The organism is Xylanibacter rarus (assembly GCF_001275135.1).
Classification (GTDB): domain Bacteria; phylum Bacteroidota; class Bacteroidia; order Bacteroidales; family Bacteroidaceae; genus Prevotella; species Prevotella rara.
Map to the genome: position 1 here is coordinate 57672 of NZ_LFQU01000012.1, position 43858 is coordinate 101529.

The 43858-nt window shown below is 36.6% G+C and carries 35 protein-coding genes, 2 tRNA genes and 1 pseudogene (1 of these 38 running past the window's edge); 18 read left to right on the plus strand and 20 right to left on the minus strand.

Features of this window, described 5'->3' with window-relative positions:
- The 7 genes from pyrF to ACU52_RS07600 form a co-directional block, all read right to left on the minus strand.
- Positions 1 to 67: the 5' end (the start) of an orotidine-5'-phosphate decarboxylase gene (pyrF, locus tag ACU52_RS07570; RefSeq protein WP_053398349.1), read on the minus strand. 758 nt of this gene lie to the left of the window's left edge; only the first 67 of its 825 coding nucleotides appear in the window; it begins with the start codon at positions 65 to 67; the stop codon falls past the left edge of the window.
- A 133-nt stretch (positions 68 to 200) separates the two neighbouring features.
- Positions 201 to 1313, minus strand: a complete 1113-nt coding sequence (gene prfA, locus ACU52_RS07575) for a peptide chain release factor 1 (protein WP_021854306.1) — start codon at positions 1311 to 1313, stop codon at positions 201 to 203.
- A gap of 4 nt (positions 1314 to 1317) precedes the next feature.
- Positions 1318 to 2487: an AIR synthase-related protein gene (locus tag ACU52_RS07580; RefSeq protein WP_053398377.1), complete on the minus strand. Its 1170-nt coding sequence runs from the start codon at positions 2485 to 2487 to the stop codon at positions 1318 to 1320.
- A gap of 40 nt (positions 2488 to 2527) precedes the next feature.
- Positions 2528 to 3274, minus strand: a complete 747-nt coding sequence (locus ACU52_RS07585) for a shikimate dehydrogenase family protein (protein WP_053398350.1) — start codon at positions 3272 to 3274, stop codon at positions 2528 to 2530.
- 10 nt (positions 3275 to 3284) lie between these two features.
- Positions 3285 to 4022 (minus strand): bifunctional demethylmenaquinone methyltransferase/2-methoxy-6-polyprenyl-1,4-benzoquinol methylase UbiE, encoded by a 738-nt coding sequence (gene ubiE, locus ACU52_RS07590; protein ID WP_021854309.1) that lies wholly within the window; start codon positions 4020 to 4022, stop codon positions 3285 to 3287.
- Between the two features lie 58 nt (positions 4023 to 4080).
- A complete protein-coding gene (locus ACU52_RS07595; RefSeq protein WP_021854310.1) occupies positions 4081 to 5028 on the minus strand; it encodes a phosphoribosylaminoimidazolesuccinocarboxamide synthase in 948 nt (315 codons plus the stop codon).
- A gap of 27 nt (positions 5029 to 5055) precedes the next feature.
- Entirely contained in the window at positions 5056 to 6003 is a 948-nt protein-coding gene (locus ACU52_RS07600; RefSeq protein ID WP_021854311.1) for a PhoH family protein, read from the minus strand.
- A gap of 477 nt (positions 6004 to 6480) precedes the next feature.
- Here ACU52_RS07600 and ACU52_RS07605 point away from each other — a divergent pair, with 477 nt between their 5' ends.
- The 5 genes from ACU52_RS07605 (at position 6481) to ACU52_RS07625 (ending at position 8675) form a co-directional block, all read left to right on the plus strand.
- Positions 6481 to 6855: a hypothetical protein gene (locus ACU52_RS07605; RefSeq protein ID WP_053398351.1), complete on the plus strand. Its 375-nt coding sequence runs from the start codon at positions 6481 to 6483 to the stop codon at positions 6853 to 6855.
- The gene (locus tag ACU52_RS07610) at positions 6852 to 7463 is read left to right on the plus strand and encodes an eCIS core domain-containing protein (RefSeq protein WP_053398352.1); all 612 of its coding nucleotides are present in this window, start codon (positions 6852 to 6854) and stop codon (positions 7461 to 7463) included. Before ACU52_RS07605 ends, ACU52_RS07610 begins: the two co-directional genes overlap by 4 nt.
- Positions 7464 to 7516: 53 nt before the next feature.
- On the plus strand, positions 7517 to 8335 hold the full coding sequence (locus ACU52_RS07615) for a DUF5715 family protein (RefSeq protein ID WP_053398353.1): 819 nt from the start codon (positions 7517 to 7519) through the stop codon (positions 8333 to 8335).
- A 169-nt stretch (positions 8336 to 8504) separates the two neighbouring features.
- Positions 8505 to 8592, plus strand: a tRNA-Ser gene (locus tag ACU52_RS07620).
- 11 nt (positions 8593 to 8603) lie between these two features.
- A tRNA-Glu gene (locus ACU52_RS07625) sits at positions 8604 to 8675 on the plus strand.
- Positions 8676 to 8949: 274 nt separating this feature from the next.
- On the opposite strand, the pseudogene ACU52_RS14730 reads toward ACU52_RS07625, so the two are convergent.
- Both ACU52_RS14730 and kdsB read right to left on the minus strand, forming a co-directional pair.
- Positions 8950 to 9102: pseudogene (locus ACU52_RS14730) on the minus strand (transposase); the annotation flags it as partial.
- Positions 9103 to 9494: 392 nt separating this feature from the next.
- Entirely contained in the window at positions 9495 to 10253 is a 759-nt protein-coding gene (gene kdsB, locus ACU52_RS07630; RefSeq protein WP_053398354.1) for a 3-deoxy-manno-octulosonate cytidylyltransferase, read from the minus strand.
- Positions 10254 to 10390: 137 nt separating this feature from the next.
- Between kdsB and ACU52_RS07635 the strand changes: the two genes are divergently transcribed.
- The 4 genes from ACU52_RS07635 to ACU52_RS07650 are packed head-to-tail and all read left to right on the plus strand — an operon-like array spanning position 10391 to position 15247.
- Entirely contained in the window at positions 10391 to 11500 is a 1110-nt protein-coding gene (locus ACU52_RS07635; protein ID WP_053398378.1) for an MORN repeat-containing protein, read from the plus strand.
- Positions 11501 to 11518: 18 nt separating this feature from the next.
- The gene (locus ACU52_RS07640; RefSeq protein ID WP_053398355.1) at positions 11519 to 11962 is read left to right on the plus strand and encodes a NanQ anomerase/TabA/YiaL family protein; all 444 of its coding nucleotides are present in this window, start codon (positions 11519 to 11521) and stop codon (positions 11960 to 11962) included.
- Positions 11963 to 12018: 56 nt separating this feature from the next.
- On the plus strand, positions 12019 to 14094 hold the full coding sequence (locus tag ACU52_RS07645) for an alpha amylase C-terminal domain-containing protein (protein WP_053398356.1): 2076 nt from the start codon (positions 12019 to 12021) through the stop codon (positions 14092 to 14094).
- Position 14095: 1 nt separating this feature from the next.
- Complete coding sequence (locus ACU52_RS07650; protein WP_053398357.1) at positions 14096 to 15247, plus strand: DUF6057 family protein; 1152 nt, start codon at positions 14096 to 14098, stop codon at positions 15245 to 15247.
- A gap of 87 nt (positions 15248 to 15334) precedes the next feature.
- Here ACU52_RS07650 and ACU52_RS07655 read toward each other — a convergent pair whose 3' ends face one another.
- The gene (locus ACU52_RS07655; protein WP_053398358.1) at positions 15335 to 16648 is read right to left on the minus strand and encodes a TIGR00341 family protein; all 1314 of its coding nucleotides are present in this window, start codon (positions 16646 to 16648) and stop codon (positions 15335 to 15337) included.
- Positions 16649 to 17388: 740 nt separating this feature from the next.
- Complete coding sequence (locus ACU52_RS07660) at positions 17389 to 18345, minus strand: tRNA modification radical SAM protein MnmL/YtqA (protein ID WP_053398359.1); 957 nt, start codon at positions 18343 to 18345, stop codon at positions 17389 to 17391.
- Positions 18346 to 18459: 114 nt separating this feature from the next.
- Here ACU52_RS07660 and ACU52_RS07665 point away from each other — a divergent pair, with 114 nt between their 5' ends.
- Genes ACU52_RS07665 through ACU52_RS07685 form a run of 6 tightly spaced genes read left to right on the plus strand, consistent with a single transcriptional unit; the run spans position 18460 to position 25496 of the window.
- Positions 18460 to 20664, plus strand: coding sequence for a S9 family peptidase (locus ACU52_RS07665; protein WP_053398360.1), 2205 nt, complete (start codon positions 18460 to 18462; stop codon positions 20662 to 20664).
- A gap of 44 nt (positions 20665 to 20708) precedes the next feature.
- Positions 20709 to 21737 (plus strand): DUF4861 domain-containing protein, encoded by a 1029-nt coding sequence (locus tag ACU52_RS07670; RefSeq protein ID WP_262503058.1) that lies wholly within the window; start codon positions 20709 to 20711, stop codon positions 21735 to 21737.
- Complete coding sequence (locus tag ACU52_RS15730) at positions 21737 to 21931, plus strand: DUF4861 family protein (protein ID WP_262503059.1); 195 nt, start codon at positions 21737 to 21739, stop codon at positions 21929 to 21931. The genes ACU52_RS07670 and ACU52_RS15730 overlap by 1 nt, the downstream gene beginning before the upstream one ends.
- A gap of 45 nt (positions 21932 to 21976) precedes the next feature.
- Positions 21977 to 23590, plus strand: a complete 1614-nt coding sequence (locus tag ACU52_RS07675) for a thiamine pyrophosphate-dependent enzyme (protein ID WP_053398361.1) — start codon at positions 21977 to 21979, stop codon at positions 23588 to 23590.
- On the plus strand, positions 23587 to 24162 hold the full coding sequence (locus ACU52_RS07680) for an indolepyruvate oxidoreductase subunit beta (protein ID WP_021854324.1): 576 nt from the start codon (positions 23587 to 23589) through the stop codon (positions 24160 to 24162). Before ACU52_RS07675 ends, ACU52_RS07680 begins: the two co-directional genes overlap by 4 nt.
- Positions 24163 to 24182: 20 nt before the next feature.
- Entirely contained in the window at positions 24183 to 25496 is a 1314-nt protein-coding gene (locus tag ACU52_RS07685; RefSeq protein ID WP_053398362.1) for an aminotransferase class I/II-fold pyridoxal phosphate-dependent enzyme, read from the plus strand.
- Positions 25497 to 26004: 508 nt separating this feature from the next.
- Here the strand turns inward: ACU52_RS07685 and tnpC are convergent.
- The 9 genes from tnpC to ACU52_RS07735 all read right to left on the minus strand — a co-directional run bounded on the left by tnpC (position 26005) and on the right by ACU52_RS07735 (position 41555).
- Entirely contained in the window at positions 26005 to 27573 is a 1569-nt protein-coding gene (gene tnpC, locus ACU52_RS07690) for an IS66 family transposase (protein ID WP_162207757.1), read from the minus strand.
- 96 nt (positions 27574 to 27669) lie between these two features.
- Positions 27670 to 28017, minus strand: coding sequence for an IS66 family insertion sequence element accessory protein TnpB (gene tnpB, locus ACU52_RS07695; protein WP_239684897.1), 348 nt, complete (start codon positions 28015 to 28017; stop codon positions 27670 to 27672).
- Between the two features lie 976 nt (positions 28018 to 28993).
- Positions 28994 to 32581, minus strand: coding sequence for a hypothetical protein (locus ACU52_RS07700; RefSeq protein ID WP_053398365.1), 3588 nt, complete (start codon positions 32579 to 32581; stop codon positions 28994 to 28996).
- A 266-nt stretch (positions 32582 to 32847) separates the two neighbouring features.
- Entirely contained in the window at positions 32848 to 33660 is an 813-nt protein-coding gene (locus ACU52_RS07705) for a coiled-coil domain-containing protein (protein WP_053398366.1), read from the minus strand.
- Positions 33661 to 33666: 6 nt separating this feature from the next.
- Complete coding sequence (locus ACU52_RS07710) at positions 33667 to 37695, minus strand: DEAD/DEAH box helicase (protein ID WP_053398367.1); 4029 nt, start codon at positions 37693 to 37695, stop codon at positions 33667 to 33669.
- On the minus strand, positions 37688 to 38788 hold the full coding sequence (locus ACU52_RS07715; RefSeq protein WP_053398368.1) for a hypothetical protein: 1101 nt from the start codon (positions 38786 to 38788) through the stop codon (positions 37688 to 37690). Before ACU52_RS07715 ends, ACU52_RS07710 begins: the two co-directional genes overlap by 8 nt.
- Positions 38788 to 39852, minus strand: a complete 1065-nt coding sequence (locus ACU52_RS07720) for a DUF1848 domain-containing protein (protein ID WP_053398369.1) — start codon at positions 39850 to 39852, stop codon at positions 38788 to 38790. The genes ACU52_RS07715 and ACU52_RS07720 overlap by 1 nt, the downstream gene beginning before the upstream one ends.
- Before the next feature lie 405 nt (positions 39853 to 40257).
- Positions 40258 to 41328, minus strand: coding sequence for a hypothetical protein (locus ACU52_RS07730; RefSeq protein WP_053398371.1), 1071 nt, complete (start codon positions 41326 to 41328; stop codon positions 40258 to 40260).
- A 2-nt stretch (positions 41329 to 41330) separates the two neighbouring features.
- A complete protein-coding gene (locus tag ACU52_RS07735) occupies positions 41331 to 41555 on the minus strand; it encodes a helix-turn-helix transcriptional regulator (protein WP_027200119.1) in 225 nt (74 codons plus the stop codon).
- A gap of 388 nt (positions 41556 to 41943) precedes the next feature.
- On the opposite strand from ACU52_RS07735, the gene ACU52_RS07740 reads away from it, so the two are divergent.
- The 3 genes from ACU52_RS07740 (at position 41944) to ACU52_RS07750 (ending at position 43580) form a co-directional block, all read left to right on the plus strand.
- Positions 41944 to 42588: a hypothetical protein gene (locus ACU52_RS07740; RefSeq protein ID WP_053398372.1), complete on the plus strand. Its 645-nt coding sequence runs from the start codon at positions 41944 to 41946 to the stop codon at positions 42586 to 42588.
- 392 nt (positions 42589 to 42980) lie between these two features.
- The gene (locus tag ACU52_RS07745; RefSeq protein ID WP_053398373.1) at positions 42981 to 43274 is read left to right on the plus strand and encodes a hypothetical protein; all 294 of its coding nucleotides are present in this window, start codon (positions 42981 to 42983) and stop codon (positions 43272 to 43274) included.
- An 18-nt stretch (positions 43275 to 43292) separates the two neighbouring features.
- A complete protein-coding gene (locus ACU52_RS07750; RefSeq protein WP_053398374.1) occupies positions 43293 to 43580 on the plus strand; it encodes an LPD28 domain-containing protein in 288 nt (95 codons plus the stop codon).
- Positions 43581 to 43858 lie beyond the last annotated feature (278 nt).

A 43858-nucleotide genomic window follows, 5' to 3' on the forward strand; every position in this document is an offset into this window, starting at 1 on the left:
TGTCGAGTCCGACACACAGAAAAGATTGTTTGCTGAATATTTGGTCAACTAATTGTTTTCTGTTCATTTTTTCTGAATTTATGTTTTTATTTATTAAGTGAATTCTTTTATATGAAATGGCTGATGCTCAGATTTTTGCAATTGCCAAGTTTTATATAAAACTTTTATTTCATATAAATAATCCACCCAAACATTAGGATTTATAGTTCTGCCTCTTTCATGCGTTCTGCATTTTCTTCTACAGTTAAGGCGTCTATCATATCTTGTATGTTTCCTGCCAGGAATCCGGACAGATCATGTGTTGTATAGCCGATTCTGTGGTCAGTTACACGTCCTTGCTGGAAGTTATATGTTCTGATCTTTGCACTTCTGTCACCAGTTGACACCAATGTCTTTCTGCGGCTAGCTATATCATCGATGTATTTCTGATGCTCTCTGTCGTAGATGAAGGTACGCAATCTTGAAAGTGCCCTTTCCTTATTCTTAGGCTGGTCTCGTGTTTCAGTACATTCAATAAGAATTTCTTCAACTTCACCGGTATTCGGATTCTTCCATGGATATCTAAGACGAACTCCAGACTCCACTTTGTTTACATTCTGTCCTCCGGCACCGGAACTTCTGAATGTGTCCCACTTAATGTCGCCTTCGTTGATGTTAACTTCAAATTTATCAGCTTCGGGCAATACAGCTACTGTTGCTGCGCTTGTGTGCATACGGCCCTGTGTTTCTGTGGCTGGTACACGTTGTACACGATGTACGCCAGATTCATATTTTAGTATTCCATATACATTGTCGCCGCTTACAGCAAAGTCTATTTCCTTATATCCGCCAACAGCTCCTTCACTTACGCTTGTTACAGACAGGGACCAGCCTTTTGAATCACAGTATTTTTTATACATTTGAAATAAATCGCCTGCAAACAGTGCTGCTTCGTCACCGCCCGTTCCGGCTCTAATTTCCATTTGGACGTTCTTGGCGTCTTCCGGATCCTTCGGTACTAAGGCAATTTTTATCTCCTCCTCAATTTTAGGCTGTAACTCTTCATTGGCTTGAAGTTCTTCACGGGCCATCTCTCTCAGGTCCGGATCACTTTCGTTGGCAAGAATATCTTTAGCCTCGTTTATTGAGTTTATGCAGGCAATATATCGTTTTCTGGCCTTCATTATCTCATCGAGGTCTTTATATTCTCGTGTAAGTCTTACGTATCTTTCCTGATCTGAAATGACAGAAGGGTCTGTTATCAATGTGGCAACCTCTTCATATCTGCTTTCAAGTCCTTCGAGCTTTTCTAAAATACTATTGTTTTCGGGCATATAATTAATAGTTAAATTCTCCAAATTCAGATTTAATGGTCAGACTCTTTTCTCCTTCTTCGATATGTCCGATAATCTGAGCGTCTATATTGAAACTCTTACTTATATTAATTACTTTTTCTGCAAATTCGGGTTTTATATATATCTCCATTCTGTGTCCCATATTGAACACTTTATACATTTCCTTCCAGTCAGTCTGACTTTCCTCTCTAATCATTTTGAAAAGAGGTGGAACCGGGAACATGTTGTCTTTGATAACCTTGCAATTGTCATTTACGAAGTGTAGCACTTTTGTTTGTGCTCCGCCTGTACAATGTACCATACCATGTATTTCCGGACGTAATTCGTCAAGAATGCGTTTAATAACTGGTGCGTATGTACGGGTAGGAGAGAGGACTAGCTGACCTGCATTTACAGGTACATCTGCTAATTTGTCGTCCAGGTGATAATGACCACTATAAACAAGTTCGTCAGGAACTGCATGATCGTAACTTTCTGGATATTTTTCTGCAAGATATTTAGCAAACACGTCATGGCGTGCACTAGTCAGACCATTGCTGCCCATACCTCCGTTGTAGCTTGTTTCGTATGTTGCCTGGCCAAATGAGGCTAGTCCGACAATGACATCGCCTGGTTGAATGTTGGCGTTGTTGATTACGTCGCTACGTTTCATTCTACATGTAACAGTAGAGTCGACGATAATTGTTCTTACTAAATCGCCAACATCAGCTGTTTCACCTCCCGTTGCGTAAATGCCAATGCCCATTTCTCGCATGCTGGCTAAAAGTTCGTCAGTGCCATTAATAATAGCAGATATGACTTCTCCTGGTACCAGCATTTTATTTCGTCCGATTGTGCTTGAAACAAGTATGTTATCTACAGCTCCAACACAAAGCAGGTCGTCCGTATTCATAATTAGTGCATCTTGTGCAATGCCTTTCCATACACTTAAGTCACCGGTCTCTTTCCAATACATATAAGCCAATGACGACTTAGTACCTGCGCCATCTGCATGCATAATATTACAATATTCAGGATCGCCTCCTAGAATGTCTGGTATTATTTTACAAAATGCCTGTGGAAAGATACCCTTATCTATGTTCTTTATTGCGTTGTGTACATCTTCTTTTGCTGCAGAAACACCACGCATCATGTAGCGGTTGTGTAAATCCATTTTAAATATATTTTTATGTATATGGAACAAAAATTACGTCTTATTCTTTATTATGCCAAAATTCCCAACTTGCAAATGCCTGTAATAAAAGCATTTCTAATCCATTTTTTACAGTGGCACCATGTTGGGCTCCTTTTTTCATGAAAAGAGTTTCATCGGGATTATAGAGCAAGTCATAAAGGATGTTCTTGCTTGTCATTGCCTCATATGGCAATTGAGGACACTCGTCTATATGCGGATACATTCCGCATGGAGTGCAATTAACAATAACATTGTACTCCTGAATTATGTCAGGGGTGATTTGTGAATATTGTATCGTTCCAGGACGTTCAAATCTGCTTACGAATACTGTTTCAAGACCTAGTGATTTTAAACCGAAGTTTATAGCTTTAGATGCCCCTCCTGTTCCTAATATTAATGCTTTTTTATGAAATCTTTCAAGCAAGGGCTCAATGCTTTTTGTAAAACCAATGACATCGCTGTTAAAGCCTTTCAGATAAGTATCATTACCTTTGTGGTCAACGCGTATAACATTTACTGCTCCTATAGCTCTTGCTTCGGGGCTTATGGAGTCAAGATAACTGATAACTTTTTCTTTATATGGTATTGTGACATTAAGGCCTTTCAGTTCCGGGTTAGAAGCTAAAATTTCCGGAAGGGAGTCGAGTGTCGGAATCTCAAAGTTGATATATTCAGCATTAATTCCTTCATTTTCAAATTTTTCGTTGAAATAACTTTTTGAAAATGAATGACCTAATGGGTAACCTATTAATCCATATTTATCCATAGACTTATATTTATTTAGTTGCAAAATAACAAGTGCAAATGCCGAAGGTTAAACGTTTGAATGTAGCTTCAGTAAACCCGGCTTTTTTTATGATATCTGTCATCACTTCACCTTGTGGAAATGCTTCTATTGTTGTTGTTAAATAACGATACGCATTTTTGTCTTTAGAAACAAGTTTTCCATATAGCGGTAGTACGGAATGAGAGTATATCCAAAATAATTGTTTCATTGGGAAACTTACTGGCTGGCTAAGCTCCAGAATACTTACGTGTCCTCCCTTTTTCAATACTCTGCACATCTCCTTTAAACTAGCATCAAGATTTTGAAAATTTCTGATTCCAAATGCGGTTATTATTGCGTCGAATGTATTGTCTGCGTAAGAGAGATGTTCGCAGTCTTCCTTTTCAAAGCTTATGATTTCGCTCAGTCTCTCATTCTTAACTTTCTCTTGACCAATACGCATCATGCCTTCTGATATATCAATGCCAATGACCTTTTCAGGGGATAACTCCTTGGCTGATTTTATCGCAAAATCACCTGTCCCTGTCGCAACATCTAGTATTTTAAGAGGTTTAAAGGGCTTAAGCTGTTTTATGGCCGTATTTCTCCAAAGATAGTCAATGCCAAGTGACAGCCTGTGATTAAGCAGATCATACGAATGAGCTATGGTATCAAACATTGTTTCAACCTGCTTACTCTTTTCTTCCCCGTTATTATATGGCGTTATACGTTCCTGTTTGTAGGTCATTTTTATCTGATTTATAAAAAGGCATGATGCTATAGAGGTATTTTGTCAATATGAATTATTATCTGTTTTTCAGATAATTCTTCACATTGTTTTCGATTCGTGCTGCAATATCACCATCTTCAGCAGCTTTGTCGAATTTATCACCGGTAATGTTCTCGAACAATTCAATGTAACGTTCGCTTACACTTTCGGCATATTCGTCTGTTATTTCTGGCATTGTCTGTCCAGGCTCATTCATGAAGTTGTGTTCAATAAGCCATTGACGTACAAATTCTTTAGATAATTGGCGTTGCGGCTCACCTTTCTCAAATTTCTCCTCATAACCGTCTGCATAGAAATAACGGCTGCTGTCTGGAGTATGTACTTCGTCAATAAGATAAACTTTACCGTCTCTTTTTCCAAATTCGTATTTAGTATCAACGAGGATAAGACCATGTTCAGCTGCAATTTCTTGTCCGCGTGCAAAAATCTTACGTGTATAGTCCTCCATTACCTCGTAATCTTCTTTACTTACAATGCCTTGAGCGATTATTTCTTCTTTGGAAATATTCATGTCATGACCTTCGTCAGCCTTTGTTGTAGGTGTTATTATTGGTTCGGGGAAACGCTGATTCTCTTTCATTCCATCGGGCAGTTTAACACCACAAATTTCACGACATCCCTTTTGATACTCACGCCATGCCGAACCTGTCAGAATTGAACGTATAATCATTTCAACGCGGAATCCTTCGCATTTCAGACCAACTGTAACCATTGGATCGGGAGTGGCAAGTTTCCAGTTTGGACAAATGTCCTTTGTCTGATCCAGAAATTTTGATGCGATCTGGTTAAGAACCTGACCCTTAAAAGGTATTCCTTTAGGCAGAATAACGTCGAAAGCTGAAATTCTGTCTGTGGCAATCATTACGATAATGTCGTCGTTAATGTTGTAAACATCGCGTACCTTACCATGATATACGCTTTTTTGTCCATCAAAATGGAAATCTGTTCTTGTAAGTGCTTTCATTCTTGTTGATTTATTGTAAAACCTTTTCTACTTGTTCTTTATTTCTTTATCTCTTTCATATGCATTGACTATTCGTGTGACAAGCTTATGTCTTACGATATCCTTTTCATTCATATTTATAAAAGAGATTCCTTCAATGCCATTTAATACACGTATAGCTTCTCGTAGCCCACTAGTCGTTCCATGCGGTAAGTCAACCTGAGTAAGGTCGCCTGTTATGATCATTTTTGCATTCCATCCAAGTCGGGTTAAAAACATACGTATTTGAGCAGATGTTGTATTTTGTGCCTCGTCGAGAATTATTACAGCATCACTGAGTGTTCGTCCACGCATAAATGCCAATGGTGCAATCTGGATGATATGTTTTTCAATCATGTCCTGTAATTTAACTGCAGGAATCATGTCTTCAAGTGCATCATAAAGGGGCTGCAGATATGGGTCGATTTTGTCTTTCATGTCACCTGGCAGAAAGCCTAACTTTTCTCCAGCCTCAACAGCCGGACGACTTAATATTATTTTTTTTGTCGCTTTCTCTTTGAGGGCTTTTACTGCAAGAGCTATACTTAAATATGTTTTGCCCGTGCCGGCAGGACCGACTGCGAACAGCATGTCATTGTTGTTGTACGCATCAATCAGTTTCTGCTGATTGGCACTTCTGCTTTTTATTGGTTTTCCAGAGATGTTATATACTACAACATCACTTGATGTGTCATCGTTAATCTTCCCGCCCTTAATTATGTTGATTAAATTATCTTCATTAATCGAGTTGTATTTTAAGACGTGCTTGCGTATTTTCTCAATGTTTTCTTCAAAGTTTGCCATTTGCTCTTCGTCTCCTAATACGCGTAGGACATTATCACGTGCAACTATCCTGAGCTTTGGGTATAGTGCCTTGATTATTTGCAAATGCGTATTGTTGACTCCGTATAATATTACAGGGTCAATATCCTCAAGTACAATGTGCTTCTCGATCAATTTTATTCGAATTTAATATTATTGTGCAAAATTACAGAAACTTTTTCAATATATCATCGTTTTTCTTATCTTTTTTCTATTCTTGGGCTGATAGCGTATAGGTGTGAGAATGTTATGATTGTATCGCTATGTTGTATTTATTGATAAAAGGCTTTTGTCATATAAGGGATAGATTTCATTTAAATTTGTTTTTTCTCTCCATATGTCTTAGTGATATAATCTTGAATGGATGCCATGGCCATGGCATTGATATGAGTTGAAGATATATTTAAAAGTCTATGTATTTTGTTTGTTGCAAGAAATATTTTGTTTTGATGATATTGTTTTTAATTGGATTTTCCAATAAAAAATGTTGCTATTTTGTCATGGATAAAATTATGTTAATTGTTGACGTCCTTTCTGTATGCAATAAACATATTTATTTTGTATTTACATATACTTACATTATCTTTGCATCGTTTTATTTAAATTTAAATTATGTATATTATTGGACAGTTTTATCAGCGTGCAGTTTCGTTTGGCTTATGCCTCGTCTCGTTTTGTTGTTTATCTTATGGTAATAATGATAGCTATTCTCTCAGATTTGCGGATAGGGAGGAAGCAAATAATGTGTTGGCTGTTTCTAAGGGGTATGTAGAACGTCTTGGGAAATTCGACTTGGAGGCTCGTGTGGGTAAAAAGAATGCTACTCATGACGATATGGTGGACATGATAAGACGAGAGACTAGAGATTTTACAGATATAGAAAAGGATTCTGTTGTTAAAGCTTTTGCAATATTGGATGATGCTATTGCTCGAAAGGGCTTGAAGCTTCCTATCCCCCAAGAAGTACTGCTTATAAAACAACGATGAAAGAGGAGGGAGGTGCAGCAGCGTATACTCGAGGCGAGGTAGTCTGTTTAGGTGAAGGCCTTTTGAAAAAAGTTAATACCAAAAGGCTTGCTAAGCTGTTGGCTCATGAGTTGTTTCATGTGATGACACGAAATAATATTGATTTTAGAAAGTCAATGTATAAAATAATAGGATTCAGTATATTGGATAAAGAAATAAAGTTTTCTGACGATGTGACCGAACGATTTATATCTAATCCGGATGTGAATCATTATGATAGCTATGCCATGTTAAGTGTCGATGGAAAACAACAGCCATGCACAATGGTTATTTGTTCTGATCGTGATTATGCCGGAGGATCTTTTTTTGATTATGTGCACATCGGATTGGTTCCGCTTGACGATAAATTTTCTCCGGTAATGAAGGATGGAAAGATGTTGATGTATAAATTGGATGATGCATCCGATTTTTATGATAAGGTAGGAAGAAATACAGGGTATGTTATAAATCCGGAAGAATGTTTGGCAGATAACTTCTCGATAGCCTTGTGTGGAGATGTTAAAGAATTGCCAAATCCAGAAATTATCAATGAAATTGTTTCAACAATTCGAAATTTTAATGTTGATTGATACAAAAAGATGTGAGTCTTTTTTTGTTTCTATGTTGAATAAATAAAGAACGTATGAAAATAACAAAAAATAGGTATTTGATGAGTTTTGTGGCCATAGTTTTGATTTTGGCTATGATACGTCTGATTTTTCCTGATGTCGCAAAAGATAAAAATGTAAATAGGCCTGTTGTCGTGAATGATGCTTTAAACGATTCTGGCATTAATACTTTGGGTAAAAAAGATAGTGTAGGTGATGGGGAGCACGTGGTTTCTTCAATATTTAAGTTGACGTCTTTCTATAATGCAGAAGGAACACAGGTACGTAATCGTATAAATAGTGTGCCTGGTTTTAGTCGTACATTCCCTGACAATAATGACGTGCAGCTAGTTTCTGCCAATAAGTATGGAGTAAAACCTGTTGAAAATAGAGAAGATGCAGAAAATAGAAAAAAAGAACTTGTTTTTGTTGGTGCAAATCCTTATTATTTTATAGATCCTTTGCGCAGTAGTATTCCGTATTTGGTTCCACGTGCAGCTGTCCTACTCAATGATATTGGTAGGGCGTATTATGATAGCCTAAGAATAAAAAATATACCATTGCATCAAATAATTGTAACGAGTGTTCTCCGGTCAAAAGAAGATGTGATGAAACTTCGGAATTACAATGGAAATGCAACGGAAAATTCATGTCATTTGTATGGTACAACTTTTGATGTATGTTATAATCGCTATAAAACTATTAATAAACTAGATGGAAGCAAAGGCCGAATGGTAAGAAATGATACGCTTAAGTGGGTGTTAAGTGAGGTCTTGCGTGATATGCGTGAGAATAATCGGTGTTATGTTAAGTATGAGGTTAAACAGGGCTGCTTCCATATTACAGTTAGATAATGCTTAAAACTTGACTCCATAAAGGAGCGTTTATAATATATAATAAGGTGTAAAAAAGTTTTTTTGAATTAAATGAAAAAAAACTCCAGAAAAATTTGCAGGGATAAAAATAAATGCATACCTTTGCATCGCATTTGAGCGAGAATGCTTCGGTACAATAAACCGGAAAGGAAGTTTGGGTGAGTGGCTGAAACCAGCAGTTTGCTAAACTGCCGTGCGAGTTTATCGTACCGGGGGTTCGAATCCCCCAGCTTCCGCTGTGATTTAAGGTGGATTCATCTAATGGTTAGGATACAAGATTCTCAATCTTGGCATAGGGGTTCGATTCCCCTATCCACTACGAAAGTTTAAATGCATTTGAAAGGAAGAAACATTATGATTGTTTTCTTCCTTTTATTTTTTTGTAACAATCCCTTTGGAAATTTATAAAATTGTGTTTAATCGTTAGTTTAAGTTGGTCGTAGAAATCTTGTTGGATATCTGTGTGCCTGTGCAATCCTAAAGAGAAAGACTTTTGTCCGTTGTTTCATGAATATTTGCTTTGAAAAGTTTGGCTTTAGCATCAAATTATTTTGATGGCGTATTGGGGCAGTAGGAATTTGATGGGGATATCCTTAGGGCTTTGCGATTCTAAAGAGGAAAAACTTTTTATCTGTCACTCCATGAAGATTAGCTCTGAAAAGTTTGATTTTTGCATTGAATAATTCAGCAGCTGCATTCGTGGAACGATTGTTATAAAATTTCAATATTTCATCATTATACTCATAAGAGAAAGGTTGCCTTTTCCTGATATGTTTTGGTTTGAATATATTGATTAAAATTAATGTGTGTATTTGTTGTCTGCAATAGTACTCGCTATTGGTCGGCTAAATGCAAATGTAAGTTTGTCGTTTGGAGAAAAATGAAAGAGGGTGTGTCAAAACTCATTTTTTGAAAACGTGAACTTATAATTTGAAATTTGAGTATTCTAAAAGGCTAAAGAAAGGGCCGTATCATTACTCAATACAGAGTTTAATACGACCCTTTTAAATATTACAGTTATAATCTGTAACTTTGAGGAGTAGTCCTTTTAATTTTGACACACCCTCTTTCATTTTTTTTCTTCTATCTGATTTCAGATGAAATTGCTTTGTTATATGTGATAGTCTTTGTTCTTTCTTTATTGCCTGTCGTGTTGGGTGATAAATTCTTCTGCGCGCTTTAAATCTTCGGGGGTATCAATTCCTATGGTTTCAACGTGGGTAATGCCTACTTTTATGCGGTATCCATTTTGAAGCCATCTGAGTTGTTCCAAACTTTCAGCAAGCTCTAGGCTTGATTGTGGTAATTTTGTTATTTCTGACAAGACATTAGCCCTGTATGCATAAAGTCCAATATGCTTTAAATATGTGAATTTGTTTATCCAATTTGATTTTTCTTCTCCGCGTATATAGGGTATTATATTCCTGCTAAAATACATGGCAAAGCCATTGTTGTCGCAAATGAGTTTCGGGGAATTAGGATTCTCTAAATCATTTATAGAGTCTTTTTCAGTAAATGGTCTGCCTAAAGTTGCAATCATAGTTTCTGGGTCATCGAAACATCTACATATTGTTTCTATTTGGGTCTTGTGAATAAATGGCTCATCACCTTGGATGTTGATTATGACGTCAAATTTTTTTTCTATAATATTTACTGCTTCTTCTATTCTGTCAGTCCCACTTTTGTGATTAGGGGATGTCATAATAGCATTTCCTCCAAAGCTTTCCACCGCGTCCTTAATCCTTTCGTCGTCAGTGGCGACGTATACGTCGTCAAGCACTTTTGAAACTTTTTCGTAAACATGTTGAATTACGGGTTTTCCGCCTAAAATGGCTAACGGTTTTCCGGGAAAGCGTGTTGACGAATATCTTGCTGGTATGATTCCTACAAAGTTCATAGTATTTCTGTTTTAATATTTTTGCAAAGATACTAATATTTATCAATAAATATATTCGTAAAACCGATTTTAAAAAAATAATTTTGCAGTATGGTTATTTTTTATTACTTTTGGTGATAAATTTAAAAAGAAAAATCGTGAAGAACTATATATTGCTTTTATTTTGTGCTGCTTTGCCTCTAATATGTAGTGCGCAAAAGATAACATTAGGCTCATGTGAGACTAAAGATGGTGGAACATACCAGGGTGAAATGGCTTCTGGAAAACCTCATGGGAAAGGTAAAACTGTTTATAAAAACGGGGATACTTATGAAGGTGAATATGTGAAAGGAAAGCGTCAAGGATATGGAGTTTATACTTTTTCTGATGGGGAGAAGTATGAAGGAGAATGGTTCCAAGATCAGCAACACGGTAGAGGGACATATCATTTTATGAATAATAACAAATATGTTGGACTATGGTTTCGTGATTATCAGCAGGGTCATGGCGTAATGTGGTATTACAACGGTGACAAATATGACGGCGATTGGTATCAAGATAAACGTACCGGAAAAGGAACATACACTTATAGCGGTGGTGCCTATTATACTGGTGAATGGAAAGATGACAAGAAAACGGGTAAAGGATTCTTTGATTGGGGCGATGGGACAACATATGATGGTATGTGGCTAGATAATTTGCGCTCAGGAAAAGGAACCAATCATTATGCTGATGGAGATGTATATATCGGTGATTGGCTAGATGATGTTCAAAATGGGAAAGGTATATATAAGTTCCAAAATGGCGATATGTACGAGGGTGATTATGTTAGAGGAAAACGTACGGGTGAAGGTATTTTTACTTTTGCTAATGGCGATAAATATACCGGACATTTTACAGAAGGAGATAAGGACGGCCATGGAGTCTTACGTTGGAAAAACGGTGATGTATATAATGGATATTGGAAGGCTGACAAACAAAACGGTCTAGGTAAGTTAACGAAAAAAAATGGAGATGTCTTTGAAGGTAATTTTAAAGACGGCGTTTTTGATGGTGAAATTATAATACATTTCTCAGACGGAAGTAAATTCAAGGGTATTTATCGTCGCGGTAAAAGAAATGGTCGAGCTTTAGAGGTCGATAAGGACGGACGGCGTTTTGAAGGTTCTTATAAAGATGATAAGCGTGATGGTAAATATGTTGAGAAAGACAAAAATGGTAACATCGTTTCTCAAGGTATGTATATTTTAGGAAATAAGGTTCAATAATTAATTAAAATAATATTTATGGTTATAGATACATTGGAAAATTTAGAGAAATATGTTTCTTTAAATCCATTATTTAATGATGTAGTTGATTTTTTGAAATCAAATGATTTAAATAAATTAAGTGAAGGAAAACATCTGATTAAAGGCACAGATTTATTCGTAAATATACAAGTGGCAAAAGGTAAATCATGTGAAAGTGCTTTGCTGGAAACTCATAAGAAAATGATTGATATCCAGATACCTTTAAGTACGTCAGAGACGTATGGATATACTCCATTAAAGGATTTGCCTGAAGCAGAATATAATGAAGAAAAAGATATAACAAAATACGAAGGAGCTGCTGCTACGTACGTTACCTGTAAGCCCGGCGAGTTTGCTATATTTTTCCCTCAAGACGGTCATGCTCCTTGTATTTCTGAACAGGCAGAAATAAAGAAGGCCATATTTAAAGTCTTAGCATAATTTTGCTGAGAGTATCAAACAATAATGTTATTATAAAAAGTTTTTAAGGAGGTATCATGGTTACCAGAAAAGCCCAATCATTAAATAATAAGGCTAAAACGGATAGTAAAGCGGCAAATGAGCCGAAACATATTGGCTTAGTTGTTAATGATGGTTATCTCGCGCCTTATGAAGATGCCATAAGAGGGCGGCATGATCATGCCTTGTGGAAATTAGGCCAGCTGACTCGTAATGGTAAAATATCATTAGAGGATTTTGCCAGTGGGTACGATTATTATGGCTTGCATAAATTATCAAGAGGCTGGGTCTTTAGAGAGTGGGCGCCTAATGCGACAGAAATTTATCTTGTCGGCGATTTCAATAATTGGCAAGAGACAGAAAAGTATAAAGCCAAGCGTATAGAAGGAACCGGAAACTGGGAATTGAAAATCTCAGAGAAAGGTATGAAGCATGGTGATTTATACAAAATGCATGTTTATTGGAATGGAGGGTCTGGAGAACGTATCCCGGCATGGTCTCAGCGAGTTGTGCAGGATGAAGAAACAAAAATATTCTCAGCCCAAGTCTGGAATCCTGAAAAGCCTTATGTGTGGAGGAAAAAGAAGTTTAAACCAAATAAGAGTCCGCTTCTGATATATGAGTGCCATATAGGAATGTCGCAAGATGCGGAAAAGGTTGGTACTTATACTGAATTTAAGGAGAATGTGTTGCCGAGAATAATTGAGGATGGTTATAATTGTATACAAATTATGGCAATACAAGAGCATCCTTATTATGGTTCTTTCGGTTATCATGTAAGTAGCTTCTTTGCTGCTTCAAGCAGATTTGGTACTCCTGAAGAACTAAAGTCTCTTATTGATGAAGCTCATCGCAACGGCATAGCAGTGATTATGGATATTGTTCATAGTCATGCTGTTAAGAATGAAGTTGAGGGATTGGGTAATTTAGCAGGTGATCCTAACCAATATTTTTATCCAGGTGACAGGCATGAGCATCCCGCATGGGATAGCTTGTGTTTTGACTATGGTAAGGATGAGGTTATGCATTTCTTGTTGAGCAATTGTAAATATTGGCTTAAGGAATTCCATTTTGACGGCTTCCGTTTTGATGGCGTTACTTCTATGCTTTACTATAGTCATGGTTTAGGAGAGGCTTTCTGTAATTATGGTGATTATTTCAACGGGCATGAAGATGATAATGCAATATGTTATCTTACTATTGCTAATAAACTAATTCATGAAATTAATCCTAATGCAATAACAATTGCAGAGGAAGTAAGCGGTATGCCGGGGCTTGCAGCTAAGTTTGAGGATGGCGGATACGGCTTTGACTATAGGATGGCAATGAATATTCCTGACTATTGGATAAAGACGATAAAGGAGCAAAGTGACGAAAACTGGAAGCCTAGCAGTATTTTCTGGGAAGTAAAGAACAGGCGTCCGGATGAAAAGACTATAAGTTATTGTGAAAGTCACGATCAGGCTTTGGTTGGTGATAAAACAATTGTTTTTCGTCTTATTGATGCGGATATGTATTGGCATTTCAAAAAAGGCGACGAAAATGAGGTCGTTCATCGTGGAATAGCTTTGCATAAAATGATACGTTTAGTAACTGCTGCTGCAATTAATGGCGGATACCTTAACTTTATGGGAAATGAGTTTGGGCATCCTGAATGGATAGACTTTCCTAGAGAGGGTAATGGTTGGAGCTACAAATACGCAAGAAGACAATGGAATTTGGTAGACAATAAAGATTTGTGCTATCATTATCTGGGTGATTTTGACCGTGAAATGCTTAGCGTTATCAAGAGTGTGCGTAATTTCCAACGGACGAACGTACAGGAGATTTGGCATAATGATGGTGACCAGATATTGGCTTTTATGCGTGGCGATTTGATATTTGTGTTTAATTTTAATCCTACACGATCCTTTACTGATTACGGATTCTTGGTTCCTACAGGATCTTATGATGTTGTATTGAATACTGACGCTAAAAAGTTTGGTGGAAATGGACTTGCTGATGACAGTATGACTCATATGACAAACTTTGATCCTCTTTATGTAAAAGATCATAAGGAATGGTTAAAACTTTATATCCCTGCTCGTTCAGCCGTGGTCTTAAAGAAAAATTAATATGACACAAGAAGTCAAGGCAAACAATAGCACATTAGTTAATTCTGTATGTGCTATTGTTTTCATATTATTTACTTTTGTATATTTATATTTCTTCCAGTCTGATATTATTGCTATGGAGCAACATGTCTTGTCTGGAGGCATTACTCATTACAACAAAACCATAGGTGCGGTATTGCTGACTGTGGTACTGTTTCTTGTCAAACTTGGCGTGAGTAAGTTAACGAGGTTTGATGGATGGATTAATATTCTGAATTATTTGCCATCATTAATGTTTCTCGCTGTTCTGACATCCGGGAATCAGGATTTCGATGTTAGTTTATTTCCAACCAATGTTATAGTAATCGTATGCATTGTTATAATATTGTATGCAATTTTTGCTGTTTTGTCTAGACAGAAGTCAATATTCTATATTGATACGTCTTATACAGGAAGTTTGACCGGAGGTTTGTGGAAGAGTCTTTTGGCTTTGTCTGCTATGTTGTTGATGGTATGTGCTTTGGGAAATACAAATGAGATTTTTCATTATCGTTTAAGGATAGAGCATTTATTAGAGTCAAATGATTATGATAATGCTTTGAGCGTAGGCGAGAAGTCTGATGATACGGATCCTGATTTAACTATGTTGAGAATTTACGCTTTGTCGCGTACAAAGCAATTGGGTGAACGTTTGTTTGAGTATCCTATACCTAAAGGCGGTTCTGATATATTATTGCCTGATGGGGTGAATGTCAAATGTATGATGTTTCCTGAAACAGAGATATTCAAGCAGCTTGGTATACGAAAGATGGGAAAGATGAAGCCTCTTGAGTATCTGTTGTATCTGGAAAATCATGGTCTGGCAATGAAGTCTGTAACAGACTATATATTATGTGGTTATTTGTTAGATAAAAATTTAGATGGATTTGTGAACATAATTAAAAACAAATATAATCTAAGCTCACCTGCTTTGCCAAAGCATTATAGAGAAGCGCTCACATTGTATACACACCTAAGGTCGAATCCTGTTTTGGTCTTTCATAGCGAGATAATGGATGCTGACTATGCGGATTTTCAAAAACTTGAAGAAAAGTACAATAACAAGTCAGAGCGTTTTTCTTATGTTAAAGACACTTATGGAGAAACATATTGGTTTTATTACTTTTACCAATAAATTTCACTTGGAGAAGATGACCATCGTAAATGAAAACAGAAGGATACAGCATGAAAAATGTATCCTTCTGTTTTTTTGTTTATATAATTATTTAGTTTTAATTTTTGTTATAACAACTTTTATGCTGTCTGCTTGAAGTCTTGCCTTTAGCCAATCTGTGATTTTGCTCCTTTCGAGTTCTTTCATATTGGCTTTTGCTTTAACGCCAATAACGGCCAATGTGTAATGTTTAACCTTTAATGAATCTGTGTTTACATAACTGGCATTAGACAGGCTTATGTCGTCAACGTTGTCGAATAATGACTTAATTTCCTTTGCTACTGCAGGTGCCATAATGTCATATTTTGTATATTGGTCAAGGCTTTTCTGAAGTTCAGATATTTTTGCTGTTTCTTCACGAACCATATCTGAGTAGTTATCGTTAGATGTTCGCATATTTGTCAGTCTGTTGTTGAGCATCATTAATGATGTTGACTCAGAGCCTTGTATTACCTCAAGTTTATACTGCCGGATATTATAATTCTGCATTTCTTTCTCAGCTTTTGCAATAGCACTGTCTGACAGTTCCTTTCCTACGGCGACAACACGTAATGTGAGACTGTCGTTGTTGGCTTCATATGAAATAATCCTTGTGCCAGTACTGTCTAATTGTTCTTTTACAAATTTGCTGAGATTGCTTTTAAATACACTTGTTTTTACAATACTGTATGTCATGAAGCCTGCCGGTATCATTGTGGCAACCACAATGATAATAATGTATTTCTTTACTGTAGTTTGTCTTTCATGGTCGACAAATTGTTTTTCCTTGAATTTAAGCATTCTTACGCCAATATATGTGGCGAGGGCAATGAATACCGTATTAATAAAAAACAGATAGAAAGCGCCAAGAAAATAGAAAATGTTACCTGTGGCTATTCCAAAGCCGGCTGTGCAGAGCGGCGGCATCAAGGCTGTAGCAATTGCGACTCCTGGCAGCACATTTCCTTTCCCCTTTGTGGCCAGGGCTACAATGCCGGCTGCACCACCGCATAATGCTATAAGTACATCGTATAGTGTGGGGGATGTGCGGGCTAAGAGCTCCGACTGGGCTTCGTCAAGTGGTGTCAGTAAGAAATAAAGTGTTGCAGTACATACACTTATTATTGTTGCCACGAGATAGTTCTTAAGTGACCGCTTTAGTAATTCAAAATCGTTTATACCAACTGCTAATCCCATTCCGATTATAGGTCCCATAAGTGGTGATATCAGCATGGCGCCGATTATTACTGCGGTAGAATTCACGTTGAGGCCCAATGATGCTATGAATATTGCAAAAACCAGAACCCACAGATTGGCCCCGTGAAATGATACTCCATTACTTATGGCCTTGATTGTATTTTCTTCATCCTCTTTGTCGGGCATGGCATTAAAATACTTTTTTAAAAAAAGCCATGATGCTTACAGACATCTTTTTTACGAATGATGTTTGTGAATCAGTCAGTTTTTCTTTTGTCATATTTTACGAGATTTAAGTTTTAACTATTATAGTGTTTTGGTTGTATAGGTAAACAAAGTTAAGTATTTTTATCCAATTATAGATGCTTTTTGTGAATAAATGTATAATTATGTCTAATATTTTTTATTATGTAATATCGTTTACGGTTTGCATGCCAAAGGCTGAAATGGAGAGATTGTTGTATTTTGGCATTATATTATAAATAATTTGCTGTCAGTGTGCAGTAAAATAATATTACAATATTAAATTGAAAAATAGATATTTTCTTGATGTCACACAGCATGAATCATGCTGAATGTTATAGCTTTTGCGGTGAAAGTAGTTGTTCTGTTTTATAAAACCAATGCTTTTAATCAATAAAAGCATTGGTTTTGGAGACAAATTCTTATGGTTTTGTCTCCAAAAACATGCGTATTTTAGCTGGATTTTATATGTAAGACATTATCTTGAATTGCATTATTGATATAATAATTCAGCTTAAAGTGTTGATTATGAGTAGATTACGTCTTTGGTGCGTTTTTGATGTTATTTTCTCATAATTCTTGATCTTTTATGGAAATACTTTACGCATAAAGCCTTAAATTTCTGAATTTTGTAAAGAAAGATGAAAGTGTGCAATTAATTTGTTCGCATTTTAGCGATAAGGTTATTGCTGATTATATTTGTTATTTTTACCCCAAAGTTGTCCTTGATATATATTATTCTTCTTTAGATAGTTGACAAACTTATTTGTAAATTCGTAATTTTTTAATCCCCAGTCTGGCGCTATCAGCAAATCTTTAGGAGATTGTGATGTGAATCTGTCTATTATTATATTACTTCGAAGATGTTGTATATATTTTGCAAGCAATTCTATGTATTCGTCTACGTCATAGGTGTGGATTCCTCCTTGGTAGTAATCGTTTTCAAGTTTTGTTCCCCGTATTATCTGCAACTGATGTATTTTGATTATGTTTAAGCTTGTTTGGGATATAAGTGATGCTTGTTTTATATTTTCATTTGTATCTTCTCCAGGAAGTCCTAATATTATATGCCCTCCGGTTATTATGCCTCTTGAAGTCGTTTCCTCAATTGCATTTCTTGAACATTCAAAAGTGTGTCCTCTGTTTATGCGTTTAAGTGTATCGTTGTTGGCTGATTCAATGCCGTATTCAACAATAACAAACGTTTGCCGTGAAAGGCTTTGAAGGTAATCAAGTATTTCGCTGTTAATACAGTCTGGTCGAGTGCCAATAACAATGCCTACGATATCCTCTGTATTTAGCGCTTCTTCATACAACCTTTTAAGCTGCTCTATATTCCCATACGTGTTTGTGTATGCCTGAAAGTATGCCAAATAGCGCATTTCGGGATATTTGTTGCGAAAAAACATCTTTCCTTTTTCAAGCTGCTCCTTAATAGTTTTGTTCTTGTCGCAATAAGCAGGATTGAATGTGCTGTTGTTGCAAAAGGCACATCCGCCGTAGCTGATTCTGCCGTCCCGGTTGGGGCATGAGAAACCTGCATCAACAGAAATCTTTTGTATTTTGAACGGGAAAATAGATCTTATCCAGCTGCCAAAATCATTATAAGGTAATGTCGTTTTTTTATTTAAATCTTGCATTGTATAATTACGCTTAAATTTTTGCCATACGGCATTAATATCTTTTAAATCAATTGAGATGCAAATGTAGTGAAAATTATGTATCTTTGTGCTCAAAATAATTTATAAAATACAATGAAAAGACTTTTTATTATGTGTGCGGCTTTATTGTTTGCTGCTAGTAATATGATTTCTGGAAATCTGCTTTCTTTAAAAGATGTTGCAGGCAAAACTTTTGCTGCTGAATATCTTAGTGCTGTCAGCCCCATGTCCGACGGAGACTGCTATGCTATGATAAGCAAGGACGGGAAGAGAATAATAAAATATTCTTATAAGACTGGAAAGCAAGTAAGTGTGTTGTTTGACGTAAACAATACTGTCGGTGAAAAAATTGACAAGCTTGAAAATTATATAATGAGCCCTGACGGGAAGAAGATGTTGGTTCAGACTAACTCTAAGAAGATTTATCGCAGGTCTTATACAGCTGATTATTATATTTATAATATTGCAGACCGTAAGTTGGAAAAACTTTCGGATAACGGCCAGCAGCAGTCGCCTGTATGGTCGCCGGATGGAATGAAAGTAGCTTTTGTACGTGACAATAATATTTATCTTGTTAAGCTGCTTTATGGCAATTCGGAGAGTCAGGTTACCAAAGACGGCAAGCGTAATGAGGTTATTAATGGAGTGCCGGATTGGGTTTATGAAGAAGAGTTCGGATTTAATTCTGCACTTACATTTAATGCCGACGGAAGTATGCTTTGCTGGATTCGTTTTGATGAAAAGGATGTGCCTACATATTCTTTACAAATGTTTAAAGGGCTTGAGCCGGAAATGACAGAGTATTCAGAGTATCCAGGGCTATATTCGTATAAATATCCAAAAGCAGGCCAGAAAAATTCAACTGTTTCTGTTCTGAGCTATGATATTCAGTCACGTCAGACACGCACCATGCAGCTGCAGATGGACAAAGACGGATATATACCCCGTATAAAGGCAACTTCAGATCCGCAAAAGATAATTGTTTACACAATGAACAGACATCAGGATCAGCTCTGTCTGTATGGGGCTAATCCGAGAAGTACAGTATGCAAGTTGCTGATAAAGGAATCTGTGCCAAAGTATGTGAAAGAAGAAGCAATGGCTAATATATTGATTTCTTCTAATCATATATTAATGCCAAGTGACCGAAATGGTTATATGCAATTATATCTTTACAATATGAACGGGCAGTTGCTGCGTAAGGTGACTGACGGCCAGTATGATGTAACGGATGTTTATGGATACGATGAGCAGACCGGTGCTACATACTATCAGGCTGCAGGCAAAAATCCTATGAATCGTGAGGTTTATGTTACTTATAAAAATGGCAAGACTGAATGTCTGACTTCACGCGATGGTTGGAATATAGCTGTGTTTAGTGCTGATTATAAATATTTTGTAAATCAGTGGAGCGACAGAAATACACCATATGAATATGGTATCTTTAATAATTCAGGCAAAGAAACCGTATCATTGATTACTAATAGCGAGTTGAAGAAAACTCTTGCTGAATATGATTTGCCTTCAAAAGAATTTTTTAGCTTTAAGACATCTGAAGGTGTTCAGCTGAATGGTGTTATGATTAAACCTGCTAATTTTGATGCAAGTAAGAAATATCCTGTAATTATGTGGCAATATAGTGGTCCCGGCAGTCAACAGGTTGTCAACTCATGGAATATAGGTTCAATGGGGCAGGGCGCTTTGCTTGACCAATATTTGGTGCAGCAAGGATTTATTCTTGTCTGTGTTGACGGCAGAGGTACAGGAGCGCGTGGTGCTGATTTCGAAAAATGTACTTATTTGAAAATCGGTGATCTTGAATCTAAAGACCAGGTTGAAACTGCCATATATTTAGGCTCATTGCCTTATGTTGATAAAAATAATATCGGTATATGGGGATGGAGCTTTGGTGGATTCAATACATTAATGAGCATGAGTGAAGGACGTAAAGTCTTCAAGGCAGGAGTTGCTGTTGCACCTCCTACAGACTGGAGATTTTATGATACGGTTTATACTGAGAGATATATGCGTACTCCAAAAGAGAATCCTTCTGGATATGATGTAAATCCGATTAAGCGTGCTGCAAACCTGCATGGCGAACTGCTTATTTGTCAAGGCTTGGCTGATGACAATGTTCATCCACAGAATGTGTTTGAATATACAGAGGCACTCGTACAGGCAGACAAAGACTTTAAGATGAATGTTTACACAAACCGTAATCATAGTATATACGGAGGTAATACGCGTAATCATATCTACAGGCAGATAGCTCAGTTCTTCATCAAAAATCTCAAATGAGAATAAATGTATGAATATAATAAACTAAAATAAAACTATATCGTATGAACTTTTTGAAAAACTTTAGGGTATTATCTTTATTTATGTTTGCAATGCCGTTGTCAGCGATGGCAGATAATGTTACTGTGACAGTTACAAATCCATATGACGTTCAGCGTCAAGAGCTTATAGAGGTTGAGCTCAAAGATGTTTATTCGAAATTAGGAATAAAGAATGGGGAAAGTTTTATTGTAAAGAATGCATTGGGACAGCAGGTAGCGTACCAGATTTCATATGACGGAAAGTTGTTGATTGATGCCAGTGTGCGACCTGCAGGGTCAGCAGATTTTACTATTACTCCAGGAACTCCTAAAGAAATGAAGACCATTGTTTGTGGTAAGCAATATCCCGAGCGTGTAGATGACATTGCATGGGAAAATGACCGTACTGCTTATCGTGCTTATGGTCCTGCCTTACAGCGTACAGGCGAAAAGGCTTTTGGAATAGATGTCTGGGTTAAAAATACGCCGGATTTGGAGGTTGATAAGAGGTATGTAACAGAACTTTCAAACCATGCTAAGATTGAAGAGTTAAAAAAAGCAGGAAAGACAGAAGAAGCTCATGAAATGGAAGAGGCAACAACATATCACTTTGACCATGGATACGGACTTGACTGCTATAAGGTTGGTCCGACGTTGGGTTGTGGCGCTCCTGCGCTTTTGTCTGGAGGGGAGATGGTCTTACCTTATTGTTATAAGACATATAAAATATTGGATAATGGACCTTTGCGCTTTACAGTCCAGCTTGATTACAACCCATTTTCTATAGGAGGTGACAAGAATGTTGTTGAACATCGTATTATAAGCCTTGATAAAGGTAGCAACTATAATAAAATGACCGTATGGTACGAAGGACTTACTAAGCCTTGTGATATGGTGGCTGGAGTTGTACTTCATAGTGAAGACACTAAGAGTGTAGCTTGTGGAGATAATTATGTGCTTTATGCAGATCCTACAGATAATCCGGCAAAACAAAATTTCCAGATTTATGTTGGCGTGTTGTTCCCTAATGGTGTTAAGGCAACAAAAAAATGATGTATGATAATCCTGTTAATGGAAATGCCGGACATGGAGTAGGGCTTATTACATATCAGCCAAATGAGAAATATACATATTATTTCGGCTCTGCATGGAGTAAGAATGATGTTCGCACATTTAATGAATGGAACTTACGTTCTAAAGAGTACCTGAAAGCACTTCATTCACCATTAAAGGTGACTGTTAAATAAAATTATCATTTTAATAACCAATCTTGTTAAATTAAATCTGATATTATGAAAAAACTCTTATTAGGAGATGAGGCTATTGCGCAAGGCGCGATAGACGCAGGTCTTAGTGGGGTGTATGCCTATCCTGGTACACCTTCTACAGAAATAACAGAGTATATTCAGAATTCTAAAACGGCAAAGGAGCGCAACATCCATCGCAGATGGTCGTCAAACGAGAAGACTGCTATGGAGGAGGCACTCGGTATGTCGTTTATGGGAAAGCGTGCTCTTGTTTGTATGAAGCATGTGGGTCTTAATGTTTGTGCCGACCCATTTGTCAATTCTGCTATGACTGGAGTTAATGGAGGAGTAGTCGTATTGGTTGCTGATGATCCTTCAATGCACTCTTCTCAAAATGAACAAGATAGCAGGTTCTATGCTAAGTTTGCCATGATTCCATGTTTTGAACCGAGCAGCCAGCAAGAGGCATATGACATGGTAAGGTATGCCTTTGATTATAGTGAGAAAATACATCTTCCTATTCTTATGCGAGTTACAACCAGAATGGCTCATAGTCGTGCGGTTGTTGAGATCTGTGATAATTCAAGAGAGCAGAATAATATCAATTATGATTCCAAGGCTGCTGATTGGATTTTATTGCCAGCTATGGCACGCAGGAAGAATGATATAGTTACTTCGATGCAGCCAGAACTGGAAAATGACGCTAAGAATAGTAAGTATAATCAATATATTGATGGCAGTGATAAGTCTTTAGGAATAATTGCAAGCGGAATTGCTATAAATTATTTGAATGAATGTTATCCTCAGGGATGTCCTAATCCTGTAATAAAAATAAGTCAATATCCATTGCCAAAGGATTTGATAAGACAGATGACTTCTGCGTGCGATTCTGTATTGGTTATTGAAGAGGGGCAGCCTTTCATTGAAGACATGCTTCGCGGCATAATGCCTGGCGATGCAACAATAAAGGGTCGTCTTACCGGTGAACTTCCGCGTACAGGAGAATTAAATCCTGATCTTGTAAAGAAGGCTTTAGGTCTTCCTGTTGATGAATGTTATGCTCCAAGTGAAAATGTAACACCTCGTCCACCTGCATTGTGTCAGGGATGTGGCCATAGAGATGTCTATTCTGCTCTTAATGAAGTTTTGAAAGATTATGAAAATGCAAGAGTCTTCGGTGATATCGGATGTTATACGTTAGGAGCTCTGCCGCCATTTAGAGCTTTGCATTCAACAGTAGACATGGGTGCAAGTATAACAATGGCTAAAGGTGCAGCAGATGCCGGCTTATGGCCAGCAGTAGCCGTTATAGGCGATTCAACATTTACGCACTCTGGCATGACAGGCTTGCTTGATGCGATTAACGAAAATGCAGATATTACGGTCATTATTAGTGACAATCTTACAACAGCCATGACTGGTGGGCAAGATTCTGCCGGAACGAATAAGCTGGAAGCTATATGCAAAGGCTTAGGACTGAATAATGAACATTTAAGAACAGTTGTTCCTCTTCCAAAGAATATGCCTGAAATAACAAACATGCTGAGAGAGGAAATTAATTATCATGGCTTGAGTGTAATTATACCATGTCGTGAATGTATGCAGACATTGCAGAGACATTTAAGAGAAAAAAAGTTAAACGCAAATCAATCAAAATGAAAACAGATATAATACTTTGCGGTGTAGGAGGACAGGGTATTCTTTCAATCGCAACAATTATTGGTGAAGCTGCAATAAAGGACGGACTTTATATTAAGCAGGCAGAGGTTCACGGAATGTCACAACGCGGTGGCGACGTGCAGAGTAACTTGCGTATATCTTCTGAACCAATTAATAGTGATTTGATTGCAGAAGGTCAGGCTGACGTTATTATATCAATGGAACCAATGGAGGCATTACGATATCTTCCATATCTTAATAAGAAAACGGGATGGATTATAACGTCAAGTGTTCCTTTTGTCAATATTCCTAATTATCCTGATATGGATAAAATAAAGGAGGAATATTCAAAACTGAATAATGTTGTTTTCATTGATATCGAGCAGTTGGCAAAGGATAATAATGTGCCGCGTTCTGCTAATATGATATTATTAGGAGCTGCTCAGAAGTCATTGGGTATAGGATACGAAGAGATAAAGGCTGCTTTGGGCAGAGTGTTTGCACGTAAAGGCGAAGAGGTCGTTAATGCGAATATTAAAGCTCTTAATATCGGAATAAGTGAAAGTAAATAGAATTTCAAATTATCTGAAATATGAAAAATACACCAATAGACAAGGTTCTTGTTGATAATACAATAAGAAGTTTGGGCATACAGGACTTCGAAAAGGCTACGATACGTGAGGTAAAGTCTGTTGCTGCTTCTGTAGAAAAGGAGTCTGGTGTGGAATTCATTAAGCTTGAAATGGGTATACCTGGCTTGCCTGCATCTGAAGTAGGTGTTAAGGCACAAATCGAAGCTTTAAAAAATGGTATTGCACACACATATCCTGATATTCAGGGATACCCTGAATTGAAAAAACAGGCATCACGTTTTGTCAAAGCTTTTATCGGCATAGATATTATGCCGGAATGCTGTGTTCCTGTATGTGGTAGTATGCAAGGTACGTTTGCAGCTTTCCTGACATGTTCACAATGTGACCCAAAGAAAGACACCGTATTATTTATTGACCCGGGATTTCCTGTTCAGAAGATGCAATTGCAGGTCATGGGTGTCAAATATGAAACTTTTGATGTCTATGATTTTAGAGGTGATAAACTTGCTCAAAAATTAGAGGGATATTTATCTAAGGGTAATATTTGTGCAATAGTATATAGCAACCCGAATAATCCATCTTGGATTTGTTTTAATGATGACGAATTGCGTATTATTGGTCAGCTTGCAACTAAATATGATACAATAATAATGGAAGACTTGGCTTACTTTGCCATGGATTTCCGTAAGCAGTTAAGTGTACCGTTTGAGCCTCCTTATCAGGCAACGGTTGCAAGATATACGGATAACTATATGCTTTTTATAAGTGGAAGTAAAGCGTTTAGTTATGCAGGTGAACGAATTGGAGTGACATGTATCAGTAACAAGTTGTTCCATCGTCATTATGATAATCTTGGTGCAAGATATGAAGGACTCTCCTTTGGTTATGTCTTTTCTACAAGAATGCTTTATGCATTATCTTCAGGAACAAGTCATAGCGCACAATATGCGATGGCAGGGATGTTTAAAGCAGCATGTGATGGCGAATATGATTTCAGAAAGGATATAAGTATTTATGGTGAAAGAGCTCATAAACTGAAAAAAATATTTACAGATCACGGCTTTTACATTGTATATGATAAAGATCTAAGTGAACCTATAGCTGATGGCTTTTATTTCACTGTTGGTTACCCAGGTATGACTGGTGGGCAATTGGCTCATGAACTTATGTATTATGGCGTTAGTGCTATATGTTTAGTAACAACAGGTAGTTGTCAAAATGGTTTGCGTGTTTGCACTTCATTTATTGAAGACAGACAATTGAAAGATTTAGAACGTAGAATGGCTATCTTTGAAGAGAATAATGCCGTGTAATTTCGCGTAAATTTTGATGCATCAGCCTTTCAAGTTTTGTATATTAATACATATTTGAAAGGCTGATATTATTCAATATTGCGACAAGAATATATGTGTAAAAGCGTGAATTAAGTGAATGTTACTTACCGATGCAATATATGTTATGAAACCGCAATTTATTGATAATCAGATGTGTCTTTTGCAATTTTTCATGCTGGGGGACAAACGAGGGACAAAAATTTCGGCACAATCTGCAAAGAAAATACTAATACAATTTCATTTTTGAAAATCCATGGCTACGTTGGCAGTAAAATCTCCTTGTCCCTCAGTGTCCCTTGTGTTTCTGCTTGCTACTTTCTTTTAGTACCTCTTTTTTATCTTTGTCCCCAGGGACGGTAATTTTGTCCCCGGAGGGACAGTTTGTAAGCGACCGGTGAATACCGTATTGATTTAACAGAGAATATTACTATTTGGTCCGACTAGTTCCAACTTGTATAAAGTTGGCTCAAGTCGGACCTAGTTTGTACTACTTGTTACCGATTTGGTTTTCCTTTGCCCAGGCTCTGGGCAGGATACCTGCGAGGTCCTTGCCGTCGCGTTGCCAGTAGGGCAGTTTGGTGAGAACGTCCTCCATCCATGTCCTCGGGTCAACCCCTGCAGCCCTGCAGGTGCCTATGAGGGAGTATACGATGGCTGCCCGATATGCAGAGGCGTCGTTGCCACAGAAGAGATAGTTCTTCCTGCCGAGTGCCAGTGGCCTGACGGCATTCTCGATGAGGTTGTTGTCGATGTTGATCCTGCCGTCGTTCACGTAGCGTGACAGCCGGGGAAGAAGACTGTAGGCATAGGCAAGGGCCTCTCCGAGCCTGCTCTTGGGCAGGACCTTCGCATAGGTTTCCTCTATCCACTTCTCGAACATCAGGATTGTGGGATAGGATATCTTCCGGCGTTGTTCCATGCGTTCTTCCGCGCTCAGGCCTTTGTCGTCCGCATCGCTCTCGACCTTGTACAGTTTTCTTATGAAGAGTATGCCCTCCATGGCAAGCCGCTCGTCCTCTTTCAGCGAGTCGACGAACTTTCTACGGACATGCGCCCAGCAGCCGTGCACGGTTATCCCGGGCATCCTTTCAAACTGGTCATACGCCTCATAGCCGTCGCATTGCACGTTACCCCGGTATCCGCCCAGGATTTCACGGGCGACGTGATGGCCACGGCTGCCCCTGTCATAGTAGAACATGACATCCCCTGTGACCGCGTCCCTGACGCACCACTCGTAACCCTTTCTGGCCTTGTGTTTCTCGTTGTCGATTACCGGTATCACGCTCTCGTCGATCTGGACGTATTCGCTTGAGAGTATCTGGCGCCGCAGGATGTCGTACAGGAGCTTGAGCTTCTCCACTGCCGCCTCATACCATCCTCCCATCGTGGAGTCGCTTACCGTTATCCCGGACTCCCTGTACTGCTGTATCAGGCGGTAGAACGGAAGGTGGTAGACGAACTTTCCCACTATGATGTCAGACAGGACAGATGCCCCTGCCATACATCTGGCTACAGGCGCGAGGGGACGTTCCGGTGAGAGTATCTCCCTGTCTTCAGGTCGATTTGTCTCGATGTCCGATTTGAGGATGACCTTGTGGAAGACATCCTTGTGGATGTATACATCTGCCGGCTTCTTCTCGAGACGGGAGGACTCGTCTGTGCCTATCTCGACATATTCAGCCCTGAGGTTGCCGTTTCCGTCAAGGACACCGTCCGGATAGATATGGAAGACCTTCTCCAGAAGGCCGGTGGTGTCAAGAGGCCTGCGGGAAGGCTTGGCTTTTACAGTTATCGTCTTTGTGATTGTCTTTTCCGCTTCTTCGACCTCCCTGTCAAGCTGGGCGCGTTCCTCGTCGGTGAGATGTTTCTCCTCGAACAGTGACAGCTGGGCCGGATTGACAGGAAGGGTCTTCTCGCTCATCTGGCCGAAGACCTTCTTGCGGAGCCACAGAAGCTTGTCCTGGAGATCCCGGATCATGCAGTCCTTTTCAGCAATGGCCATGCGGAGATTTTCCACCTCCGCAAGTGCTGCCGCCAGCTGTTCCTCGACTGTCATAACTACCTGTTTCATCCCCTGTTTTCAATACTTGAAGGTACGAAAAAAGTGCCACATACGCAAGTCCGTGGCACTTTTTCTTCGGTTTTTCTTCGCCTATCTACGTAGTTTCTTCAGATTCTCAAGCCGCTGCCTGCGGCTGTCCGGCTGTTCGATTATGCCCTCTACTATCATGACCAGTTCGCTCCATTCTATAGTCCCACTGGCAGCGTCCTTCTCCAGTCCGGAGGGTATGCCGAAGGTTCCGGATTCAAGAAGCTTGCAGTACAGGACCAGACCGCCCGGCTCCCAGTGAAGAAGCTTTATCCTGTTCCTGGCCTTGTTCATGAAGATGTAGACATCACCGTTGCACGGGTCACAACCCAGCTCATTGGTCACTATCCCGCTCAGCGTGTAGTAGCTCTTCCGCATGTCGGTAGGACGGCTGTATAGCCAGTACCTCATGCTGTCATTCAGGCTAAACATGGCTCGACGACGCCTGGATTATTGTCTGTATCATCGTCGCGTCCAAATTGCCCTGGATCCGCAACACTGTCCCTGTCTGTGTGCGCATCTCTATGCTCATCGGACCGGACTCGTATCCCGACTTCCTGCCTTTGCCTGCTTTCCTGTTTGTCAGCACAGGTTCCGGAAAACTGTCATTCCCCCGCACCAGCTGAAGGAACTCTCCTGATTCACGTTCACTGGCCTGAGCCTCGGCGTATCTGCGTTTGCTTTCATAGAACCGCCACTCGGATATTCCGATTTCTTTCAGTCGGCTCTTGTATGTGACTCCATTCTCCTTGCAGTATTGGACTATCTATGCGATTTCTTCTCGTGTAAGCATCTTTCCTTTTTTGCGCGAAGATACCTCGCGTGGAATAAATTCACTATACGCACTTCACCGGTTGCTTACGACAGTTTTTTGTCCCTCGTAATTTTATTTTTCATCATCTCCCTTATAGTATAAAGTTTGGTTTCGTTTATTGTATATCTATCAAAATCCTAAACTAAACTACTTGCCTGCCAAAAGAGACAGAACCTTTTCTTTTTTGGTAGGCAGGCAATTATTTTAATCTCTTCAGTATTATCAGAAATGAACTATCCCTTAATTCGTCTTCATCCTTTAGGGCATCCAATATTTTGTTAGCTAACCATAGAGTAAGAAATTCATTCCTGTCTATTTTGAAATATTCTACAAATTGTATAACCTGAATTCGCTTAGAGCCTCTATCATCGCATCAAATATTGCATAACATAAGAGAGTCTATTTCAAACAAGGCGCTTACTGCCTTTGGAGTATTCCATGTTTTACTCTTATATTTTTCAATCAATAGCATTTCTTTAAAACGACGACTTGTAAGTCTGGGAGTGTCGTAAATAGAAAATAATAAGGCAATATTATATTCTTTAGTTCATTGTCTCATAAATTTAATATATATTAATTGCGCGTATTGCTATCTGCAATAAGTGCCGCATCCAATAAGCATCGCTTTGTAAATTGCATACAATCGAATGAAAAACTTAGACTATTAACTGCAAGTTGTAACATTCTATTTCTTACAGTCTTATCAAAGCCTTTTAAACACATAGTAAATATATCAGTAAATGAAATTTTTAATGTGTTTAAATCAATTTCTTTAGTAGCCAACTCTATACATGCTGTAACTGCTTGAGAGAATAGTAATGGATTTTCCTGCATATTTTGCATAATCTTAACCATATTATTTTCTTCATGATGTTTCATTTTTAGATATTCATTAATTATATATTCTTTTGTTAAGTTTACTCCTAAAAAATTATTTTCAAGCAGGAATTCTGAATAAGCTGATGAAATCCTCGAATCATTAAATAAACGAACAAATGTTTCTGAAGTAATTATATTTGTATTAGGTAATAATGCACTAATTTTTCTATCATCAGTTACAAAATAACAATTAGGCTGTAATAACATTGACATCGAACCTAATAATAATTGTCTTAAAGGAGAAACATCATCTTGAGAAAATAAAGCCAACGCCTTATCTGCAACAATATCATTACAATAATTGTTAATCCACTCGTCTATTTTATGTAAACGTTCTTTTATATCGAGATCTACATATTCACTATATCTAATCAAATTACCTGCATTAATAGCTTCAACAAATCCACTGTCAATGAATCTAATTGATAATTTGTCAACACTCTTGATATATTCGTGAAGTATAGTTGTTATGGTCATTAAGCCATTCAATATAATCCCAGTTTTTGCTGAAAATTCAGAAAAAGTAATAACTGTAGGAATATCTAGAATAAAAACTTTGTCCTCTAATTTTTGAGGTATTCTTTGTAACTCTATAGTACTATTATTAACATGTATTTTAAATGATGTGAATAATAATTTATAAAATCCTGCTAAAATATTGTTCTCGTCCACGAGTTGGAACAGCCCTATTTCTCCATTCTCATATTGTTTGCATGCTCGTTCCCATTTTTCATTTGGAGTTAAATCGTCTTTCGACATTTTTCTAATAAATGCTTCTAAACTTTCCAGTGGCTTATCCTTGTCTATTTGAAGCGGTATTAATTGGGGATTGCTTCCATCCTGTGCATCTTTTAAAATGTCTCCTGCTAACTTATAATATTTATTATGGATTCCAACAATAGTTACAGAAACTTTTTCAAAAGCAATTTCTGTTTCTATAACATCATTCTTATGTACACCAAGAACCGCTTTATTAATATTACTTCCATTTATAGTTGCTTGATAAAAAACACGTTTTCCATCAATATCACACAGTACATAATTACCTTCTTCTGCAATTTCATACTCTTTATGTGCTATAGAATATATTAATCCAGTCATTGTTTCATTATGATAAAATGTTCTCAGCTGAATATCTTCTGTAGCCTTAGCTGCCTTATACAATAAAGATATTGCTGTTTCAAGGTAATTATTTTCAGAGAAAGCACGATAAGCTAATATTACTTCTGTTGAATTAAGATATTGTATCTCAATTGCTTTCTTTTCAAAATCACGTAATTGTTCTGGATGCAACTTGCCAAGCGTATAGATATAATGAGTGAATAAATCTGGATCTTCAGGATGACGTTCGTATAACATTGATATAGCTGCTAGTGCATTCTCTGTATCTGCTATTTGAGAATCTAATCTATACTCAATTTTAAGTAACTGATCATCACAATAATTTCCAGCAACTCTATTTTTTACTAAAATTCGATATAAATCAGGAGTTTTCTCCTGCATTTTGCTTAAGACAGCAATATATATTTCCCTCTTTACATCCGGGATATCCTCATTCACAATAGGCTGCAACATATTAAAAGCCATATCTGTATCGCCATTAATAGCTAATATATTTGCAGCATAAGCCTTTAATTCATCGCAAATTTCATTTATATTATTTTTTAAAGTAGCAATGTCTATTTTTTGTGATGCATTAAAAGCACATAATTGCAGTAAAATTTCTTTTTCTGCATCACTAGTAAATTCAAAATTTTGTAAAATTTCTTTAGTCTCTAATGCTCTATGTTTATTTATTGATTGGGCAATCAAAACTGCTATCTCACTATTTATTTTAAGATGTTCATTCTTCATTCTTTCTAATATCCATCTCAAATGCATTATATTATCAGAATGCATAGACATCATTATTGCAAATCTAATAACTGAGTCATTGATTTTCTCGCTATTAGAAGCTATAACTGCAAATGCTTCCTCAAATCTTTTATCAAGAATTAACATTGACACTTCCATTAGAGAAAACATCTGTTTCTGCTCACCGAAATCAACTTTATTTATTTTCTGAAACTCGTCTATCCAACTTGAATCATGACTGCAAACAAAACTCCAATAATAATGCAAACATAGGATAATTGAAAAATCATTTTTTATTTCTGTATTTGAAATCTTATCATAAAATATTTTAGAGACATTAAGAGCTGATTCAAAATCGGCTATTTGTGGAGCTTTAAAAGAAAGAACAAGAAAATTTCCAGTTTTCAGTCTATAATATGATAAAACATAAAGCCATGAGTATAACGTGGAAAAGGTTAGGTCTTCTGGAACTGATATGTCTTTATCTTCAAATAAACAATTCAAGATTCCATATTTACTATTTAATAAACATTCAAATAATACCTCTCTAAATTCATAATCATTCCTCACTTTTTCTGGTAAATCTTTATATGTTTTTTCTTTATCTTCTGAAACTAATACATTCTTCAGATATATCCATTTAGATTCACAATATAAACTCGATAATAAAATTTGTGCTTCATCCCATTTGTTTTCTGTTAATAAGCGACGAATTTCCCATTGAATATACACATTATTAGCTGGAAAACACATATATGCATCATGCATAAAATCAAATGCTTTTTTACGGTCTTTATAATATGTAATTTGTCCTTTTTTAAATAATATATCAGCTTGTAATTCCTTATTTTCTCTTATTTCATGAAAAAAATGTGCTTCCAATTCATTTATTACGCATCTTGCCGTATTAAACTTAAGGCTTTCTATAAGTTCTGTTATAATCCCATCCAGAATACCCTTAACACCTAAAACACTATGACTTTCATTCCGAATAATAGATAAAATATTATTCATCTCTCTTGACAAATTGTCTAGTTTTAAAGATATATCATCGTTTAAGAGCGATAAGATATCGTTTAATTTTTCGTCTGCCAATTCTTGTCGTTGCATTATAATGAAATTGCTGCACAATTTGTCACTTTTAAGTTCCTTTACCCAAAGATGTAAAAGCTCTTTAATTTTAGGATGTATACCTTTAGATTTATCTGTAATGAAATCTTTTAATTCAGTATAATACTTTAAAGATTCACAGTTTAGCGAATTACGTATATCTTGAGAAACATTCCATTTTTTTAATGCTTTCTTAAAGCAATCATTTATTTTATCTTCCAAAGTTTTATCACCTTGAATCCTGTTTAGTATATTAGGAACATAGCCTGCCCCAACAGAAATTGCAAAACTGAGAAAGATATCATCTAATCCCATCATAATTTATAATATTTATATATTACTTTATAATCCATATTATTTACTATAAATAGTATCGATTGCAAATACTGTCCCATGGGACAGCAACTTTGTCCCTTGTAATTTGATTTATTTTTTCATCATCACTTCTTATAGCATAAAGTTGCGTTTCGTTTATTGTATATATCAAAATCCTAAACCAAACTATCTGCCTGCCAAAAGAGACAGAGCCTTTTCTATTCTTTGGACAGCATAAGGAATGAATGGTATTATATGAGATTCTGAAATTATATAAAATGTAGAATTATATCTATACATACTAGTACAATTAAAAATATACCTAACCACATTAGCTTTTTGTCTACGGTATTTATGGCATTCTTGATGCTTTGTTCTGATATGTCTTGAGTATTCTTCATATCAGCCACTTCTTTCTTTATTGTTCTTTCTGTGGAAGAACCAGCAATAGATATCTTATCTAAGATTTCCAAGCTCTTAGATGTAAGAGAATTTTCTATAGTTGAAATAGATTGTTTGGTTTCTGTTTCAAATGAAGAAATGGACGAACTAATTTCAGAAACTTTAGTTTCTATTGCTTTCGATATTATTTCTTTTGCATTATCTGTATGCTTTTTCAGATTTGCATTTGAATTATCAAGAGACTGTGAAATAATCGTAATTGAATTTTGCTGCTGTAATTCTAATTCTGATAGTTTTGTTTTCATTCCTTCGCAAACCAGTTGTATCTGTCGTGCCGCTTCAGCAATAGATTTTATGCCAAGAACTTCTGTTTGCGTCTTGAATTCATTCATTAAACTAGAAAGCTTATTCGTTGCAAATTCAATATCTGCTTTACTTGCTTTCAAGGATGTACTAAATTTGCCTGTCTCATCATTAACAGTGGTTGCAATTTCTTCAAGACTATCTTTTATCAAATTCAATTTGTTGGAAAGACCAAAAAGGGCATTTGCATAACTTTCCAGATTCGAATTGATTGCAGTATCTGCGGCTATTACAGCTTCGACCTGTTCTTTAGCAGTCTTAATCGCTGCAAGTTCGCTTTCCATTGCTTGGAGTGTTTTTAAAATATCATTTGCCATATCTTATTATATATTTTTTGCGTATTTATTTTTGAAATTATGTAGCCATTCCGAGTGTATTACAAGCTCTGCTTCTATTTCCCAGCTGTCTATATCTTGTAAATCTTTTTTTAATGCAACATGACGATTGTTTACATTGAGTTGCTTCTTATATTCTTCAATGATCTTATAAAATACAGTCTTGTTTGGATAGTCTTTGTATAGTGCGAGATATGCAGAAATATAACTGTCCTTGAGTTCTTTCTTAAGGATTTCATTATCACCGACACCTAAAAACAAGAGACAAAATACGTTTAGCAGATCTATGGTTGGGTTAGGACTGATAAGAGATCTTCTGATTAGTCGTACAGCACCTTGCAGATGTTTTGCATTATCAATCTGTGAACTTGAATCAAGACTGATAATATCATCATCAATTACACGCATGTATTTATAGACAGTGTCTATAGAGTACACTGTGCCTTCTTTTGTGTCTTTAGTCAGAGAGAAAGACTTGTCCGTTTCATTGAGATTGTCATAAATGAAATCCTTTCTCGCATATTTTGAGTTAAAGTAGTAGTATATGTGATTCTTAAGTATTTCATTCTTCGTGAGCCAATCTATTTTATCATCAGCACCAATCATACAGAAAGTTCTGATATCATCAATGGCGCGTTTTCGTTTTACGGCAATTTTATCGTATATAAATTCTGTAAGATAGCCAAGACATTTGTGAATTTCGTTCTCACCTTTATAATTTGGCACTTTGGCAATTTCTTCAGCAGCCTTTTCCTTTGAATAATATCTTTCCAAGAAAGTTTGAAGTCCTTTGTAGTAATCACCATCTTGTTTTCTTACTGCTACAATCCTGCAACGATTCTTATTGTAATCTTTTGTAAAATCGTCAATAAGACCTATACAGCACATACGATATATAGCCTTGTCAACATCTGCACTGTCCCGATATATTTCAAGACCTTTTGTGGCAACCGTTTCAAGCTCTCTGGTTTGAATATATTCTATTATCGTCTCTCTATCATTGCTTTTTATTATATATGCCAGTTGATCATTATTTCTCACAATAGTTCTAGTAGAGATAAATGCGACCAGTTCCGTACCATAGTCTGCGTCCAACAGCCTCTTTAAGAAGTTAGTTACCTCTTCTGTTGGTTCTCTTAATTCTACATTATTGCCAATGAACAAAGGTACCGTCGATTTGCTTAAAAGCTCATGCATCGTACGTTTTTCTATCAGAGAACCTTTGAAGTTGTTGTTAAAGAAATACATTACTGTTTCATAATCTGCATTCATGTATTCCAGATTTTCTTTTGGAATAGTGATATTTCTTTGAGTAAGTATTTCATTAAGATCCTCAATATACTGAAAACCTTTTGCTTCTCGTGGGACATTTTTTAAATGACATTGATTATAGAAGGTACATTGTACTTCACAAGGTCCCTTATTGCACCTATTGCATGTCTGATTACAAAGCCCGAACCCAAATCTAGTATTGCAAACAGTACATTTAAGTTTTACCATATCCCGATCAGGAGAAAACACATCCACAAACTCTTCATCAATATAAAGGTTATGTTGCTGAAGAATGTAATACAAATCTTTTTCTTTGAACCATCTTCCCTTAATGATACCCATAGGGAATTGTGATATTGGACATTTGGGACTTATTCTAACAAGTTTATAATCAGAAAGGAGAATGACAGATAATGCCATGTGGCGATCTCTTCCCGCACGACCAGCTTCCTGTACAAAACTTTCAAGAGAACTGGAATAATTCATGTTCACTGTAAATCGTACATTTGGTTTGTCGATTCCCATACCAAAGGCTTTTGTCGCAACCATTATGGGAAGTTTATTTTCTCTGAATAATTCAAGATTTCTAAACGATTCGTTATCAATATTCTCGCTTTCATCAAAATCTTCACCGCTACTTCCCATAAATGTGCCTACATCCATACTTTTATTAAGTTCGGATGCATTTAATTTTACGGATATGCCTGTAGCGTTTTTATGAGGACAAAATATAATACCTGATTCAGAATATTCTTCTTTTTTTTCTGTAAAATTATCAGGCATGGAAACTTCTAGTTCAGGAGCATTCGTCCGTTTTTTATTTTGTCTTACAAAATATTGTTCAGTAATGACTTTTTTATTGTTGTCATTTTGAAGTTCACGAATATATTGTGGAATTTCATTTACATAATGTGTTAAGAACTTCTGTTTGGCCTCGTATGCAGCCCATTTATCTTTTATACTCAATGCCCTGGGGTAATCATCAAGATAGTGATTAGGGTCGTAGTATTGGTCTACAGAATACTCAACAGGAACTTTTTCTATTTTATATTGAAGTTCCAATCTGTTTGTGTTTTCATCTCTGACGATTGTATCTGAATCCAGAGGGAATTGACCATTGCCGGAAAGTTCCCTTTCAACATCTGCAAGAACGTCAAAAGATGCTGTCGCAGTCAATCCAAAAAGAGTTATATGTTTTCTTTCCTCTGTTTGTTTAGGTAGTACATAGTTGTATAGATTACGACCTAAATGAAGGTAAGTGAATCTGAAGTCATGTCCCCATTCTGATACACAATGCACTTCATCAATGACACCGTAAGAAAAATATACTCCCAGCTCGTGCATGTTTTTCAGTTTCTCTCTAAAACTGTATATACATAAACGTTCCGGGGAAAGGAATACGAATTGAAGAAGTGAATCCTCCATTGCTTTACCTCGCTTTTCTTTCTCTGAACCATCAATCGTAGCATTGATATAAGTACACGTATCAATTCCGGCCTTCATAAGACCATCGTACTGATCCTTCATCAGTGAACGCAGAGGATCCACGATTACTGTAATACCTGGTTGAAGCATGGCTGCAATCTGATATGTAAGAGATTTACCACCTCCAGTCGGTAATAATCCGATAACACACTTATTCTGCAGTGCCCTACTTAAAATAGGCAATTGACCGGGACGAAACGTCTCTTTTCTGAATAAAGTCTGCATGAAATACTCCAGATGGCGTTTTGTATCAGATATATCCGTATATTCACCATTAGGTTCCTTGATAACTAATGGTTTATAATCAATTACATCACTAGTATATACCTGTCTGTCAGATCTTTGAAAGTGTGAGGATCTGATATGGAAATAACAATCATTTTTAGCTTTGTATTCACTAAACGATATGTTTTCTACCCCAGCTCTACTCATTACAGCAATATCAATGACTAAATCATATAAATGATTCCTTATTGCATCGTTAGATTTTTCAAAGACATTAATCGACACGCCATCAGCTTGATGGAGAGATGAAGAGACAAATTCAGGTGTACTGATGATAGTCAAGTTGACCTTAGGAAATGACAAATGGTCATAATCCTGACTTAAAACAGTCAAATGATTAAACATTTGCTTTAAGTCTGCAATAGCCAGTGCTGCACAAGGAACATCACGTTCAAGTACAAGAATATTCCATTTAGGCGATTGAATATCAAGTTTGCCAATTAAAAGAGCTTCAACAAGAACCTTCTGAATTCTTGCTATTCCTATAGGAGATAATGTCAATTGAAGATTCTTTTTCCATGACTCATCAAATGGTTTGTTATATGCTCTTTTTACATAACGTATATAATCACTATCAAAGCAGTCAAAATCTGTATTGGAAATCTCATATTCTCTTATTCTGATGCAATTCCAAGAACTGCGTAGAAGTGTATTTGTACGATAATCGTCATCGTCTTTGTGAAAATAGTTATGATATCTTTCACCATCTAATTCTATGACAATACCTTTTATATTATTGTCATATGGAAATTGGCAAGAAAAATCAACTCTTTGAGATTGATTTGCAGTGTTGTTGGTTATGGAACTTAAACCCCTTTGCGGACAAAAGAGTTGCTGAAACATCTTGGGAGCTACATCGCAAATATAGTGAGCCTCAAGATCAGAATCAAGGATTTCACAATTATAAGAACCTCTATTAAGAGATTGCCTGTTATCAAGAGCATGAAGAGCCAAGAAAATATCTTCACTATTCAAAGTTTTTTATTGAATAATGTATGCCACCTAAATTATCAGGTTGCAGAGTATTGCCATAATTGACAAAGGCTTCTTCGACAAATCTGCTCGCCTTTGTTGGAAGTCCTCGGACTATAATATTACTAAGAACTGCATAAATTGGATTTACATCTTCATAGATGCTGGCTCCGATATCGAATGGTGTGGATACTTCAAAGGCAGATAAAGATTTGTATAATGCTTTTACTTTTTCAGCTTTTTCGTTATCAGAAGAGAATAATTCATTGACGCAATCAAGACGATAGGCTGCATGAAACTGTTTTGGCGGATTGTAACTGACAAGGATTTCTCCTGTTTCATATCGCTCAATTTTAAAAATCTTGTATCTGGCTGTGTAGCTGTAATTTTCTTTGTTGTGGCTTGCTGTCCAAATCAGTTCTGGATTCTGAAACCAATTGTAAAAAGCATCAATCCTTTGATTGTTTGCATTTAATGGTCCGACGCAAACAAAATAGTGTTCAGCGCAAATGGCATCCGCAAGTGTTTGTGCAAGTTGTTTGACATTTACGGAATCAACATCAAGTATATTAGAAAAGAAATGTATTGTGACATCTACATCAGAGACAATATTTTCCGCTGTAATCTCGTTCACATACTTGTTCAAGTCTACAACTTTAGCAGTTTCAATATAAACTGATAAATGTAACTTTGCTCTATCTAATGCAATTTGTGATGGCTCTATGAGTAGGATACGCTCAATATCTGCGTCTATACTATTTTCTCTTAGATAATCTAAAAAGCACATTGAAGCCAAGCCTTGTCCACATCCCCAGTCTATGACCTGTAATGTCTTTCCATGATATTTCTCAGGTTGTAAATGAGAGAGGGCGGCATGAATTTTTGCTTCGTGCATTTTGCCAAAAGAATATAGATATTGACATAACTGTTCATGGGTATTAAGCAGATTCACTCCTCTATTCAATGAATAGTATATAGAATCTCTTTCGTACGTATCTAAGTCGGATATAGAATCACATGCTATGTTCCTTATCTTTTGGAAAGTAGGATGCTGTAATGCTTTGATTTGGTTGTTATATTCTGTAATTGAAGCCATTATCTTCCGGTAATTGTTTCTGCATAGGGATTATTTAGATGTCTTTTCCAGTTTGCTATTGCCGTGTCTTTAGATGTATTGGCATAGCAATATTCACAAAGATGTGGGCATGTATTGTATTCTCCAATATCTTTAGCTGCCATGCAGCCACAAAGTTCACGCTGTCCGGGATCTTTCTTATGGGCACTGATAAAATAATGGTTGTCTGGAAGTATTATGGCGTTATCTGGAATATTGATATCCCAAAAAAGGGTAGGAGCAGGAACACTTTCTATTTTGACTTTCATGAATTCCATCAGTTTAGTATCCTTCCATGCCAATTTGGTAATCAAATCACCATCGATACAACGATTGTGCTCGATGCCGTATTTGTCAATGTCTATCTTTTCTCCACAAGTTGCCAATGTGTAGTTCCAGTCTCGTTCCTTGTTCATTACAGATAGTTTCCGAGCAAATTCCTCCATAAGAATCTCATTCCATTCATGATACGGGATTCCGTTACGTTCAAGATTTGACTTGACTTTTTTATATGTTTTGATGTCAGCATAGCTGAAAACCAATTTTTCAGTATATCCTTTAAGTTGATCCCCAACTTTTTGCACCTTACTTAGCAGGTCATCAATTGATATATCATCGGTAAGAATCAAAGGATCAAATCTCCAAATAACAGAGCCTTTACCTAGATGTTTTACTAACGTTTTAAAAGTATCTATTCGCGAAGCCAATGAAGGAACTTTCTCTAGCTTTTCAGTTTCGTAGTCATTTAACGTATATTGAATGTAACACTTTATATTCTTTTCTTCAAGAATATGAAGATAATCCAATAATGGGCGTGGATTCTTTGACCAGAAAACAATGAATCTTGTTTGGGCGTATGAAACATAGGATTTGATACCATTAAACGGATTTGTCCATGCTGAGTACCCTTTTTTTAATCGGTCAAAAAACCAGTCTGAATAGAAAGCCGGAATATCAGTACTTCTACTAGCAGATACGATTAAAGGTGCTTGCGCATTTACAAATTGTCCTTCTACGTTTATTTCTATTTGTGACCAAGTTGCCATAATTACATATCATTTAAATAGATTCAATTATTTTCAAAATGAATGAGTTTTTTGCCAATTAATTCCAAAACTTTATGTTCTATAAGTTTTTGCTAGCGGTAGTATGTTGACATTCATACTTAGATTGGCGTTCTTAATCAAGATCGAAGATAAAATCCAAGAGTCACAAATTCTCTATAGTTGAATTTTTCCCGAATGCAATTTTTTTATCAAATCTTCATATATGGTAATTAATCCATTTGTTATCAACCCGTTTCGTTCAATCATCCTAAAAGGTGAAGATTCTTTCAAGGATATAATGAGATCATTTATTATTTCTGCCGGCTGCATTTCGAACATCATATATTCAAACATGGAGTCACCTTCTTTCCAAAAATCACTGTGACATCCATAATTATACTTTTCCTAGGCGAAATAAAGAGCAATCTTATACATTTCAAGCATTTGGTTATTCTTAATTGCTAATGCAGAATCGCCATTTCTTTTGCCGATTTTTGTGAATTCATTTTGAATTTTTGAAATTGCATCAATTAAAGCTTTGATAAATTCTTTGGATATATCATTGACTCGACTATTATTACTAGTTGACAACTTATCTAAGAAAGTCGTATCGATAATATTTTCATCTATTTCATAGTAATTTGAATCTCCATTTATAGAGTTCAAATATTTATTTTCAATTACACTAATTAAATTGTTAATGGTTTCTTCCCCGTAATAAGAACGTGGAATACCAATCAAAGGAGAATCTGATATAGCTTCATTTATTGCATCTAATGCTTTTTGAGCAATTTTGTATGCTCTGTCAATATTATTTATCTTGTAATTACATAGAGCAATATACATTAGAATTTTGGGTCTATAGGCAGATGTGTGATTTTCATGTTCTTCAAGGTCTAACTTATTGCACTTCACAAAAAGTTTAAGGGTCTCTACTATGAATTTTGCCTGATCGAGATTACTAACATTTGAATTGTCGTTGTATAATTTTACAGCTCGTTCCATAAGTGGGTCCAGGGACAGCATACCATAACTTTTTAATTCATTCATAATACTTTGAGCTGTGTCTAATGTCTTTTTGCATTCCTCATGATGGGAGTTCTGTTGGTCTAATTTTTCTAATTTCCCGTAGAATTCTATAATTCTGTCAGGATTGGTCATTGCGAATCTAACATAATCAATAGTTCCATTTGAAAAAAATAGATGGCACACTATCGGAATTGACGGATTAAAATCAGATGTATTATGAACATATTGGATCCTATCAGCTAATATCATTGAACCATCCATTTCAAATTCGAAATTTTTAAGAATACGAAGTTCTTCAACGTTGCTTAAAAAAACGCGCATTAGATCTCCAGAAAACTCGGCTGTAATGACACAATTTATATAACCTTGATTAATGCAATATCCACCTTGCCACTCCTCGTAACGATTAGCGGCGAAAACAAAATTACGTTTGAAATATCTATCCATAATTAATGAGAGTCAAAATTAGAATCATTTTTTATAAGTAACTCACTTACATCCATCTGTAAAAGTTTGGCAATTTTATATAGCGTTTCAATTGATGGCTGACTTGCGTTTGATGTCCAACGACTAATGGTTACCTCTGATTTGCCAAGTTGATCGCTTAACCACTTTCCTGTTTTTTGTCTTTCAAGCAATGCGATTTTGATACGATTATAAGCAACTTTTTCCATAATGAATTTTAAAGTATTACGATACAAAGTTATCGTATTTTGATAATATGGACAAATGTTTTGATAAGAAATACATAGATCTTCTTTATGGTGTCCCCGATTTTAAGGTTATATTATAAATCACCACTCTTTCCCTGTTCTCGTCGTTCGGTTTTGATTTTCCTATGCAAAGTTACTGCCTGTGTGAATGGCAAGAACCGTGATTCTAATAGCCGTCAGAACAAACAACTGCTTTCCGCAAATCGTAGATTTGGGTATTTCATTTGTTCTCTTTGTCTATTTTCTTGCCTTATCGCCCTAATCTGGCAGTACTGATCTGCACGTAAAATCAGTATCCCGAACGAAGAAGCAATAAAGCTTCAAAATAAGGGAATAAAAAAATCAAGTCATGGAACAAATAAATGATAACAACACGGTAACAATGCACCAGGCAGAGTTATATCTCCGCAACGAGGAAAATCCAACATCACTGTACGTTAGAATAGAAGGCAAACGAAGACGTTTGTTTATTAACCGGAGTACAGGACTTATCGGTATTATAGCTATAGGCAAGCGGAATAGGGGATATCGTTTTTCAAACTGGGAGTCTATTGAAAAGATTTATTATCCAACTATAATGTCTGAAGCGAATGAAGATAGGAAGTTGGTCCGGAAATACCAAAAACTCGCTGAACTTGCTACACACACTAATGACTGGCTTAGAAAGATTGCGTCTGCCGACCCAAAGAAGTCTTTATATGAGAACCGCATTACTACAGGTACAACAATCGACGGCAAGTGCATACGCCTTTCAACGATTGAGAAGTATTGCGGCAGTATAGCTATGGACTGCTTTAAGGATGCTTTGAAAAAGAAAGAAAAGTATTCAAGTCATAGGTTTGACTTTTGTGGGTATGATGGAACATTGTGGTGCGAACCAAGGGAAAATGGCGATATGATTGCTGGCTTCAGTAAGGAATTCCGAAATTGTGGAAATGGCTATTACTATCTTCTTATCAACGACCAGAATGTAATCGGCTATGACATTGACTGATATTCATCATTATGAGTATCGTATCAGGCGTATGCTTGATGCGGTACTCCCATGATGTGCAACATATCCTTTTTTAGTCCTCATTTATGACCTTTTTTAATAGTCTTTCTGCATTATTATAAAACAGATAGCTTTCTGCATTATTACCATCTTTCGGGCTATCTATAAGAATTGTGTCGCGAAGGTATATGTCCTGTCTTTCTTCTTCGCAAGGTCAAGCCTGCCGGTTCCTGCCAAAATCTCCACTCTCGGTTTTCAACTGAGGTGGTATTTTGTCAATGAAATCTTGCAAGAAGAGTCAGGACACCTTGCAATGCGACATAATTTTAATTAACCCCGAAAGTAGCGGATGCTAACAGAGGGAAAAGTAAGAACTCAAATCTGAAACGATTATGGCAAATTATGCAACAAACATCTTCTACGCAAGTACGGAGAACGAGAAAGACCTTGATAAGGTTGAGAAATTTTTGGATAATACTTTTTGTGACTGTTATCTTGACAGAAATGAAGACTATATCGAAGGAGAATTTTCTTCGAGGTGGGATTATCCCGAAAAGGAAATTGACGAGATGATTTCTCTTTTGGAGGACAAAGACAAAATTTATATCAGAATACTTACACATGAATTATGTAACGAGTATGTGAACTTTCAGGTCTTCTCCAATGGAGAATGGTCTTATCGGTAATTCTTAAATCTTAATACTATGTTGTACGATTATAGAAAAGAATACAAAACACCTATGTCATTGGTGCTGGAGAACGGTTTTTCTATTGAAGGGGAGTTTATTGACTTGCGTATCGCCACGGATACGCTTCCAGAGGGTAAGGTGTGGTATCATATCCGGCATTCCGATGATGATTGGTCCGAACTGGCATCATTGAAGAATGGCTGTGTGGTGGTCAATTTTTGTGGTACATTTGTTTGCGACCCTATCTCAGATTTTCCTCTTGGTTCAGAACTGGAAATAACGGACTGGACATATCTGAATTGACCATGCAGATGGTATAGTGACAGTGTGGAGTGATGTCTCCACATTGTCATTCCTGTCATCTTTATCTGAAATATAAAACTGTCTATTATAATTTGGACTTGCCCTGCAAGCCCTGTTCCTTTTATAAAAGACGCAGCATGAAGTGCGATAAAATCCTTTTATAAATTTCAGGTCATACTATTGTAAATCACTAGTGTTCGAAAGATTATTTTATCCAGGTTATGTTGCAATGGCTTAAATCCGTTTTTACGGAATTCTTGCCTTCAACCGAAAATCAC

Coding starts and splice junctions, on each gene's coding strand:
- ACU52_RS07685 (WP_053398362.1), top strand. CDS start 24,183: ATGAAAAATACACCAATAGACAAGGTTCTTGTTGATAATACAATAAGA.
- ACU52_RS07595 (WP_021854310.1), bottom strand. CDS start 5,028: ATGAAAGCACTTACAAGAACAGATTTCCATTTTGATGGACAAAAAAGC.
- ACU52_RS07645 (WP_053398356.1), top strand. CDS start 12,019: ATGGTTACCAGAAAAGCCCAATCATTAAATAATAAGGCTAAAACGGAT.
- ACU52_RS07700 (WP_053398365.1), bottom strand. CDS start 32,581: ATGATGGGATTAGATGATATCTTTCTCAGTTTTGCAATTTCTGTTGGG.
- ACU52_RS07675 (WP_053398361.1), top strand. CDS start 21,977: ATGAAAAAACTCTTATTAGGAGATGAGGCTATTGCGCAAGGCGCGATA.
- ACU52_RS07610 (WP_053398352.1), top strand. CDS start 6,852: ATGAAAGAGGAGGGAGGTGCAGCAGCGTATACTCGAGGCGAGGTAGTC.
- ACU52_RS07680 (WP_021854324.1), top strand. CDS start 23,587: ATGAAAACAGATATAATACTTTGCGGTGTAGGAGGACAGGGTATTCTT.
- kdsB (WP_053398354.1), bottom strand. CDS start 10,253: ATGAACTTTGTAGGAATCATACCAGCAAGATATTCGTCAACACGCTTT.
- tnpB (WP_239684897.1), bottom strand. CDS start 28,017: ATGAGGTACTGGCTATACAGCCGTCCTACCGACATGCGGAAGAGCTAC.
- ACU52_RS07580 (WP_053398377.1), bottom strand. CDS start 2,487: ATGGATTTACACAACCGCTACATGATGCGTGGTGTTTCTGCAGCAAAA.
- ACU52_RS07705 (WP_053398366.1), bottom strand. CDS start 33,660: ATGGCAAATGATATTTTAAAAACACTCCAAGCAATGGAAAGCGAACTT.
- ACU52_RS07715 (WP_053398368.1), bottom strand. CDS start 38,788: ATGGCTTCAATTACAGAATATAACAACCAAATCAAAGCATTACAGCAT.
- ACU52_RS07720 (WP_053398369.1), bottom strand. CDS start 39,852: ATGGCAACTTGGTCACAAATAGAAATAAACGTAGAAGGACAATTTGTA.
- ACU52_RS07615 (WP_053398353.1), top strand. CDS start 7,517: ATGAAAATAACAAAAAATAGGTATTTGATGAGTTTTGTGGCCATAGTT.
- ACU52_RS07605 (WP_053398351.1), top strand. CDS start 6,481: ATGTATATTATTGGACAGTTTTATCAGCGTGCAGTTTCGTTTGGCTTA.
- ubiE (WP_021854309.1), bottom strand. CDS start 4,022: ATGACCTACAAACAGGAACGTATAACGCCATATAATAACGGGGAAGAA.
- ACU52_RS15730 (WP_262503059.1), top strand. CDS start 21,737: ATGTATGATAATCCTGTTAATGGAAATGCCGGACATGGAGTAGGGCTT.
- ACU52_RS07740 (WP_053398372.1), top strand. CDS start 41,944: ATGGAACAAATAAATGATAACAACACGGTAACAATGCACCAGGCAGAG.
- ACU52_RS07660 (WP_053398359.1), bottom strand. CDS start 18,345: ATGCAAGATTTAAATAAAAAAACGACATTACCTTATAATGATTTTGGC.
- ACU52_RS07650 (WP_053398357.1), top strand. CDS start 14,096: ATGACACAAGAAGTCAAGGCAAACAATAGCACATTAGTTAATTCTGTA.
- ACU52_RS07730 (WP_053398371.1), bottom strand. CDS start 41,328: ATGGATAGATATTTCAAACGTAATTTTGTTTTCGCCGCTAATCGTTAC.
- ACU52_RS07665 (WP_053398360.1), top strand. CDS start 18,460: ATGAAAAGACTTTTTATTATGTGTGCGGCTTTATTGTTTGCTGCTAGT.
- ACU52_RS07735 (WP_027200119.1), bottom strand. CDS start 41,555: ATGGAAAAAGTTGCTTATAATCGTATCAAAATCGCATTGCTTGAAAGA.
- ACU52_RS07655 (WP_053398358.1), bottom strand. CDS start 16,648: ATGCCCGACAAAGAGGATGAAGAAAATACAATCAAGGCCATAAGTAAT.
- tnpC (WP_162207757.1), bottom strand. CDS start 27,573: ATGACAGTCGAGGAACAGCTGGCGGCAGCACTTGCGGAGGTGGAAAAT.
- ACU52_RS07640 (WP_053398355.1), top strand. CDS start 11,519: ATGGTTATAGATACATTGGAAAATTTAGAGAAATATGTTTCTTTAAAT.
- prfA (WP_021854306.1), bottom strand. CDS start 1,313: ATGCCCGAAAACAATAGTATTTTAGAAAAGCTCGAAGGACTTGAAAGC.
- ACU52_RS07670 (WP_262503058.1), top strand. CDS start 20,709: ATGAACTTTTTGAAAAACTTTAGGGTATTATCTTTATTTATGTTTGCA.
- ACU52_RS07585 (WP_053398350.1), bottom strand. CDS start 3,274: ATGGATAAATATGGATTAATAGGTTACCCATTAGGTCATTCATTTTCA.
- ACU52_RS07745 (WP_053398373.1), top strand. CDS start 42,981: ATGGCAAATTATGCAACAAACATCTTCTACGCAAGTACGGAGAACGAG.
- ACU52_RS07750 (WP_053398374.1), top strand. CDS start 43,293: ATGTTGTACGATTATAGAAAAGAATACAAAACACCTATGTCATTGGTG.